The following is a 57,671-nucleotide window of genomic DNA, read 5'->3' as shown; positions in this document are numbered from 1 at the left end:
CGCGCTGCGCGACGACCTCCAGAGCGCCGGCCAGTACGCGATGCTGCGCGAGCTCGACGCGCGGGAGCGCGGTCGCGGCTCCCACGGCGACCCCGGGCCGCTGCTCGCCGACCGCGTGGCCCTGCTGGACCGGCCCGCGTTCGCCGGGTCCTTCGACACCACCGGGCAGAACCGGATGTTCTCGCTCAGCTTCCTGGAGCACCCCCTGCGGGTCCGCATCGACCTGCCCGAGCGCGGGCACACCGACGCCTCCCGGATGCTGGCCCGGCTGCTGCTCGCCCAGTTCACGGCGAGCGTCGCCGCCCGCGCCGACCGCTCGCTCTTCGCCTTCCTGGCCCTCGACGACGCCTCCGCCACGCTGACCCCGCAGACCGTGCGGGAACTGAGCCGGCTGCGCTCGGCCCACGCCGGGGTGCTGCTGGCGCTGCGCACGCTGGAGGACGTACCCGAGGGGCTGCGCACGCCGCTGCTGGGCGCGGTGGGCTGCCGGATGGCGTTCTCCGGGGTCACCACCTGGGACGGCAAGCGGTTCGCGGAGGCCTGGGGCACCGAGTGGGTGGAGGCGCGCGACGTCACCAGCCGGGACGTCTTCGCCGACCAGGCCCTCACCCGGTGGATCCACGCCCTGCGCAAGCTGATCACCGGCAAGGCCGTGACCACCGACGCGGTGACCGTACGGCAGGTGGAGCGGGAGCGGTGGTCGGCCTCGGACCTCGCGCACGCGGTGCCGGCCGGCTGCGCGGTGCTGTCGCTGACGACCGTGCGCGGCGAGCGGGCGGCACCGCTGCTGGTGGAGCTGGGCCACGCGGGATGACGGCCGTCGGGAAAGCCGCCCGCCGGTTGGCGCGACGGCCGTGTGGCGACCCGTACGAGGTGGCAGAATCGACCTGAGCCGTTCATACGCCACGGCGAAATGAATCTTCGTCGAAAGCCCCGGGAACCGATGCCGCTCACTCTCGCCTCGCTCGTCCAGCACTCGGCGCTCAAACTCAGCGTCCGCGCGGGGGAGGACCGGCTGGACACGCCGGTGCGCTGGGCGCACGTCAGCGAGCTCGCCGACCCCGTCCCCTACATGGAGGGCGGCGAGCTGCTCCTCATCACGGCGATGAAGCTGGACGCCGAGGACCCCGAGGAGATGCGCGCCTACGTCCGCCGGCTGGCGGCGGCCGGGGTGGTCGGCATCGGCTTCGCCGTCGGCGTCAACTACGACGCGATCCCGCAGGCCCTGGTGGAGGCCGCCCGCAGCGAGGACCTGCCGCTGCTGGAGGTGCCCCGGCGCACCCCCTTCCTCGCGATCAGCAAGGCCGTCTCCGCGGCGCTGGCCGCCGACCAGTACCGGGCGGTGACCGCCGGATTCGAGGCCCAGCGCGAGCTCACGCGGGCCGCGCTGTCCGCCGAGGGCCCCGCCGAACTGCTGGCCAGGCTCGCCGCGCACGTGCACGGCTGGGCGGCCCTGTACGACGCCTCGGGGGCGGTCGTCGCGGCCGCGCCCGACTGGGCCGCCCGGCGGGCCGCCCGGCTCACCCCGGACGTCGAACGGCTGCGCGAACGCCCGGCGCCGGCCAGCGCCGTGGTCGGCGGCTCGGACGACCGGGTCGAACTGCAGTCGCTGGGCACCGGCCGGCGGGCCCGCGGCGCGCTGGCCGTGGGCACGGGCGCGCCGCTGGGCACCGCCGAGCGGTACGCCGTCCACTCGGCGGTCGCGCTGCTCACGCTGACCACCGAGCGCTCGCGGGCCCTGCACGACGCCGAGTCGCGGCTGGGCGCGGCGGTGCTGCGGATGCTGCTGGCCGGGGAACCGGAGCACGCCCAGGCCGTGGCCGCCGACCTGTACGGCGGACTGCTGGAGGCCCCGTTCCGGCTGGTCGTGGTCGAACCGGCGCTGCCCGGCACCGCCCAGCCGGAAGGCCTGGCCGCCTTCGCCGACGCCGTGGAGTCGGCGGCGGCCCGGGCCGGCGAGACCCTGCTGGTGGTGCCCGAGACCGGACGGCTGGTGGTGCTCGCCGCCGACGGCGGCGCGGCCGTGCAGGCGGTGGCCGCCCACGCGGAGGCCCTCGAAGCCCGGCGGGGCCGGGACGCCACCGGCCCCGAGGCGGACGAACTGGTCATCGGCCTGTCCGCGCCCGCGGGCCCGGCGAACGCCGGCGCCGCCTTCAAACAGGCCGACCAGGCCCTGGCCGTGGCCCGCCGGCGCGGCCGCCCCCTGGTCGAGCACGAGGACCTCGCGGCGGGCTCGGTCCTGCCGCTCCTGGCCGACGAGGCCGTCCGCGCCTTCGCCGACGGCACCCTGCGCGCCCTGCGCGAGCACGACGCCACCGGCCGCGGCGACCTCGTGGCCTCCCTCCAGGCCTGGCTCTCGCGCCACGGCCAGTGGGACGCGGCCGCCGCCGAACTCGGCGTCCACCGCCACACCCTGCGCTACCGCATGCGCCGCGTCGAGGAGATCCTCGGCCGCTCCCTCGACGACCCGGACGTCCGCATGGAGCTCTGGCTCGCCCTGAAGGCCACCTCCACCCCTACGTGAGCGCGCCCCACCCCTGCGGGGTGCCCCGCGAGCGGCGGCGGCCGGGCCAGACTGACGCCGGAGCGGCACCGCCGGCCGGGCGACACTGACAAACCGGCGCAGGACGCGGGAGCGGCGCTCCATGCCGGACAAACGCCGAAACCGCCGCGCAGATCTACGGTGGGAGGGACAGGACCCGCACACCACCGAAGGGCCGGGGATTCGCATGACTTCCACCCACGCCTTCTGGCTCGCCGGCCGCCAGGCCACCGGCCAGGACAGCTTCGACGTCCACTCCCCGTGGGACGGCCGCGTCGTCGGCACCGTCAGCGTGCCCACCGACGCCCAGGTCGAAGAGGCCGTGGCCGCGGCGCACGCCGTGACGGCGGAGTTCTCCGCGACCCCCGCCCACGTACGGGCCGCCGCCCTGGACCACGTCTCCAAGCGGCTCGTCGAGCGCACCGAGGAGATCGCCCAGCTGATCTCCGCCGAGAACGGCAAGCCCGTCAAGTGGGCCCGCGGCGAGGTCGGCCGCGCGGTGTCCGTCTTCCGCTTCGCCGCCGAAGAGGCCCGCCGCTTCAACGGCGGTGAGGCCCAGCGCCTGGACACCGACGCCGGTGGCGTCGGCCGTCTCGCCCTGACCCGCCGCTTCGTCAAGGGCCCGGTCCTCGGCATCGCGCCGTTCAACTTCCCGCTGAACCTCTGCGCCCACAAGGTCGCCCCCGCGATCGCCGTCGGTGCGCCCATCATCCTCAAGCCGGCCCCGGCCACCCCCCTGTCCGGCCTGATCCTCGGCGAGCTGCTCGCCGAGACCGACCTGCCGGCCGGCTCCTGGTCCGTGCTCCCCGTCGCCAACGACAAGATGCCGGCCCTGGTCAAGGACGAGCGCCTGCCCGTCATCTCCTTCACCGGCTCCGACACGGTCGGCTACGCCATCCAGGAGTCCGTGCCCCACAAGCACTGCACCCTGGAGCTCGGCGGCAACGCCGCGGCCGTGGTCCTCCAGGACTGGTCCTCCGAGGCCGACCTCGACTGGGCCGCCACCCGCATCGCCACCTTCTCCAACTACCAGGCCGGCCAGTCCTGCATCTCCGTGCAGCGCGTCGTCGCCGACGCCGCCGTCTACGACCGCCTGGTCGAGAAGGTCGTCGCGAAGGTCCAGGCCCAGGTCACCGGCGACCCGAACGACGACGCCACCGACGTCGGCCCGCTCGTCTCCGAGGACGCCGCCAAGCGCGTCGAGTCCTGGGTCGACGAGGCCGTCTCCGCCGGCGCCAAGCTGCTCGCCGGCGGCAAGCGCGAGGGCGCCTCGTACGAGCCGACCGTGCTCGCCGAGGTCCCGGGCGACGTCACCATCGCCGTCGAGGAGGTCTTCGGACCGGTCCTGACCCTGCACCGCGTCGAGAACACCGACGAGGCCTTCGCCAAGGTCAACGACTCCAAGTTCGGCCTCCAGGCCGGCGTCTTCACCCACGACGTGCAGAGCGCCTTCCGCGCCCACCGCGAGCTGGAGGTCGGCGGCGTGATCATCGGCGACGCCCCCTCGTACCGCGCCGACCAGATGCCGTACGGCGGCGTGAAGCAGTCGGGTGTCGGCCGCGAGGGCGTCCGCTACGCGATGGAGGACTACACGTACGAGCGAGTCATGGTCCTGACCGGCCTCGACATCTGAGTCCGTTCCGCCAAAGAGCCGACGGCCTGAGCCCACTGTGCGGGGGCTCAGGCCGTCCCCCTTTTCCCGGGCGGGCGGAAGGGGTACGACTAACGGGTACGACTCACAGGTAGCACCCACCGGTAGCGACCCGACGAGCGGCGAGGTGAGCCCCCTCATGTCCGCAACACAGCCCGCACAGCCGGCCCAGCCCGCGGAACCCGCCCGGCCCGTACCCCCGGTCCCGCCCAAGGTGACCGAGCGCGAGGCCCGGCAGGTCGCGGAAGCGGCCCGGGAACAGGACTGGCGCAAGCCCAGCTTCGCCAAGGAACTCTTCCTCGGCCGGTTCCGCCTCGACCTGATCCACCCCCATCCGCTCCCCGCCGACGAGGACGTGCGGCGCGGCGAGGCCTTCCTGGACCGGCTCCGCGCCTTCTGCGAGACCGAGATCGACGGGCCCCGGATCGAACGCGAGGCGAAGATCCCGGACGAGACCGTGCGGGGCCTGAAGGAACTGGGCGCGCTCGGCATGAAGATCGACCCCAAGTACGGGGGCCTGGGCCTGACCCAGGTGTACTACAACAAGGCGCTCGCCCTCGTCGGCTCGGTCAGCCCCGCCATCGGCGCCCTGCTCTCCGCCCACCAGTCCATCGGCGTCCCCCAGCCGCTGAAGATCTTCGGCACCCAGGAGCAGAAGGACGCCTTCCTGCCGCGCCTGGCCACCACCGACATCAGCGCCTTCCTCCTCACCGAACCGGACGTCGGCTCCGACCCCGCCCGGCTCGCCACCACCGCCGTCCCCGACGGCGAGGACGGCTACGTCCTGGACGGCGTGAAGCTGTGGACCACCAACGGCGTGGTCGCCGACCTGCTCGTCGTCATGGCCCGGGTGCCCGCGTCCGAGAACCACCGCGGCGGCATCACCGCCTTCGTCGTCGAGGCCGACGCCCCCGGCATCACCGTCGAGCACCGCAACGCCTTCATGGGCCTGCGCGGCCTGGAGAACGGCGTCACCCGCTTCCACCGCGTCAAGGTCCCCGCCGCGAACCGCATCGGCCCCGAGGGCGCCGGCCTGAAGATCGCGCTGACCACCCTCAACACCGGCCGGCTCTCGCTGCCCGCGATGTGCGTCGGCGCCGGCAAGTGGTGCCTGAAGATCGCCCGCGAATGGTCGGCGGTCCGCGAGCAGTGGGGCCGGCCCGTCGCCCGCCACGAGGCCGTCGGCGCCAAGATCTCCTTCATCGCCGCCACCACCTTCGCGCTGGAGGCCGTCGTCGACCTCGCCTCGCAGATGGCCGACGAGGACCGCAACGACATCCGCATCGAGGCCGCGCTCGCCAAGCTCTACGGCTCCGAGATGGCCTGCCTGATGGCCGACGAGCTGGTCCAGATCCGCGGCGGCCGCGGTTTCGAGACCGCCGACTCGCTCGCCGCCCGCGGCGAACGCGCCGTACCGGCCGAGCAGCTCCTGCGCGACCTGCGCATCAACCGGATCTTCGAGGGCTCCACCGAGATCATGCACCTGCTGATCGCGCGCGAGGCCGTCGACGCCCACCTCTCCGTCGCCGGCGACCTCATCGACCCCGACAAGGCACTCGGCGACAAGGCCAGGGCCGGCGCCCGCGCGGCCGGGTTCTACGCCCGCTGGCTGCCCAAGCTCGCCGCCGGCCCCGGCCAGGTGCCCGGCACCTACCGCGAGTTCCACCCCGCCGGCCACCCCGACCTCGCCGTCCACCTGCGCTACGTCGAACGCGGCGCCCGCAAGCTCGCCCGGTCCACGTTCTACGCCATGTCCCGCTGGCAGGGCAGGATGGAGACCAAACAGGGCTTCCTCGGCCGCGTCGTCGACATCGGCGCCGAACTCTTCGCCATGAGCGCCGCCTGCGTGCGCGCCGAGCACCTGCGCGCCACCGGCGCCCACGGCCGCGAGGCCTACCAGCTCGCCGACGCCTTCTGCCGGCAGTCCCGGCTGAGGATCGAGGAGCTCTTCGGACGGCTGTGGTCCAACACCGACGACCTGGACCGCAAGGTCGTCGCGGGCGTCCTGACCGGCACCTACACCTGGCTGGAGGAAGGCGTCCTGGACCCCTCCGGCGACGGCCCCTGGATCGCGGACGCCACCCCCGGACCCTCCCAGCAGAAAAACGTCCACCGCCCGTTCCGCTGACCTGCGATCATCGCCCCGTCGCCGGACAGGCGTACGAGGGCGGCGAGCGGGGAAGCGGACCAACGATGAACGTCGACAGGGAGAGCAGACGGCTCGCCCGGTGCGTGGCGCTCCTGCTGCGCCACGCACCGGACGCGGTCGCCGCCGACCTCCTCGGGCGCCTGGACGCCCCCACGCGCCGCTTCCTGTGCCGGGACGAACACCTCCCGGCCTCCACCGTGACCCTGCTGCTGCGCCACGGCACCGACGAGGACCGCCGTACGGTCGCACGCAACCCCTACGTCCTGGGCCGCCCGCTGCCGGGCCTGCCCGGCCCCGCCCGCTACGCCGCCCGGCCGCCGAAGGCGCACCTCGCGGGGCTCCTCGCCGCGGAGCTGGGCCACCCGCCGGACGAGCCGCTGTCCCTGACCGACGAGGAGCTGATCGCCCTCCTGCGCCGGACCGGCGCCCGCCGTCCGCGCGGCCCGCTGGACGTGCTGCGCCTGCACACCGGGCCCGGCCCCGACCCCGGCCCGCTGCTGCGCGCACACGCCCGCCACCCGCTGCCGCCCGGCTCCGTCGAGGCCCTGCTGCTGGTGGGACGGCTGCCCCTGCCCGTGGCCCTGGCCCTGCTGGACACCCGCGCCGCCACCGGGTACGGCCGCTCCTGGCACCGGCCCGCCGTCCGGGCCGTACGGATGGGCCTGGCCACCCCCGACGAACTCGTCGCCCACCTCGCACCGGCCCACCGGACCCTGCTGCTCACGCTGGAGGGCGGGCACGGCCACGGCCTGCGCTGGTCCCTGCCCGAACGGGCCCAGATGGGCTCGGCCCTGCACCGCGTGCTGCGCCCGGCCCTGGGCGAGGACCCCCGGCTGTGGGCCGCGCTGACGCGGCACGCGCCCGGTTTCGCCGGCACCCTGCCCGAACTCGCCGCCGCGGTCGCCGGGGGCACCGCCGGTGACCTCGCCGCCGTCCCGCCGGCGCCGCCCGTGCCCGGTCTCGAACGGGCCGTGCGGGCCCTGGCCCCCGCCCCGCCACCCCCGCCCGCCGGCGGCGTCGAGCGGGAACTGGCCCTGGCCAGCCTGGCCGTGCCCAACGCGATGGGAGACCTGCGCGAGGACATCCGCTGGGTCCGGGCCTGCCTGGACCGCGGCCTGCTGACCGGCACCGACGTGCTCCGCCACAAGGCTCCCGCCGCGTGGGCCCTGGACGAGGACCACTGGCTGGGCGACCTCGACGAGGACCCCGCGGCCGACGCCCCCGACCGTGCCGCGGACGACGACGGTGACGTCGGCCACGGCCGGGCCGGGCGGTGGCGGGCGTTGCTGGCCGGGCGCGCCGAGGCCGACCGGTTGCTCGCGGGCGCCCTCGGGACGTACGCCGACGGCTGGTGGCGGGCGGCCCGCGCGCTGCCCGACTTCCCCGGGACGCTGCCCGAACTCCTCGCCGGGGTCACCTCGGGGGACTGGGTGTCCAACCCCGGCTGAGTTGCGGCAACAATGGGGGGATGAGCGACAGCCCAGCCCCCCTCGCCGACCCGCACCTCCTCTTCGACGCCGCGGCCGGCCGCCGGGACATCGTCGTCCTCGGGTCCACCGGATCGATCGGGACCCAGGCCATCGATCTCGTCCTGCGCAACCCCGACCTGTTCCGGGTGACCGCGCTGTCCGCCGCCGGCGGCCGCGTCGGCCTGCTCGCCGAGCAGGCCCGGCGGCTGCGGGTCGAGCGGGTCGCGGTCGCCCGCGAGGACGTCGTACCGGCCCTGAAAGAGGCGCTCGACGCCGCGTACGGCGCCGAGCCGCAGCCCGAGGTCCTCGCGGGTCCCGACGCGGCCACCGAACTCGCCGCCTCCCCGTGCCACACCGTGCTCAACGGCATCACCGGTTCCATCGGCCTCGCGCCCACCCTCGCGGCGCTGCGGGCCGGCCGCACCCTGGCCCTGGCCAACAAGGAATCGCTGATCGTCGGCGGCCCGCTGGTCAAGGCCCTCGCGAAGCCCGGCCAGATCATCCCGGTCGACTCCGAGCACGCCGCGCTGTTCCAGGCGCTGGCCGCCGGCACCCGGGCGGACGTACGCAAGCTCGTGGTCACCGCCTCCGGCGGGCCCTTCCGCGGCCGCACCCGCGCCGAGCTGGCGCACGTCACCGTCGACGACGCCCTCGCACACCCGACCTGGGCCATGGGCCCGGTCATCACGGTCAACTCGGCGACCCTGGTCAACAAGGGCCTGGAGGTGATCGAGGCCCACCTGCTCTACGACATCCCCTTCGAGCGCATCGAGGTCGTCGTCCACCCGCAGTCCTACGTCCACTCGATGGTGGAGTTCACGGACGGCTCCACGCTCGCCCAGGCCACCCCGCCGGACATGGGCGGCCCCATCGCGGTCGGTCTCGGCTGGCCCCACCGGGTCCCGGACGCGGCCCCCGCGTTCGACTGGAGCAAGGCCTCCACCTGGGAGTTCTTCCCCCTGGACACCGAGGCGTTCCCCTCCGTCGGCCTGGCCCGGCACGTGGGTACCCTGGGCGGCACCGCCCCCGCCGTGTTCAATGCGGCGAACGAGGAGTGTGTGGACGCCTTCCTGGCCGGTCGGCTGCCGTTCACAGCGATCGTGGATACCGTCGCCGCTGTGGTCGAGGACCACGGGACGCCGGCCGCGGGAACTTCGCTGACCCTCTCCGACGTCCTCGAGGCGGAGGCCTGGGCGCGGGCCCGGGCGCGGGAGATGGCGGCACGGGCCGCCGTGGAGGCGCGCGCATGACCATGCTCATGACGGTGATCGGGATAGTCGTATTCCTGCTCGGTCTGCTGATCTCCATCGCCTGGCACGAACTGGGCCACCTCTCCACGGCCAAGCTCTTCGGCGTCCGCGTCCCGCAGTACATGGTCGGCTTCGGCCCCACCATCTGGTCGCGCAGGAAGGGCGAGACCGAGTACGGCATCAAGGCCATCCCCATGGGCGGCTACATCCGCATGATCGGGATGTTCCCGCCAGGCGAGGACGGCAAGGTCAGCGCCCGCTCGACCTCCCCCTTCCGGTCGATGATCGAGGACGCGCGCTCGGCGGCGTACGAGGAGCTCCAGCCCGGCGACGAGACGCGGCTCTTCTACACGCGCAAGCCCTGGAAGCGCGTCATCGTCATGTTCGCCGGGCCGTTCATGAACCTGGTCCTGGCCGTGGTGATCTTCGTGGCCACCCTGATGACCTTCGGGGTCAACACCCAGACCACCGTGGTCGGCTCGGTCTCGGACTGCGTGATCCAGCAGAGCGAGCAGCGCACCACCTGCGCCGCGGGCGACCCGCAGGCCCCCGCCAAGGCCGCCGGCCTGAAGCAGGGTGACAGGATCGTCGCCTTCGACGGCCGGGCGGTCTCCGACTGGTCGGCGCTGCAGAAGGACATCCGCGCCACCACCGGCCCCGCCACCATCACCGTCGAGCGGGCCGGGCAGCGCCTGGACCTCAAGGCCGACCTGATCCCGAACAAGGTCGCCAAGACCGACGGCAACGGCCAGTACGTCAAGGGCGAGTACGTCACCGCCGGCTTCCTCGGCTTCAGCCCCGCCGTCGGTTACGTCGAGCAGTCCTTCGGCCAGTCGGTCGAGCGCATGGGCGACATGATGCAGTCCGGCGTCCAGGCACTGATCGACCTGCCGTCCCGGGTCCCGGCGCTGTGGGACGCCGCCTTCAACGGGGCCGAGCGCGAGCAGGACGGGCCGATGGGCATCATCGGCGCCGCCCGGGTCAGCGGCGAGATCTTCACCCTCGACGTGCCCCCGACCCACACGCTGGTGTTCTTCCTGAACCTGCTGGCCGGGTTCAACCTCTCGCTGTTCCTGTTCAACATGCTGCCGCTGCTGCCGCTGGACGGCGGGCACATCGCCGGAGCCCTGTGGGAGTCGGTGCGGCGCACCTTCGCCCGCGTCTTCCGGCGCCCCGACCCGGGCCCGTTCGACGTCGCGAAGCTGATGCCGGTGGCGTACGTGGTGGCGGGCGTCTTCGTCTGCTTCACCCTGCTGGTGATGATCGCGGACGTGGTGAACCCCATCAAGATCACCTGATCCGACACGCGTCGTACGCCTGTCGTACGACCGCTTGTACGGCACGCGTACGGGAGCCGGGCACGATCCGTGTCCGGCTCCCTACGTTCGGGTGGCGGACCCCCTCGGATGCACGGGGCGCGTGCCGCTTGGCGTAATCTCGAAGCCTGGAGCCCGCCGATCTCGGGACCTTGATCCACACCTTGGGGTTGCACAGCAGATGACTGCCATCTCTCTCGGAATGCCGGCCGTACCGACGAAGCTTGCCGACCGCCGCGTCAGCCGCAAGATCCAGGTCGGCAAGGTCGCCGTCGGCGGCGACTCACAGATCTCCGTGCAGTCGATGACCACCACCAGGACCTCCGACATCGGGGCGACGCTCCAGCAGATCGCCGAGCTCACCGCCTCCGGCTGTGACATCGTCCGCGTGGCCTGCCCGACCCAGGACGACGCCGACGCGCTCGCCGTGATCGCCAAGAAGTCGCAGATCCCGGTCATCGCCGACATCCACTTCCAGCCGAAGTACGTCTTCGCGGCCATCGACGCCGGCTGCGCCGCGGTCCGCGTGAACCCGGGCAACATCAAGCAGTTCGACGACAAGGTCAAGGAGATCGCGAAGGCCGCGAACGAGACCCGCACGCCGATCCGCATCGGAGTGAACGCCGGCTCCCTCGACGCCCGGCTGCTGAAGAAGTACGGCAAGGCCACCCCCGAGGCGCTGGTCGAGTCCGCGCTGTGGGAGGCCTCCCTCTTCGAGGAGCACGGCTTCGGCGACATCAAGATCTCGGTCAAGCACAACGACCCGGTCGTCATGGTCAACGCCTACCGCCAGCTCGCCGCCGCCTGCGACTACCCGCTGCACCTCGGCGTCACCGAGGCCGGCCCCGCCTTCCAGGGCACCATCAAGTCCGCCGTCGCCTTCGGCGCGCTGCTCTCCGAGGGCATCGGCGACACCATCCGCGTCTCCCTCTCGGCCCCGCCGGCCGAGGAGGTCAAGGTCGGCATCCAGATCCTGGAGTCCCTCAACCTCAAGCCGCGCCGCCTGGAGATCGTCTCCTGCCCGTCCTGCGGCCGCGCCCAGGTCGACGTCTACAAGCTGGCCGAAGAGGTCACCGCCGGCCTGACCGGCATGGAGGTCCCGCTGCGCGTCGCCGTCATGGGCTGCGTCGTCAACGGCCCCGGCGAGGCGCGCGAGGCCGACCTCGGCGTCGCCTCCGGCAACGGCAAGGGCCAGATCTTCGTGAAGGGCGAGGTCATCAAGACCGTCCCCGAGTCGAAGATCGTCGAGACCCTCATCGAGGAAGCCATGAAGATCGCCGAGCAGATGGAGAAGGACGGCGTCGCCTCCGGCGAGCCCACCGTGGCCATCGGCGTCTGACGCCGGCCGGGCCCGCGCGCGTACCCGCCCGCCCTCCGCCCTCCGCCCTGCCTCCTCCGGCCCCGTTCCCGCAGCTCGCGGGCGGGGCCGGAGCCTTTTCGTGACCCCGGGGAAGCGGCAATGCGCGGTGCCGACGGGTACAGTGCGACAGATCAGCAGACTTGCATGGTGAGGCCCTCCACGTGTTGACGCAGACCACCACCCGGGTCCTCGAACCCGGTGATCTCGACGCCGCGCTCGAGGTGCTGGAGCGCGAGCCGGTCGAGAACGCCTTCGTCACCTCGCGGGTCCGCATCGCCGGCCTCGACCCCTGGCGCCTGGGCGGCGAGATGTGGGGCTACTACACCGGCGGCGAGCTGACCTCCCTGTGCTACGCCGGCGCCAACCTGGTCCCCGTCTGCGCCACCCCCGACGCCGTACGCGCCTTCGCCGACCGCGCCCGCCGTACCGGCCGCCGCTGCTCCTCCATCGTCGGCCCCGCCCAGGCCACCGCGCTGCTGTGGCGGCTGCTGGAGCCGCACTGGGGCCCCGCCCGCGACGTCCGCTCCCACCAGCCCCTCATGGTCATCGAGGAGCCCTCGCGGGAGGTCGCGCCCGACCCGCTGGTCCGCCGGATCCGCAAGGAGGAGATGGACCTGATCATGCCGGCGTGCGTGGCCATGTTCACCGAGGAGGTCGGCGTCTCCCCGCTCGCGGGCGACGGCGGGCTCCTCTACCAGGCCCGGGTCGCGGAGCTGGTGGGAACCGGCCGTTCCTTCGCCCGCATCGAGGACGGCAGGGTCGTCTTCAAGGCCGAGATCGGCGCGGCCACCCCCCTGGCCTGCCAGATCCAGGGCGTCTGGGTGGACCCCGAGTTCCGCGGCCGCGGCCACTCCGAGACCGGCATGGCCGCCGTCGTCCAGTACGCGCTGCGCGACGTGGCGCCGCTCGTCAGCCTCTACGTCAACGACTTCAACACCGCCGCGCGGGCGGCGTACCGGCGCGTGGGCTTCCGCGAGGTCGGCGCGTTCATGAGCGTGCTCTTCTGAACCTGCTGTCATGAGGGGGTGACCGCCCAGTAAGGTCGCCGCATGGTGCCTTCCGAGCCCTCCACGCCGTCCGTGCCCACGCCCGCCGGACTCGAGATCGCTCCCCTGGACCTCGGGGCCCGCGTGGACGACGCGCTGCGGGTGCAGGCCGTCGCCTTCGGCCTCAGCGAGGAGGAGATCGGCATCCGGCGCTACATCGTCCAGCGCCACATGACCTGCCCCGGGGCCCGCGCGCTGGGCGCGTTCACCGAGGACGGGGCGCTGGCCGGGTTCGTCTACGGCATGCCCAACGACCGTACGCACTGGTGGTCCACCGTCGTCGAGCCGTACCTGCGGGCCACCGGGAACGACGGCTGGCTCGACGGCTCGTTCGTCATCACCGAACTCCACGTCCACCCCGGGTTCCAGGGCCATGGCGTCGGCCGCGAGCTGATCACCCGGATCACGGACGCGGCCGCGGAGCCGCGCTCGATCCTGTCCGCCATCGACACCGAGAGCCGGGCGCGCGGTCTCTACCGGGCGCTGGGCTACACGGACCTCGCGCGCCAGGTCCACTTCCCCAGCGCCAGCCTGCCCTACGCGGTAATGGGCGCGCCCCTGCCGCTGCGCCGCCGATAACCTCGGGGCATGTCTTTGCAACACGTACAGCGAATGTCCCGGGTGATGGCCAAGACCCTCCGGGAGGACCCGGCGGACGCCGAGACCCTCAGCCACAAGCTGCTGGTCCGGGCCGGCTACGTGCGCCGGTCGTCGGCGGGCGTCTGGATCTGGCTGCCGCTCGGCAAGAAGGTCCTGGAGAACGTCTCGCGCATCGTCCGCGAGGAGATGGACGCGATCGGCGCGCAGGAGGTGCTGCTGCCGGCGCTGCTGCCGCGCGAGCCGTACGAGGTGTCGGGCCGCTGGAGCGAGTACGGCGACCTGCTGTTCCGCCTCAAGGACCGCAAGGGCGCGGACTACTTGCTGGGGCCGACGCACGAGGAGATCTTCACCCAGGTGGTGAAGGACCAGTGCGCGTCCTACAAGGACCTGCCGGTGATGCTGTATCAGATCCAGACCAAGTACCGCGACGAGGCACGGCCGCGGTCGGGCGTGCTGCGGGGCCGCGAGTTCCAGATGAAGGACTCGTACTCCTTCGACGTGACCGACGAGGGTCTGGCGGAGTCCTACCGGCTCCACCGCGAGGCGTACGTACGGATCTTCACGCGGCTCGGTCTGGACCACCGCATCGTGTCGGCGGTCTCGGGCGCGATGGGCGGCTCGGCGTCGGAGGAGTTCCTGGCGCCGGCCGCGGCGGGCGAGGACACGTTCGCCTCCTGCGCGGCGTGCGGCTACGCGGCGAACACGGAGGCGGTCACGTTCGCCCTGGCGCCGGCCGACGCCGCCGGCCACGGCCCGGTGGAGGAGCTGGACACCCCCGACACCCCGACGATCGAGACGCTGGCGGCGCACCTGGGGGTGCCGGCGTCGGCGACGCTGAAGAACCTGCTGGTGAAGGTCGACGGCGAGATCGTCGCGGTCGGGGTCCCGGGGGACCGCGAGGTGGACCTCGGCAAGCTGGGCGAGCACCTGGCGCCGGCGGTCGTCGAACTGGTCACGGCCGAGGACTTCGTGGACCGCCCGGACCTGGTGCGCGGCTACGTCGGCCCGCAGGGCCTGGACAAGGTCCGCTACCTCGCCGACCCGCGGGTCGCGCCGGGCACGGCGTGGGTGACGGGCGCGAACCGGGCGGACACGCACGCGCGGAACGTGGTGTGCGGGCGGGACTTCGAGGTCGACCAGTACCTGGACGTGGTCGTCGTGGAACCGGGCGACCCCTGCCCGGCCTGCGGCTCGGCCCTCTCCCTGGACCGGGCGATCGAGGTGGGCCACATCTTCCAGCTGGGCCGCAAGTACGCGGACGCCTTCGGGCTGGACGTGCTGGGCCGCGAGGGCAAGCCGGTGCGCGTGACGATGGGGTCGTACGGCATCGGCGTGTCGCGGGTCGTGGCCGCGCTGGCCGAGCAGACCGCCGACGAGCAGGGCCTGTGCTGGCCGGACGCGGTGGCCCCGGCCGACGTGCACGTGGTCGCGGCGGGCAAGGCCGCGCAGCTGGCACTGGCGGAGGAAGCGGCCGCCGCCCTGGCCGCGGCGGGCCTGCGGGTCCTCCTGGACGACCGGCCGGGTCTCTCGCCGGGCGTGAAGCTCACGGACGCCGAACTGCTGGGCGTACCGCGGATCCTGGTCGCGGGTCGGCGCTCGGCGGAGTCGGTCGTGGAACTGAAGGACCGCCGCACGGGCACCCGCGAGGAACTCCCGCTGACGGAGGCCGTCTCCCGCCTGACCCGCCCCTGACCAACACCGCCGCCGACCCCCAAGATTCGGGACTCCGCCCCCGCACCCCCGCGCCTCAATCGCCGGCGGGGCTGGGAGGGGTGCCCGGCGACGCTGGAGCGGCGCCCGGTGGCACTCGGTTCGGGGGCTCCGCCCCCGCGCCCCCGCGCCTCAAACGCCGGCGGGGCTGGAATGGTGCCCGGCGGCGCTGGAAGGTCCTTGGCGGACGCTGGGTGAGTGCCGCGGGGCGGCATTTCCAGCCCGCGCGGCGTTTGAGCGCACGGGCGCGAAGCGCACGTATGGGGGCTCGGGGGCGGAGCCCCCGCAACCCTGCCCCGCCGGACACCTTCCAGCCCCGCCGGCGATTGAGGCGCGGGGGCCGGGGCGGAGCCCCGGTTTCGGGAAGGGGCGGGGTGGGGGAAGAGCACCGCGCAGCGGCACCCGGTTACGCGGCCGCCGCCGGCGGGGGATCCGCCGGGTCCGGCACCGGGGCGGCCGGCCCCTCCAGGCGCGGGGGCGCCAGGTCCGCCGGGCCCTCCAACCGTGGCGCGGGGTCCGCCGGAGCCGGCAGGACATCGGGGCCCGACGGGCCCGGCAGGGCATCAGGGGCCGCCGGACCCGGCAGCGCGTCAGGGGCCGCCGGACCCGGTGGCGCATCGGGGGCCGGCGGGGCGTCCCGCCGGGACGGATTCGGCCGGCCCTCCGCGGGGGCGGTCTGGGCCGCGCGTTCCAGGAACCGCAGGAGTTCCACCGGGAAGGGCAGGACCAGCGTGGAGTTCTTCTCCGCCGCGACGGCGACCACCGTCTGGAGCAGCCGCAGCTGCAACGCCGCCGGCTGCTCCGCCATCACCCCCGCCGCCTCCGCCAGCTTCCTCGACGCCTGCAGCTCCGCATCCGCGTTGATCACCCGCGCCCGCCGCTCCCGGTCCGCCTCCGCCTGCCGGGCCATCGACCGCTTCATCGTCTCCGGCAGTGAGACGTCCTTGATCTCCACCCGGTCGATCTGTACGCCCCACCCCACCGCCGGGCTGTCGATCATCAGCTCCAGCCCCTGGTTGAGCTTCTCGCGGTTGGACAGCAGGTCGTCCAGGTCCGACTTGCCGATGATCGAGCGCAGCGAGGTCTGCGCCATCTGCGACACCGCGAACCGGTAGTCCTCGACCTCGATGATCGCGTTCGCCGGGTCGATCACCCTGAAGTACACGACCGCGTCCACCCGCACCGTCACGTTGTCCCGCGTGATCCCCTCCTGCGCGGGCACCGGCAGCGTCACGATCTGCATGTTCACCTTGCGCAGCCGGTCCATGCCCGGGACGACCAGGGTGAAGCCGGGCTGCCGGATGCCCGCGCGCAGCCGCCCGAAGCGGAAGACCAAGCCGCGCTCGTACTGCTTGACCACCCGCGCCGCGCAGCCGACGTAGACCACGATCGCCGTTCCCGCCGCGATGGCCGCGGCCAGCAGTTCTTCGCCCATGACGGCCCCCTGCCAGGCATGCCTACCCCCTCAACGGTATGCCCTACAGCCAGCCCGCGAACTCCAGCAGCAGCTCCGCGTCCCGCCGCCGTCCGGCCCGCAGCGCACGCGTGCCCGACTCCACCGCCCGGAACAGCGTCCAGCCCCGCAGCCGGTCCCGGTCCACCTCCAGGGAGTCCGCCAGCTTGTTCACCCGGCGCCGGGCGCCCGCCGCGCCCGCCGAGGAGGCCACCTGGTCCTCCAGCCGGTCCCGCACCAGCCGCGCCAGGTCGTACGCCCGCTCGCCCACCAGCGGTTCCGGGCCCACCGTCAGCCACGGCGCCCGGTCGCCCGCCAGTACCTTGCCCTGCCGGAAGTTCCCGTGGAGCAGGAACTCCTCCTCCGCCGCCGCGCCCAGTTCGTCCCGGGCCGCCAGCGCGTCCCGCACGAGCGGCTGCGCCTCCTCGGGCGCCCCCGCCATCGCCTCGGCCTGCCGCCCGGTCCGCTGCGCGACCGTCTCGAAGCCGTGCCCGGCCGGCGGCGTCACCCACAGCCGGCGGATCGTGCCCGACGCCTCCAGCAGGGCTTTCGCGTCGGGCAGCGAGCGCAGCGAGACCTCGGGCTGCAGCCGCTCCAGCAGCAGCCCCCCGTCGTCGTGCCGGCTGTCCAGCACCCGGACCGCCCCGAAGCCGCCCCAGTGCGCCAGCGCCGCCAGCTCACGGTCCGGGCGGGCGGACGGCGGCGCCAGCTTCAGCGCGGCCGGGGTCCCGTCGGGATAGCGGACCAGGACGACCACACTGCTGCGGCCGCCGGGTGCCTGGATCCGCTGTGCGGTGACCCCCCGCCGGTCGAGGGCCTCCTGCGCCAGGTGGGGCAACTGCCCCAGCCAGTCCGCGTCCTGCGCCGGATCCGGCATCTCGCCGAGCGCCCGTACGAGCCGCTGCGGCGGTTCGAAAGCCATGCGTGCGTGGTCCCTTTCAGCTGGTCCGGGCTCGTTCCGCGCGTTCGCCGAGCCCAGGGAAGGCTACGCCGCCGCCGCGCCAGCGTGCCGCGCGGACCGCCGCCCGGCTCAGTGCGTCGGCCGCCTCGCGGCGCAGCGGACCCTCCGCCGCCCGCACCAGATCGGAGTACGCGCCGGCCACCCGCTCCTCGATCTCGGCGGCCAGCCGCACCACGTCGGCGGGGGCGCGCAGTTCGAACGGGAGCGCGTACGCCGCCTCCGACGGCCGGGGTACGCCGCCCAGCTCGCGCACGGTCCGGGTCAGCGCGTCCCGGCGCGCGAGGTGCCCGCCGTGCGCCTCGCGGGCCTCGTTCGCCCGCTCCGCCGCGACCCGGGCGCCGATCACGCCGTACCCGTAGGCGGCCGCGTGCTCGGCGGCCAGCGCGGCCTGGGCCGCCTCCAGCGCGCGGGCGGCGGCGGGGGCCTGCGACGGTCCCGTGCTCAGCTCTCGGCTCACTGTGCGGCTCCCGGGGTCGAGGTGAGCAGGTGGTGGTGGACGGCCCCGCAGGCCGCGACCGAGGCGAGCAGCCGGGCCAGCTCGCCCGGCGCCTCGGCCAGCGCGACGGTACGGGTCTCGGCCAGGTCGCGTTCGGCCGCCGCCAGGGCGGTGACGGCCTCCTCCGGCTTGGCGGGGACGGCCTCGGCCGGCGCGCCCGAGGCCGTCGAGGCGCCGGAGGCCTGCGGCGCGCCCGAGGCCTTCGGGGCACCGGCGGCCGCCGGTGCCCCGGTGGCGGACGGGGTCGCGGAGGGCGTGCGGCGCGGCTGGTCGGGGTCCAGCGCCGTCACGTGCTCCGCGACCGCGGCCCGCAGCGGCGCGAGCCGCCCGGCCAGCGCCGGGTGGGCGGCGAGCGTGGCGTCGTAACGTTCCAGCATCGCCCGGCTGTCACGGACGGCCGCTTCGCGCATCCGCCGTTCGGGTGGACCTTCGGGGTCGCCGGCGGCGGACCCGCCGTCCGTGCAGCCCGTGAGCAGCACGGCACCGGCGGTGCCGGCGGCTGCGGCGAGCAGGCTTCTTCGCGAGGGCCTCAGAGGCAAAGACCAGGGCACGGCGACGTCCTCGGGGGGTGTGCAGGGGCGGGCAGTGATCACGGTACCCGGGGGGTTGTCCACAGGGCGGACGGCAACACCCTCCGCGACCGGATACCCTTTGACCTGACACGCGACCCACGCGACGGAAACCACAACAGCACACGCGGCCGAGGAGTCACCCGGATGAGCACCCCCCAGAGCGACAGGCTGCGCGGACTGCTGGAGCCGCTCGTCACCGCCAAGGGACTGGACCTCGAGGAGATCGAGACCTCCCGTGCCGGCAAGCGCCGGATGCTGCGGATCATCGTGGATTCCGATGAGGGTGTGGAGCTGGACACCTGCGCCGAGCTGAGCCGGGTCGTCGGCGAGCTGCTCGACGAGACCGACGTGATGGGCGAGGGCGAGTACGTCCTCGAGGTCAGCTCCCCGGGCGCGGACCGCCCCCTGACCGAGCACCGCCACTACGTACGGGCGACGGGTCGCCTCGTGAAGTTCCAGCTGTCCGCCGAAGGCGACAAGGGTGCCGGGGAACTGGTCGCCCGGATCCTCGGCGTGGACGAGGACGGCCTGGACCTGGAGGTCCCGGGCGTGAAGGGCCGCAAGGCCACCGCCCGCCGCGTCGCTTTCACGGACATCGCCAAGGCGCGTGTCGAGATCGAGTTCAACCGCAAGGACAAGAAGGAAGAGGAGGCGTAGCCGTGGACATCGACATGAGTGCCCTGCGGGGTCTGGTCCGGGAGAAGGAGATCTCCTTCGACCTGCTCGTCGAAGCGATCGAGTCGGCCCTCCTCATCGCCTACCACCGCACCGAGGGAAGCTTCCGGCGCGCCCGGGTCGAGCTGGACCGCACCAACGGGCACGTGGTCGTGTGGGCGAAGGAAGACCCTCAGGATCTGGAGGAGGGCCAGGAGGCCAAGGAGTTCGACGACACTCCTTCGGGCTTCGGCCGGATCGCCGCGACCACCGCCAAGCAGGTGATCCTGCAGCGTCTGCGCGACGCCGAGGACGACCTGACGTTCGGCGAGTTCGCCGGCCGCGAGGGCGACGTCATCACCGGTGTGGTGCAGCAGGGCAAGGACCCCAAGAACGTCCTGGTCGACATCGGCAAGCTGGAGGCCATCCTGCCGGTGCAGGAGCAGGTCCCCGGCGAGGAGTACACCCACGGCCTGCGTCTTCGTACGTACGTCGTCCGGGTGGCCAAGGGTGTGCGCGGTCCGTCCGTGACGCTCTCGCGCACCCACCCCAACCTGGTGAAGAAGCTCTTCGCCCTGGAGGTCCCGGAGATCGCCGACGGCAGCGTCGAGATCGCGGCGATCGCCCGCGAGGCCGGCCACCGCACCAAGATCGCGGTCCGTTCCACCCGCTCGGGCCTGAACGCCAAGGGCGCCTGCATCGGCCCGATGGGCGGCCGCGTGCGCAACGTGATGGCCGAGCTGCACGGCGAGAAGATCGACATCGTCGACTGGTCGGACGACCCGGCGGACATGGTGGCCAACGCGCTGTCACCCGCTCGGGTGAGCAAGGTCGAGATCGTCGACCTCGCCTCGCGCTCCGCCCGGGTGACGGTGCCCGACTACCAGCTGTCGCTGGCCATCGGCAAGGAGGGGCAGAACGCCCGCCTCGCCGCGCGGCTCACCGGCTGGCGCATCGACATCCGCCCGGACACCGAGCCGGCGGCGGAATAATCGGCTGCCGACCGGGGTTCCCGGCCGGTAGACGTGGAGATACACCACAACAACGTCCGTTCGATTTTTCGCCCGAAGGGGTGAGGTCGGTACGGGGAGGTAGACTGAAGCGTGTCTGGCCGGACGCATGCCCGCGCATGCCCTGAACGCACCTGTGTGGGGTGCCGGGCGCGAGCGGCCAAGAACGAACTGCTGCGGATCGTGGCGATCGGGGACGAATGCGTCCCCGATCCTCGCGGTACGCTGCCCGGCCGGGGTGCCTACGTGCACCCTGCCGTGGTCTGCCTCGACCAGGCGGTGCGCCGCCGGGCGTTCCCCAGGGCCCTGCGGTCCCCGGGAGCACTCGACACGGCGGAGCTGCGCAAGGCCGTGGACACGGCCGCAGAGGCGACACCGTAAGAAGAAGTACGGCACGGAACACCGTGCGGTCAGGTACCTCGCGAGTTGGAAGTAGGTCGAGATTGCGATGAGCACTCGATGAGTACGCGATGAGTACGCCCATGAAGTAGCGACGGTCCGGCGTAACCCGGACCTAAAAGGAGCGAAGTGGCTAAGGTCCGGGTATACGAACTCGCCAAGGAGTTCGGGGTTGAGAGCAAGGTCGTCATGGCCAAGCTCCAAGAACTCGGTGAATTCGTCCGTTCGGCGTCCTCGACGATCGAGGCGCCGGTTGTACGCAAGTTGACTGACGCACTGCAGGGGCCCGGCACCGCCGGCAAGTCCGCTGCAAAGCCCGGCGCGCCCCGCAAGGCCGCGCCCGCCAAGCCCGCGGCGCCCTCCCCGGCGGCCGCGGCACGTCCTGCTGCCCCGAAGCCCGGCGCCCCGGCCCCCAAGCCGGCCGCCGCGGAGGCTCCGGCCGTCAGCGCCCCGGTGACCCCGGCCACTCCCGGCCCGCGTCCCGGTCCCAAGGCCCCGGCCCCGAAGCCCGCTCCGGCGGCTCCGGCCCCGGTCGCGGCCGAGTTCCAGGCCCCGCCGTCGGCTCCGGCCGCCCCGGCGCGTCCCGCCGCCAGCCCGGGCCCGCGCCCGGCTGCGCAGCGTCCCGCGGCCCCGGGTCAGTCCGGTGCCCGTCCCGGCGCCCCCCGTCCGCAGGGCTCGCAGGCCCCGCGTCCCGGTGGTGCCCAGGCCCCGCGCCCCGGTGGCGCCCGTCCGGCCGGTCCCCGTCCGGGCAACAACCCCTTCACCTCCGGCGGCTCCACCGGCATGGCGCGCCCGCAGGCGCCCCGTCCGGGCGGCGCTCCCCGTCCCGGTGCCCCCGGTGCCGGTCAGGGCGGTCCGCGTCCGCAGGGCGCCGGCCAGGGTGGCCCCCGTCCGCAGGGTCCGGGCCAGGGCGGTCAGCCCGGTGGGCGGCCCTCGCCCGCCGGCATGCCCCGTCCGCAGGGCGGCCCGCGTCCGGGTCCCGGTGGACCCGGTGGTGCTCCCGGCGGTAACCGTCCGAACCCGGGCATGATGCCGCAGCGTCCCGCTGCCGGCCCGCGTCCCGGTCCCGGCGGCCGTGGCCCCGGTGGCCCGGGCGGCGCAGGCCGTCCCGGCGGCGGTGCCGGTCGTCCCGGCGGCGGCGGCTTCGCCGGCCGTCCGGCCGGTCCCGGCTCGCGTCCCGGTGGCGGCGGCGGCTTCGGCGGCCCGCGTCCCGGTGGTGGCGGCGGCTTCGGCGGCGGTCCCGGTGCCGGTGCCGGCGGCGGTGGCCGTCCCGGCTTCGGCGGTCGTCCCGGCGGCCCCGGTGGCCGTGGTGGCACGCAGGGCGCCTTCGGCCGTCCCGGCGGCCCGGCCCGTCGTGGCCGCAAGTCGAAGCGGCAGCGGCGCCAGGAGTACGAGGCCATGCAGGCCCCGTCGGTCGGCGGCGTGATGCTGCCCCGCGGCAACGGCGAAGCCATTCGTCTGTCGCGCGGTGCGTCGCTCACCGACTTCGCGGAGAAGATCAACGCCAACCCGGCGTCGCTCGTCGCCGTGATGATGAACCTGGGCGAGATGGTCACGGCCACCCAGTCCGTGTCGGACGACACGCTGGAGATGCTGGCCCAGGAGATGAACTACACGGTTCAGATCGTCAGCCCGGAGGAGGAGGACCGCGAGCTCCTCGAGTCCTTCGACATCGAGTTCGGCGAGGACGAGGGCGGCGAGGAGTTCCTCGTCGCGCGTCCGCCGGTCGTGACCGTCATGGGTCACGTCGACCACGGTAAGACCCGACTCCTCGACGCGATCCGCAAGACCAACGTGGTCGCGGGCGAGGCCGGTGGCATCACCCAGCACATCGGTGCCTACCAGGTCTCCACCGAGGTCAACGACGAAGAGCGCCGCATCACCTTCATCGACACCCCGGGTCACGAGGCGTTCACCGCCATGCGTGCCCGTGGTGCCAAGTCCACCGACATCGCGATCCTCGTGGTCGCGGCCAACGACGGTGTCATGCCGCAGACGATCGAGGCGCTCAACCACGCCAAGGCTGCGGACGTCCCGATCGTCGTCGCGGTCAACAAGATCGACGTCGAGGGTGCGGACCCGGTCAAGGTGCGCGGTCAGCTGACCGAGTACGGCCTGGTGGCCGAGGAGTACGGCGGCGACACCATGTTCGTCGACATCTCCGCCAAGCAGGGTCTGCACATCGACTCCCTGCTGGAGGCCGTCGTCCTCACCGCCGACGCCTCGCTCGACCTGCGGGCCAACCCGGAGCAGGACGCGCAGGGCATCGCCATCGAGTCGCACCTCGACCGCGGTCGCGGTGCCGTCTCCACCGTCCTGGTCCAGCGCGGCACGCTGCGCATCGGTGACACGATGGTCGTCGGCGACGCGTACGGCCGTGTCCGCGCGATGCTCGACGACAAGGGCAACAACGTCGAGGAAGCGGGTCCGTCGACCCCCGTCCTGGTCCTGGGTCTCACCAACGTCCCCGGCGCCGGCGACAACTTCCTGGTCGTGGACGAGGACCGGACCGCCCGTCAGATCGCCGAGAAGCGCGCTGCGCGTGAGCGCAACGCCGCCTTCGCCAAGCGCGTCCGCCGGGTGTCCCTCGAGGACCTCGACAAGGTGCTCAAGGCCGGTCAGGTCCAGGAACTCAACCTCATCATCAAGGGCGACGCGTCCGGTGCGGTCGAGGCTCTCGAGTCCTCGCTGCTCCAGCTCGACGTCGGTGAAGAGGTCGACATCCGCGTCCTGCACCGCGGTGTGGGTGCGGTCACCGAGTCCGACATCGACCTGGCGATGGGCTCCGACGCCATCGTCATCGGCTACAACGTCCGTGCGGCCGGCCGTGCCGCGCAGATGGCGGAGCGCGAGGGCGTCGACGTCCGGTACTACTCGGTGATCTACCAGGCCATCGAGGAGATCGAGGCGGCCCTGAAGGGTCTCCTCAAGCCGGAGTACGAAGAGGTCGAGCTCGGTACGGCGGAGATCCGCGAGGTCTTCCGCTCGTCCAAGCTGGGCAACATCGCCGGTGTCCTGGTCCGGTCGGGAGAGGTCAAGCGCAACACCAAGGCGCGCCTGCTGCGCGACGGCAAGGTCGTCGCGGAGAACCTCACCATCTCGGGCCTGCGTCGCTTCAAGGACGACGTCACCGAGATCCGCGAAGGCTTCGAGGGCGGTATCAACCTCGGAAACTTCAACGACATCAAGATCGACGACGTCATTGCGACGTACGAGATGCGCGAGAAGCCGCGCGCCTGACGCGCAGCGATCGCGACTGTCTCACGACTGCTGTCGTGACCGGGGCCGGTCGGCGGAATTTCCGTCGATCGGCCCCGGCCGTTGCGTGTACGGTTCTGGTGACCCTGCCAAGCGTTGGCTGGCAGGCCACCGAACCCGAACCGGCGGGACATCCGGAACTGCATGTACGTGGGGACTCTGTCCTTCGATCTGCTCCTCGGCGACGTCCACTCGTTGAAGGAGAAACGCTCCGTCGTCCGGCCCATCGTGGCCGAGCTCCAGCGCAAGTTCTCCGTGAGCGCTGCCGAGGTGGGTGACCAGGACCTCCACCGCAGGGCCCGGATAGGGGTCGCGCTGGTGTCCGGGGACGCGGGGTTCGTGTCGGACGTACTGGACCGCTGCGAGCGGCTGGTCGCGGCACGGCCGGAGGTGGAACTGCTGTCGGTACGACGGCGGCTCCACGGTGATGAAGACTGATTGCTTGACTTGCAAGAAAAGAAGGAGACGGACCAGTGGCCGACAACGCGCGGGCGAAGAAGCTGGCGGACCTCATCCGGGAGGTGGTCGCCCAGAAGCTGCAGCGAGGCATCAAGGACCCGCGCCTCGGTACGCACGTGACGATCACGGACACCCGGGTCACCGGTGACCTGCGGGAGGCCACGGTCTTCTACACGGTCTACGGCGACGACGAGGACCGTGCCAGCGCGGCCGCCGGCCTGGAGAGCGCCAAGGGCATCCTGCGCTCCGCGGTCGGCCGGGCGGCCGGCACCAAGTTCACGCCGACCCTGACCTTCGTGGCGGACGCCCTCCCGGAGAACGCCAAGACCATCGAGGACCTCCTCGACAAGGCGCGGCTCTCCGACGCCCAGGTGCGCGAGGCGTCCTCGGGCGCCGAGTACGCCGGCGAGGCCGACCCGTACAAGAAGCCGGGCGAGGACGACGAGGACGCAGCCGCGGAATGAGCAGCAGGGCACACACCACGCCGGACGGCCTTGTCATCGTCGACAAGCCGTCCGGCTTCACTTCGCACGACGTGGTCGCCAAGATGCGCGGGATCGCCAAGACCCGCCGCGTCGGCCACGCCGGCACCCTCGACCCGATGGCGACGGGCGTCCTCGTCCTGGGCGTGGAGAAGGCCACCAAGCTGCTCGGCCACCTCGCGCTGACCGAGAAGGAGTACCTCGGTACGGTCCGGCTCGGCCAGAACACCCTCACGGACGACGCCGAGGGCGACGTGATCGCCTCCACAGACGCCTCCGGGGTGACCCGGGAGGCCGTCGACGCGGGCATCGCCGAGCTGACCGGCGACATCATGCAGGTGCCGTCGAAGGTCAGCGCCATCAAGATCAACGGCGTGCGGTCCTACAAGCGGGCCCGCGAGGGCGAGGAGTTCGAGATCCCGGCCCGTCCGGTCACGGTCTCCTCGTTCCAGGTGTACGACATGCGCGAGGCGCTGGCCGAGGACGGCACCAAGGTCGTCGACCTGGTCGTCTCCGTGGTCTGCTCCAGCGGTACGTACATCCGCGCCCTGGCCCGCGACCTCGGCGCCGACCTCGGCGTCGGCGGGCACCTGACGGCGCTGCGGCGCACCCGGGTCGGCCCGTACAAGCTGGACCGGGCGCGGACCCTGGACCAGCTCCAGGAGGAGCTGACCGTCATGCCGATCGCGGAGGCCGCGGCCGCCGCGTTCCCGCGCTGGGACCTGGACGCGCGGCGCGCCTCGCTGATCGCCAACGGGGTGCGGCTGGAGATGCCGGACGAGTACGCGGCCGGCCGGACGGTCGCCGTGTTCGGCCCGCAGGGCACGCTGCTCGGGCTCGTGGAGAGCAAGGGCGGCAAGGCGAAGTCCCTGGCGGTCTTCGTCTGAGCCGCTGCTTCCCCGTCCGGGCCGCTGGTCGACGGCCGGGTGTTGACGTGGAGCGGTGAGCGCACCGGTGCTGCTGCTCACCGCTCCACGACCCCCCTCGGGTAGGTCTCTATCCACCCGGAGCCCCGTATTCACCCGTCCGAGCAGGCGCTCGGAGTGAATGGAGGGAGCGTACGGGGGCGCTTTCGGCTCACGTGCTTTTGCCGCTGATCTTCATCGACCTACGGTCGTGAGATGGAGCTCACGGGGGAGCTGGTCCAGGTATGTGATCCCACCACCGGTCGGCCGCGCGGCAGCGGCTTCGTCGCCGACGACCGGGGGACCGTACTGACCAGCCACGAGGCCGTCGCCGGCCTGGGAGAGGTGCTGCTGGTGGGGTCCGGCGACGGGCCCCGGCGGGTCGGGGCGCGGGCGGTGACCGCGCTGCCCGCGGCCGGGCTGGCGCTCGTACGCGCCGAAGGGCTCGCGGGGGTGCGGCCGCTGCCGGTGACGGTGCGGGACGGGATCCCGGCCGGGAGGTACGTGCGGCTGGTCGCGCGGGGCTGGCGGCAGGCGCGGGTGCTGGGGGACGCGGAGGTCACGTACGGTGGCCGGCCGCTGTCGGCGGCGATCGCGCTGGCGCTGGGGACCGACGGCATGGACGCGCTGCGGCTCGGCGGGGAGGCGTGCGGCGGACCGGTGCTCGACGCGGAGACCGGAGCGGTGCTCGCGGTAGTGTGCACTGCTCTGAATTCGGAGCACCGCTCCGGCGGGTTCGCGGTGGTGCTGCGGGCCGCTGCCGCCTCCTGCCGGCCGCTCGCCGAGCTGCTGGAACGCAACGCGGCGACCGTCCCCGGTTACGGCGCCGACCTCAACCTCGCGGGCGTGCTGCGGCTGACCGGCGCCACGGTGGCCCCGCTCCTGCCGTACGACGGCCCGGAACCGGTCGAACGCGCGGCCGTCGCCGCCGAACTGGCCGCCTTCGCGGCCGGCGACCGCCCGGTCCTGGCCCTGATCGGCGCCCCCGGCACGGGCCGCACCACCGAACTGGCCTCGTGGGCCCGCCGCCGCACCCTGACCCCGGCCCCCCACCCCACGGTCTTCCTGCGCGGCGCCGACGTCCTCCCCGACGACACGTCCCTGTCGGACACGGTGGCCCGGACGCTGTGGGCGGCGCGGGGCGTGGCGGCGGGCGCCCGGGACCACGCCGCGGGCGGCACCGCGCCCGACGGAGACGGCACCGGGGCGACCGTCACCCGGGCGCCCGCCGGCCAGTGGGATGCCGGGGGCCGGGCGCCCTTCGGCCCGTGGGGTGCCGGGGGCCCGCCGGGGGCCGCCGTGAGCGACGGCCCCCGGGACCTCGTGCCGGCCGTGGCGGGAGACTCCCGGAGCTTGGCGGTGGCCGTGCCGGGGGACCTCCGGAGCTTGGCGGTGGCCGTGGCGGGGGACTCCCGGAGCCCGGCGGTGGCCGTGGCGGGGGACTCCCGGAGCCCGGCGGTGGCCGTGGCGGGGGACTCCCGGAGCTTCGTGGCGGCGGTGACCGGGCTCGCGCGGGGGCACGGACGTCCGCCCGCGGTCCTGCTCGACGCGTCCGAGGAACTGCCCGCGCTGTCCGACCACCGACTGACCGCGTGGACCCGGGCCACGGTGGACTGGCTGCGGGCGTCCGGCGCCCGGCTGGTGATCACCGGGCGCCCGGAGGGCTGGGAGCGCCTGGGAGCCCTGTTCCCGCCGGACGCGCTGCACGTCCCGCGCCGCCCGGCCCGCGGTCTCCCGCCCGCGCTGGGACTGGGCGACCTGACCGCGGACGAGGCGGCCCTGGCCCGGGTCCGCCACGGCATCCCGACGGCGTCGATCGCCCCCGCCGACGCCCGCCACCCGCTCGCCCTGCGCCTGCTGTCGGGCATCCGGGCCGCGGGCGTGACGACGGGCCGCCCGACCCGCGAAGAGATCTTCTCCGCCCACCTGGACCTGCTGTGCCTGCGCACGGCGATCCGCATCGCCACCCCGGACGCCCCGGACGCCCCGGACACCCCGGACGCCCCGGGCACCGCGGGCCCCGGACGCGGGGGCCCGGCCGGCGCCGCGGGGGCTGACACCGCGGCCGGGCGGCCGGTCGGCGCCGGGTCCGGTACCCCCTGGGGCGGCCCCGGACCGTCCGGCACGCACGGATGGACGCCGGACGCGGCGCACCCCGACCCGTCCGGGTCCGACGGGCCACCCGGGGCGGGCACCGCGTTCACGTCCGGCCGCGCCGGCCCCTCCGCGCCGGGCGCCCGGGACGAGGGGCCGGCCGCAGGTGCCACCGGGTGCCCCCAGCAGCCCTGGCCCCCGACGGGCTCCGGTACCGACGGGGCGGTGGCGGAGGCGGGGCAGCCCGCCGCAGGCGACCCCGGGCGGGACGGGAGCGCTGCTGGCCCGGGCGGACACGGACGGCGGCCCGCCGACGCCGCCGCGCCACGAGCCCCCGGCCGACCCGGCCCCGGAGCCGTCCGCGCCGTCCGCGCGTCCGACGGACCCTCCGGCCCGGAGTACGGACCCGGGCCGACGACGGGCTGGCCGGGGCCCGGTGCCGGGGTGCTGGCCGGGTGGTACGGCGGTGGTGCGGCGGCCGGGGCCGGGGGTGCCCCCGGCGTTGCGGGTGGGAGCGGGGACTCGGCCGAGGGTGTGCCAGGGTCCGGTGCCGGTGCCGGTGCGGGTGTTTCCGGTGCTGGTGCCAGTGGGTCGTGCGGTGCTGCTGGGCAGGTGTACGGGCCCGGGGCGGCCGGTGGTTGGGCCGGGTCCGGAGACGGTTCCCGCGTCGTGGCCGGGTGGTGCGGCGGTGGTGCGGTGGCCGGGGGTGTGTACGGGCCCGGGGTGCGGCGGTTGGCGGTGCGGGTGGCCGGGCGGTTGCACGCGGCCGCGCGGCGGTGTCTGGGGCCCGGGCAGGGCGAGCTGGACCGGGAGACCTTCGAGACGCTGTTCCCCCGGCGCACGGGCTGGGCCTCGGCCGTGCTCGCCGAGGGGTTGCTGGTGCCCACCGGTACCGGGTACCGGATCGCCCACGAAGCGGTGTCCGACTGGCTCCAGGCCGCCCATCTCGACGTACCCACGGCGCTGGACACCCTCGTGCTGCGTACCGGGCCGGCCGCCGCGCCCGCCGTCCCCCGGCACCGCATCGGGCCGGTCCTCGAAGCCCTCCACCAACTGCCCCCGCCGGCCCGCGCCGCGCGCCTGCTCCAGCTGGTCACCGTGCTGACCGCCCGCCCCGCCCCCGACGCCGACCGCGCCTGGTGGGCCTCCCGGCTGCTGCGGGCGTGCCTGCTGCGGGCCGCCGACGCCGAGCCGTTCCTGCCCGTCCTGCACGCCCTCGCCGACCACATCGCCGAGGAGGACGCCGGACCCGGGGGCTTCGGCGGGTCCTTCTGGAACCGGCTGCGCCTGTCCGAGACCGCCCGCCTCGACCTCCTGCGCCGCGTCCTGCCCGCGGACCCCGCCGAGGGCGACCGCTGCCTGGACGCCGCCGGCCGCCGCCTGGCCCGCGACCCGCACGTGGTCCAGCCGCTGCTGATCCAGTGGTTCGGTGACGAACGCCGGCTGCGCGGCCGCCCCGGCGCCACCGTGGCCACCGCCGCCCAGGCACTGCTGCACACCCACCGCGGGCCCGCCCTGGACGACCTCACCGAGGCCCTGGTCGTCGCCGCGCACCCGTGCGCCGACGAACTGCTCGCCGCGCTCGCCGAGGAGGAGCCCTCCGCCGTCTGCCGGGCCGTGGCCCGCTGGGCGCACGACGCCCGCCCCGAGCGCCGGGTCGCCGCCGCGGCGTACGGCCCGGCCGCCGCGGCCCACGTACGCACCCCCGCCGACCGCGAACTGCTGCGCCACGCCGCGCAGGCCCTGCTCGCGCGCCGCTCCGACGCCACCCTGCACGGCAGCGCCCTCGCCGTCCTGCTCCGGGATCCGCACGTCCGCGGCCGCTACGCGCAGGACGCCCTCGCCTGCCTCCGCGAACGCGGCTCGCGGCTGCCCGCCGACGCCCTGGTCGCCGCACTGCCCCTGCTGCCCGACCCCGACGCCGTCTTCGACGTCCTGCGCGAGCGCGCCGACGGCGAGGTGCTGCGCGCCCTCGCCGCCCTGACGACGCCCGCGCTCGCCCGCCGCGCCGGCGACCTCGTCCGCGACCACCTCGCACGCCGCCCCGAGGACGCCCCGCACGCCGCCGTGTTCGTCGACCGCCGCCTGGACCAGGGCCCGGCCGCCCGGGCGGTCCTGCAGCCGCTGGTCGCCGGACTGCTGCGCGGACCGCTGCCGGTACGGATCGCGCTCGCCGGTGTCCTCGCCGCACCCGGCGGGGAGGACTCCCGGGCGCTGCGCGGCGAGCTGGCCGACGTACTGCTGCGCGAGGAGCAGGACCCGCGGGTGCTGGAGGCGGTCCTCGGGGCGCTCGCGCGCGGGGCGGCCGTACGGGACGAGGCCCGCACCCGGGAGCTGCTGCGCCGCACCGCGCGGCAGTTGCTGCGGGCGCCCGGCGGCGCGGCCGTGTTCGAACGGTCGACGCTCCAGCTGGCCCGCACGGCACCCCGGTTCGCGGTGCTGGTGGCCCGCTGGCTCGCCGAGGACACCACGGCCGGCGCCGCACTGCTGGGGCCGGGCGCTCGACGTACGGTCGAGAGCCTGTCCCGTACCTGACAGGGATCTGGCCAGGAGCCGGCACACGGCTGGCAGACTGGTGGCGGCCCCGCGGAGCCGGACGCCGATGCGGGCCCTCAAGGACCGGCATGGCAGTCTTAGACCTGCAATCTCTACAGGCATACACGGGTTTCGGGCGAGGAGCGGTCACAGTGCAGCGGTGGCGTGGCTTGGAGGACATCCCCCAGGACTGGGGACGCAGCGTCGTCACCATCGGCTCCTACGACGGCGTCCACCGGGGTCATCAGCTGATCATCGGCCGGGCCGTGGCCCGCGCCCGCGAGCTCGGCGTGCCGTCGGTCGTGGTCACCTTCGACCCGCATCCCAGCGAGGTCGTCCGCCCGGGCAGCCACCCGCCGCTGCTGGCCCCGCACCACCGCCGGGCCGAGCTGATGGAGGGCCTCGGCGTCGACGCGGTGCTGATCCTGCCCTTCACCGCCGAGTTCTCGCAGCTGTCCCCGGCCGACTTCATCGTCAAGGTGCTCGTCGACAAGCTGCACGCGCGCGCCGTCATAGAGGGCCCGAACTTCCGCTTCGGCCACCGCGCCGCCGGCAACGTCGACTTCCTGCGCGAACTGGGCGCCACGTACGACTACGAGGTCGAGGTCATCGACCTGGTGGTGCGCGGCGAGGCGGGCGGCGGCGTGCCGTTCTCCTCGACGCTCGCGCGCCGGCTGGTCGCCGAGGGCGACATGGAGGGCGCGGCCGAGATCCTCGGCCGGCCGCACCGGGTCGAGGGCGTCGTGGTGCGCGGTGCGCAGCGCGGGCGCGAGCTCGGCTACCCGACGGCGAACGTCGAGACCCTCCCGCACACCGCGATCCCGGCGGACGGCGTGTACGCGGGCTGGCTGACGGCGGACGGCGAGCGGATGCCGGCGGCGATCTCGGTCGGCACGAACCCGCAGTTCGACGGGACGGACCGGACGGTCGAGGCGTACGCGATCGACCGGGTCGGACTGGACCTGTACGGGCTGCACGTGACCGTCGACTTCCTCGCGTACGTGCGCGGCATGGCGAAGTTCGAGTCGCTGGAGGGCCTGCTGGAGGCGATCGCGGACGACGTGAAGCGGGCGCGGGCGCTGACGGAGGCGTACGACACGGCACGCTGACCGCAGGTCCGCCGCTCACCCGGTCGCCGGTCCGGGTGTCCGGGTGAGCGGCTGGAAGAACGGGCGAGGGCCCGTACCGTCCGGGTGGGACGGTACGGGCCCTCGGCGTCGTCCGGGCTACTGGCCCTGCGACTGGCGCGGGTCCTGCGGCGGGGCGGGCGGCTGCTGCGGCCAGCCCTGGCCGGGCTGCGGCTGGTACGGCTGACCGGGCTGCGGCTGCTGCTGCGGCGGCTGGCCGTACGGCTGGGGCTGCTGCGGGTAGGGCTGCGGCTGACCGTACGGCTGGGGCTGCTGGGGTTGCTGCGGCGGCTGGCCGTAGGGACCGGGCGCGCCCGGCGCCGGGGGCTGCCCCTGCGGGTAGGGCTGCTGACCGTACGGCTGCTGCTGCGGCTGCTGGCCGTACGGGGCCTGCTGCGGGACGTGCTGACCGGCGGCCCCCCACTGGTTGTGCGCCTGCTGCTGGGCCCGCTGGAAGTCCTCGGCCACCAGGGCGGACAGGTGGAAGTACGCCTCGCGCGTCTTGGGCCGCATCATGTCGAGGTCGACCTCGGCGCCGGCGGAGAGGTGCTCGTCGAAGGGCACCACGACGACACCGCGGCAGCGGGTCTCGAAGTGCTGGACGATGTCCTCGACCTTGATCATCTTGCCGGTCTCGCGGACCCCGGAGATCACGGTGAGGGAACGCGAGACGAGGTCGGCGTAGCCGTGCGCGGAGAGCCAGTCGAGCGTGGTGCTCGCGCTGCTCGCGCCGTCCACGGACGGCGTCGAGATGATGATCAGCTGATCGGCCAGGTCCAGGACGCCGCGCATGGCGGAGTACAGCAGGCCGGTGCCCGAGTCGGTGAGGATGATCGGGTACTGGCGGCCCAGGACCTCGATCGCCCGCCGGTAGTCCTCGTCGTTGAAGGTCGTCGAGACGGCCGGGTCCACGTCGTTGGCGATGATCTCCAGGCCGGAGGGGGCCTGGGAGGTGAACCGCCGGATGTCCATGTACGAGTTCAGGTACGGGATCGCCTGGACGAGGTCACGGATGGTGGCCCCGGTCTCACGGCGCACGCGGCGGCCGAGGGTGCCGGCGTCCGGGTTCGCGTCGATGGCGAGGATCTTGTCCTGGCGCTCGGTCGCGAGGGTCGCGCCGAGGGCGGTGGTCGTCGTGGTCTTGCCGACGCCGCCCTTGAGGCTGATCACCGCGATGCGGTAGCACGACAGCACGGGCGTGCGGATGAGCTCCAGCTTGCGCTGGCGCTCGGCCTCGGCCGCCTTGCCGCCGAGGCGGAAGAGGGATCCGGAACCGCCGCCCGCACGGCTGCTCTTGGGCTTCTGCTTGTTGCGCAGCAGGCGGTCGGAGGACAGCTCCACGGCGGCGGTGTACCCGAGGGGGGCACCGCCGGCGGGGGACTGCTGGTACCGGGGGTCCTGGGGACCGGGGCCGCCGGGGCCGGGGTTCGGACCGGGGGTCGGACCGGGGTGGGGGTGCTGGCCCGGGTGCTGGGCCTGCTGGGGCCACCCGGGGGCGGCCTGGTGCGCGTCGTGCTGCGGGGGCACGGGGGCCGGGGGCTGCGGGAACCCGTAGCTGCCGCCCGCCTGCGGCTGCCCCGGAACCTGGGCCTGGGGCTGGGCCGGGGGCTGTGCCTGGTCCTGCGGCGGGAGTGGCGGGAAGCCGTACCCGGCCGGGGGCTGGTGCGGTGCCTGCGCCTGGGCGGGTACCTGCGGGGCGGGCGCCTGCGGGGCCGGCGGCTGCTGGGCCTGGCCGGCCTGCTGCGGGGCGGGCGGGAACCCGTAACCGGCGGGCGGCTGTTGCTGCGCCTGCGCGGGCGGGAAGCCGTACCCGGCCGGGGGCTGGGGCGGCGGGAAGCCGTACCCCGCCTGCGGGGCGGGAGCCGGCTCGGCCGGGTTCGCCGGGAACGTGGGCGGCAGCGGCGGCAGCCCGCCCTGCGGCGCGGGCGGCGTGGCCCACGGCTGGTCGGCGGGCGGGGCGTCCTGGGGCTCGCCCGTCGCCGGAAGGGGCGACGGCACGGCGTCCGTGGGGTTGTCACCCGTACCGGTGGCGCCCGGCGCCGGAACCGGCGTACCGGAGGCGGGAGTCGGGGTCCGCGCGGCGTCGGTGGCCGGAGCGGCGTAGGGGTCGGTGGAGGAGGCGCCGTCGGCCGGCAGCTCGGTCTCCACGGGCACCTCGAGGGGCTTGGGAGCCGTGAACGGGCCCGGCGTGCCGGTGCCGCTCGCCGGGGTGACGTGCGCGTCCGCGGCGGTGTCGGCCACGGGGACGCCGTCGGCCGCTGCGGCCGCCAGGAGCGGCGCATCGGTGTCCGCGGCTTCCGCCGTCGCCACCGCCTCCGGGGCGTCCGGCAGACCCGGGTACGAGGTACCCGCGGCGGGCGTCACCGGGCCGGCCGCCGCCGGGAGGCCGGGGTACGAAGCACCCTCGCCCGGCGCGCCCGGCGCCGGGTCCGCGGCCGGGACGGGGCCCGAAAGCCCCTCGGCGGGGGTCCCCGAGGTGTCCGGGACAGCAGGAGTCGGAGCCGCGGGCAGCCCATACGAGCCCCCGTCGGCCGGGGCCGCGGGCAGACCCGCGTACGAGCCCCCGTCGGCCGGAGCCGCGGGCAGACCCGCGTACGAGCCCCCGTCGGCCGGGGCCGCGGGCGTCGCCGCCGGCCCGCCGGGGTACGAGGTGCCGTCCGCCGGGGCCACCGGGAGGCCCGGGTACGAGCCGCCGTCGGCCGGAGCCGCGGAAGCGGGAGCGTCGGACAGCGGAGCACCGGATCCCGGCATCCCCGCCACGGGAGCGCCGGACACCGGCATCCCCGGAACCGGAGCACCGGACACCGGCATGCCCGTACCCGCCGCCCCGGTACCCGGCGCCGGGTACGGCACCGGATCCGGCGCCGCGCCCGGGGCCATGCGCATCGTCGACGGGGAGCTCACGTCACCGGGGCGGTGCGGTTCGAAGCCGCTGCCCTCCGGCAGGCCCGGGACCGCGCCGGCCGAGGGCGCGTTCTGCGTGTACCAGGCCGGCGGGGTGTAGTCGATGGTGAACTCGCCCGTCAGCTCGGGCTCCGCGTCGGACTGATCGTCCGTCGGGACGTCCCACGTCCCGCCGCGGCTCTCGTTCCGATCGCCGTTCACTACGTCCTCCTGGTCTGGTCGCGCACGGTGGGGCGCCCCCATCGGCGCCACGCCCACCGTCAGCCTAATCGTGCCCGGCATCCGAAGCCCGGCCCCCCGTCGGGTCGCCCGTACGGCCGCCCCTCGATACGCCCCTGCCCGCAGGGCCAACACCGCAAGCCCCGCGCCGAGTACGCCGTGCGCGGTCCGCCGCGAAAACCCGTCACTCGACGGCGGCGAACCACACCCGCACCGGACCCGCACCGGAACGACACCGAACCCATACGAACCCATACGGACCCATGCGGACCCAAGCGGACCGAACCGCCGCGCACCGCCCGGAACCGCGCGGCTCAGTCGATCCGGCGCGCCCCGCCCAGCAGTCCCGTCTCCGCCTCGGTCCCCTGAGTCATCACGAACTGGCGGTCCCGCTGGTTGCACCACAGCGTCACCCCGTCGCCCAGCGTCGGAAGCGACTCGACGGCCGTGCGCGGCAGGTTCATCAGCCGGCCCAGCTGCTCCGCCTCGTCCGGCGAGACCCGCTGCACGCCCACCAGCGAGGACTGCTGCACCAGCCGCGGTGCCGTCGGGCTCAGGTACGGCAGCAGCGTCAGCACCGCCTGCCACGGTCCGGCCACCACCCGGCCCCGCGGCGGCCGCATCCCGCAGTCGCGGACGACCAGCACCGGGCTGCCCGCCGAGGCGCCCTGCGGCGGCACCCGGCCCACCTCGTGCAGCGTCACGCACTGCTGGCCGCCGCCCGCCGCCTGCGCCAGCGGAGCCCAGACCTGCGCGCGGCCCGTCTCGACGGTCACCCGGGCGCCCGTCGCCGCGGCCCGCAGCGCCAGGACCTGCGCCGTCCACAGCCCGCCGATGAGCGTCACCTCGTACGGGGTGGGGCGGTTGACGCCCAGCACCGCCGGGCGGCCCTCGGAGTCCACGCCGATGACGACGCCGTCGTCCCCGACCGGCAGTGCCAGCGCGTCCAGCTCCTGCGCCGCGACCGTGTGCCGTTCCCGGCGCGGGCCGATCAGCCCGTAGCCCATCCTCATCGCGCGCCTCCCAGCGGCAGCGAAGCCAGTACGCCCGGCAGCTGTTCGCGGTCGAGCCGGACCAGCCCGGTCTTCACCCCGCGGGCCGTGCGCTCCAGCTCCCGCCGGGCCGCGACCAGTTCCTCGTCGCTGCGCCCGGTGATCCGGATGTGGCCGGTCAGGGTCACCCCGCGCCGGTCGGCCGGGGCCAGCGTCAGGCTGAAGTTCGTCGCCAGCGCCGGCAGCGAGGTCAGCAGTGCCACGAAGTGCGGCAGCGGCGCGGCCCCGCCGCCCAACTGCGGCCAGCGGGCTATCCAGTACGTCGTGTGCCGCCGGTCGTCGCAGCGCCAGGTCCGCGGGGTCTCCTCGGTACGCCGCCCCGCGGTCGCCGAGCGGCCCGCCTGGGTGATCGCCATCGGATTCGCGCACGAGGACGTGGCCAGCGCGGCCGTCAGCTCCTGCTCGGTCAGCACGGTCGCCTGGAACCCCGCGCCCGCCAGCCGGCTCGCCAACTGGTCGGCCGCGCGCACCACGCAGCGCTGCGCGCCCGCGAGCCCGCCGCCGCGCGCGGCGACCGCCTCCGGGCACAGTTCGGGATCCAGCTTGAGCGCGATCCAGGTCAGCCGCACCGCCGGGGTGCCGGTCTGGGCCTGCAGCGGCGCGTAGTTGCGGGTCGCCATCGACTGGGCCGGCAGGTGCGGCGCGGGCGCCGGCTGGGTGTGCTGCACCAGCTGCGCGGACTCCAGCCGGATGCCGTCGACCTCCAGTACGCCCCGTATCAGGCCCAGCGGCAGCGGCCGGGCCGCCCGGTCCTCGCGCAGCGCGGTCGCGTCGGTGTCCACCTGGACCACCACCGTCAGGAACGTGCCGTCGCCGATCATCCCGACCGGACGGCGGTCACGGTCGCTGAACGTGTAGGTGCGCAGCGCCGGATCGGCCTCCACCAGCGGCGCCAGCCCCGGCTCGGTGCCCGGCGGCACCGTCAGCGCGGCCGCCCGCCGCCGGCGCGCGCGCAGCGCGAGCGCGGAGCCGATCCACTCGGGCAGCGAGCGCTGGTGCCGGCGTACGACGGCCAGCACGACGAGCACGGCGGCCACGGCACCGGCGGGCACCAGCAGCAGGGTGTCGACGACCCAGGCCACGAGCAGCACCGCGGCCGCCGCCTGGAGCAGCACCAGCTGTTGCAATCGGAACGGGCCGAACCGTCCCGGGCTCGACTTCGGATACGGCGTCACACCGCCCTGCGGTGGTGCGGCCGCGGCCGCTCGACGGCGCGTCGCGGTGGCCATCACTCGCGCACTTCCCCTTCCCGGGGCCAGACCCCGAAAGTCCCGCGGAACCGCGGCCCGTGCCCGCGTCTCCCCGGAATCTCCCCAATCCACCCCAACAAGCCCTGAATACCCCGGAACGGAAGGCACTGAGCGGCAGCCTCACCCTACCCGCCCCCTGCGCACCCTCCGTCAACAGGCATAGTAGGTGGCCGGTCCGACAATCGAGGCCCGGGGACCGTACTCACCGGCCGGGCCGGGCGGGGAGAAGCAGGCGGTCATGGCATCACGACGTGATGAGCTCAACGCGTACACCTTTGCGAAGCGGCGCACGGTGGCGGCCTTCCTGCAGCCGTCCGCGACGGGTACCGAGGAAGGGGCCCCCAGGCCGCTGCGCGCGATCGTGCCGGGGCTGGTGGTCGGTGCGCTGATCCTCGCGACGTTCGGCGCGTGGGGGATGTTCAAGCCCAAGGCCCCCAAGGGCTGGGACGAGCCGGGTGCGAAGGTCATCGTCGGCAAGAACTCGACGACCCGCTACGTGGTGCTGACCACCAAGGTGGGCGGCAAGGACCAGACCCGGCTGCACCCGGTGCTCAACCTCGCCTCCGCCCGACTGCTGCTGGATCCGCAGAAGTTCAAGGTCATCACCGTCGACGACAAGACCCTCGACAGCGGGAAGCCGCCGCGCGGGCCCATCATCGGCATCCAGTACGCCCCCGACCGGCTGCCCTCGGCCAAGGACGCCGGTACCGCCAAGCGCTGGGCCGTCTGCCAGCAGCCCGGCGGCAACGGCAGGGGCGTGCAGACCGCCGCCTTCGTCCTCGCCGACCGTGAGGCCCGGCTGCTCGACGACGAGCGCAAGGTCGCCGACGGCCAGGTGCTGTACGTGCAGAGCACGGGCGAGACCAAGGCCCGCTACCTCGTCGACGCGGCCGGCACCAAGTACAAGTTCCCCGACGGCGCCGCGGGCTCCCCGGCCGCCGCCGACGCCCAGAAGCTCACCAACGCCCTGGTGGGCAGCGGCACCCCGCAGGAGGTCAGCGACGCGTGGCTGGCCACGCTGCGCGACGGCGAGCCCCTCGGCTTCCCGCAACTGCCCGGCGCGGTCGGCGCGGACGCCGGCGTCCCCGGCCTGGTCACCGCCGACAACCGGGTCGGCACGGTGCTGCGCGCCCAGACCGGCTCCGGCCCGCAGCACTACGTGGTGCTGCCGGGCAAGGTGGCCCCGGTCTCCGACTTCGTGGCGTGGCTGCTCATCAGCGCGCCCGCCACCGACATGCTCAACATGAACGGCAAGCCCCGCGAGGTGGACAGCCAGTCCCTCAGCCCGGACGCCACCCCGTTCAAGGGCGGCGCCCGCTGGCCGGTGAAGAAGGCCACGCAGATCAACCGCGTCGGCGCGGCCGCCGGCTCCGCGGGCACCTCCGGCGCCCCGGCGCAGGGCGGCGACCGCGACACCGTCTGCAACGTGCTGCGCTCGGTCGACGGCTCGGGCAACCAGACGATGAGCACGTGGGCGGGGACCGGCTTCCCCATCGACATCACCGCCAGCGGCGCCAGTTCGTACGTCACCCCCGGCTCGGGCCTGCTCTACACGCAGACCCAGGGCCGGCAGGGCACCGCCGGCGGCTCCCTCTTCCTGGTCACCGACACGGGCCTGCGGTACGCCGTCCAGGCCAACGGCGACAGCGACGCCGCGAAGTCGGGCATCGGCGCCGCCGACCCGAAGAAGGACTCCACCGACGGGCGCCCCGAGGCCAGCCAGGCCCAGACGCGCCTGGGCTACGGCGGCGTGACCCCCGCCCTGGTGCCGATCGCCTGGTCGGAGTTCCTCTCCAAGGGCCCGCGCCTGGACACCAACGCGGCCCGCCAGCCGCAGGGTTCGTGAGGCCGCCGATGCAGACGAAACCCCGTGGCGCCGCCGTCCTGCGCACGGCCGCGGCCCTCGCCCTCGTCGTGGGAGCCGGCACCGCCGCGGCGCCCGCGCCCGCGCTCGCCCTGGCGTCGGACGACGCGACGACGCGGCCGGCCGGCGCCGGCGAGTGCACCTTCCCGATGAAGAAGCAGATCGCCGACCGCCCCTGGGCCCTGCAACGGGTCCTCCTGGACGCCCTGTGGGCCGAGGGCCGGGGCAAGGGCGTCCGGGTCGCCGTCATCGACACCGGTGTGGACCGCGCCAACCCGCAGCTGGCCCCGGCCGTGGACGTCGCCGCGGGCAAGGACCTGCTCGACGCCAAGGGCGACGGCACGACCGACACGGTCGGCCACGGCACCAAGGTCGCCGGTCTGATCGCGGCCCGCCCCCAGGAGGGCACCGGCTTCGTGGGGCTGGCCCCCGAGGCCACCATCATCCCGATCCGGCAGAACGACGAGCGCCAGACCGGCAAGGCCGACACCCTGGCCGACGCGATCGAGCACGCGCTGGCCAAGGGCGCCCAGATCATCAACATCTCGCAGGACACCACCCAGCCGATGGGCGAGGACTCCAAGCTCGGCCAGGCCGTGAAGAAGGCCGTCGCGCAGAACGTCGTGGTCGTCGCCTCCGCCGGCAACGACGGCGTCAAGGGCGAGAAGCGCAAGACGTACCCGGCGGCCTTCCCCGGTGTCCTCGCCGTCGCCTCCAGCGACCGCAACAACGAGCGCGCCGCGTTCTCCCAGCCCGGTGACTTCATCTCGGTCGCCGCCCCCGGCGTCGACATGGTCTCCACCGTGCCGATGTTCGGCCAGTGCGTCGACAACGGCACCAGCTTCTCGGCCCCGTACGTCGCCGGTGTGGCCGCGCTGCTGCGCGCCCAGCACGCCGACTGGAGCGCCCAGGAGATCATCTGGCAGATCCAGCAGACGGCCGAGCGCTCGGTCAACGGCAAGGACGACTACGTCGGCTGGGGGGTCGTCGACCCCGTCCGCGCCGTCACCCAGGACGGCCAGCGGCCCAAGGCGCCCGTACCCGACCCCGGCCCGCCGCCGGCGGCCGCCCCGCAGGCGGCCCCGCTCGCGATGACCGAGACCCGGCAGGAGCGCGAGGAGCGGTTCGGGACGTACGCTCTGGGTATCGGGGCCGTGCTGATCGCGGTGATCGCCGGTACGGCCACCGTGGCCCGTGAGGCGTATCGCCGCAAGCGGCGCTCCGGGGCGGCACGGCAGGCCTGAGGCGGGGGAGGGGTTTGCAGAATGTGAACGACCGCCACGCGCACGGTGAATTGTTGGGCCTGTCGTATGAAGTGGCTAAAGTATCCGTGGACTTCACGAGTGTGATGACGGGAGAGAACCGACGATGACGATGAACCTTCAAATTGACGACCAGAAGAAGGTCAAGCTCGCGGGTGAGATCAACACCTACCACACGGAGCTCACCACTCGCATCGGCAAGCTGAACGACGTCGTCGACCGTATCCAGGCCGGCTGGCAGGGCGCCGCGGGCAAGGAGTTCGACGTGCTCCAGCGCGGGGTCAACGAGAACCTCAAGAAGATCAAGGACCGCCTCGTCGACCTCGAAGACGCCATGCGCATGAGCGTCAAGGGCTTCGACGCCGAGGAGCAGGCGCGCATCGCGGAGATCCGCAAGGTCAACAGCAGCTCCATCCTCGACGTCTGAGCGTTCGAGCAGCGGTAGTACGAAACACAACGGGAGGAAGACAGCGATGTCGCTCGCAGTCAATTACGACACCGTCTCGACCGCGGCCGGGGATGTGCGCCTGACCGGCTCGCAGCTCAGCCAGCAGCTGGAGACGCTGATGGGCAAGGTCAAGGACGTCACCTCGAGCTGGGAGGGTGAGGCGAAGACCGCCTACGAGGAGATCCAGCGGACGGTCAGCACCAACATGGAGCAGATGAACCAGAAGCTCGGTCAGATCGCGACCCTTCTGGACCAGTCGCTCGTCGGCTACCAGGACACCGACAAGGGCAACGCCGCCCGCTTCCGGATGGTCTGAGCCACCCCGCGTCCCACGCACGCATGAAGGGGCCCGCGCACCGAACGGTGCGCGGGCCCCTTCGCGTGCGCGGGCCCTCAGGTGAGGTCGAACTCGCCGTCGCGCGCCCCGAGCACGAACGCCGTCCACTCCGCCTCGGTGTAGCGCAGCACCGTCCCCGGATCCAGCGACGAACGCATCGCCACCGCCCCGCCCGGCAGCTTCGCGATCTCGACCCGCTCCTCGTGCTCCTCGGTCCCGGGCGCGCTCGTCCACTCCACCCCCGAGATGTCCAGGGCGTAGAGCTCGTCCTTCTCGCGCTCGCGGTCGCGTGCGTCAGCCATGTGCGTCGGATTCCCTTCGGCGGAGCGGTCGTACGAACTGCCAGTGTCCGCATCGTACTTCCGCTCCGCCCGCCCCGTCAGGCGGTCACGCCCCCGGCAGCCAGCCCGCCTGGATCAGCGGCGTGCCCCGCTTGCGCGAGACGAAGGTGCCACGGCCCGGAGGCATCGGACGCGCCCGGACGTTGCCCAGGATGTCGCCCTCGTTGCGGTCGCCCGACAGGACGATGCCCTGCGCGCCCAGCTCCTTGACCCGCTGCATGAACGGCTCGTACGCCGCCCGCGAGGCACCCGCCGCGCTGCGCGCCACGATGAAGCGGATGCCCACGTCCCGCGCGAACGGCAGGTGTTCCACCAGCTGCGACAGCGGCTGCGAGGAACTCGTCGACACCAGCTCGTAGTCGTCGATGATCACGTACAGGTCAGGGCCGGTCCACCAGCTGCGGTCGCGCAGCTGCTGCGGGGTGATGTCCGGCCCCGGCGCCCGCTTGCCCATGACCGTCGCGATGGCCTCCATGTGCATGTCCATCGCCGACGACATCGGCGCGTACTCCAGCAGGTGCGAGGACGGCACCGCCTCCAGCATCGTGCGCCGGTAGTCACCGACCACGATCCGCGCCTGCTCCGGCGTGTACCGCTCGGTGATCTGCTTCGCGATCAGCCGCAGCAGCGCCGTCTTGCCCGACTCGCTCTCACCGAAGATCAGGAAGAACGGGTCGGTCTCGAAGTCGACGAACACCGGCTCCAGGTTCGTCTCGTCGATACCGATCGCGATGCCCTGCTGCGGGTACTCGAAGCCCCGCGGCAGCCGGTCCGCGTCCAGCTTGCGCGGCAGCAGCCGTACGGCGGGCGCCCCCGGCCCGGGCCAGCCCGCGCGGACGGCCTCCACGAACTCGGCCGTCGCCTCGGACAGCCCCTCCGCGTTCGAGCGGCCGTCGATGCGCGGCAGCGAGGACATGAAGTGCAGCTTCTCCGCCACCTGACCGCGGCCCGGCGAGCCCTGCGGCACGTTCGCCGCGACCTTGCGGTCGAACTCCGAGTCCATGACGTCACCCAGGCGCAGCTCCAGCCGGCCCAGGATCTGGTCCTTGAGCGCCGCCCGCACCTCCATGTAGCGCGAGGCGGTGATCACCACGTGGATGCCGTAGCCCAGACCGCGCGCCGCGATGTCCGCGACCACCACTTCCAGCTGGTCGTAGTCGTTCTTGAACTGCCCCCAGCCGTCGACGACCAGGAAGACGTCACCGAAGACCTCGCCCGCCAGGTCCCCCGACGCCCTGCGGCGCCGGTAGGTGCCGATCGAGTCGATCGAGTGGGCGCGGAAGAACTCCTCGCGCCGGTTGAGCACACCGGCCACCTCGGCGACCGTACGCCGCACCCGCTCCGGGTCCAGCCGCGAGGCGATCCCGCCCACGTGCGGCAGGTCCTGGACCGCCGCGAGCCCCCCACCACCGAAGTCCAGCCCGTAGAACTGCACCTCGCGCGGTGTGTGCGTCAGCGCGAACGCCGACACCAGCGTCCGCATCAGCGTCGACTTGCCCGACTGCGGACCACCGACCACCAGCAGGTGACCGGCCGCCCCCGAGAAGTCCCGGTAGAGCACCTCGCGCCGCTGCTCGAAGGGCTTGTCTATGAGGCCGAGCGGCACCACCAGCCCGCCGGGCCGCGTGTACCCGTCCGCGTGCAGACCCCGCTCCGCGGACGGCGCCAGCGCCGGCAGCAGCTGGTCCAGCGGCGGCGCCTGGTCGAGCGGCGGCAGCCACACCTGGTGCGCCGGAACGCCCTGGCCCTCCAGCCGCCCCACGATCACGTCCAGCACCGTGTCCGCCAGCGCGTCGTCCGCCCGGCCGGCCTGCGCCGCCAGGTACGCCGGGTCCGGCGCCGCGTACACCACCGGCACCGGCGTCGCCGTGAACAGCGCGGGACGCCGCTCCACCGGGAACTGCCCGACCGACAGGTCCGGCCCGCCCGCCCGGTAGGTGCCCGAGACGTACGCCGCCTTGAAGCGCGTCATCTCGTCCGTACCGAACTTCAGGTAGCCCGAACCCGGCACCGACGGCAGGTGGTAGGCGTCCGGCACACCGATCGCCGTACGCGACTCCGCCGCCGAGAACGTCCGCAGACCGATCCGGTACGACAGGTACGTGTCCAGGCCGCGCAGCTTGCCCTCCTCCAGACGCTGCGAGGCCAGCAGCAGGTGCACACCCAGCGACCGGCCGATCCGGCCGATCTGGATGAACATGTCGATGAAGTCCGGCTTCGCCGTCAGCAGCTCGCTGAACTCGTCGATGACCAGCACCAGCGAGGCCAGCGGCTCCAGCGGCGCACCCGCCGCGCGGGCCTTCTCGTAGTCGTGGATGTTGGCGTAGTTGCCCGCCGAGCGCAGCAGCTCCTGACGGCGCTGCAGCTCACCGCGGATCGAGTCGCCCATGCGGTCGACCAGCGTGAGGTCGTCCGCCAGGTTCGTGATGACCGCCGCCACGTGCGGCATCGTGCCCATGCCGGTGAACGTCGCACCGCCCTTGAAGTCCGCGAGCACGAAGTTCAGCGTCTCCGAGGTGTGCGTGACCGCCAGGCCCAGCACCAGCGTGCGCAGCAGCTCCGACTTGCCCGAACCCGTCGCGCCCACGCACAGGCCGTGCGGGCCCATGCCCTCCTGCGCGGCCTCCTTCAGGTCCAGCATGACCGGCCCGCCGTCCTCGCCCACGCCGATCGGCACGCGCAGCCGCTCACCGGCCGACCGCGGCCGCCACGTGCGCGCCACGTCGATCGAGGCGGCGTCACCCAGGTTCAGCAGATCCGTGAAGTCCAGGTTCGCCAGCAGCGGTTCGTCGTCGTCGCCCCCGCCCGTGCGCAGCGGCGCCAGCTGGCGCGCCAGCGCCTCGGCCGCCGGCAGCGACAGCACGTCCGGCGTGCCCTCGTACGCGACGCCCCCGCCCGACTCCAGCCGCAGCCGGCCCGGCCGCACCACGACCGACAGCCCGCCGCGCGGCTCGTCCAGTTCACCCGCGACCACCTCGACGATGGTCACGCCCTGCAGGCCCTCCGCGGCCGCGAACACCGAGTCCGGCGGCACCGGACCACCGCGGGTGGAGTTGGAGTCCAGGACCACCACGATGTGCGGCTGGTCCAGCACCGGGGATACGTCCCTGCTGAACCGCGGCCGGCCGTCCAGCCGCGACGCCAGCAGCCCCTCCAGCTCCCCGAGGTCGTCGCTGAACAGCCGCTTCGTACCGGCGCCGTCCACCTGGCCCGGCACCTGCGTGTGCGGCAGCCACTTGACCCAGTCCCACGACGGCAGCGCGCCCGGCGCCGCCACCACGGCCACCATCAGGTCCTCGGGGGAGTGCAGCGTCGCCAGCTGCGCCACCATCGCCCGGGCCGTACCGCGCGCCGACTCCGGCTCGCCCGACACCGTCACGTGGTAGAACGCCCGCATCGACACCGCCATCGGCAGCCCGTCCAGCGACGCGTGCACCTTCAGGAAGCGCTGCATCGCGCCCGCCGTCAGCGGTTCCAGCTCGTCCACCGGCGCCGTGTCCGGTGCCACCAGCGGGGTGGCCAGGCGCTGCGCGCCCAGCCCCAGCCGGGCCTGCCCGAAGTCCTCGTCGCCGACCCGCCGCTCCCACAGCCGCGACCCCTCGGCCACCACCGACCACAACTGCTCCGGCGCCGGGTGCAGGTACAACTGCGCGTCACGCTGGGCCCGCGCCGTGCGCCGCACCTGACGCCGCGTCTGCGCCAGATACTTCAGGTAGTCGCGCCGTACGTCGGCCATTTGCCCCTGCGTACCCTTGCGGAACCGCATGATCTGCGCAATGACCATCGCGACCGTCGACACCAGCATGAGCACGCCCATGATGCGCATGAACGGCGGCACGTTCGGCATGAAGAAGAAGACGACGGACGAGCCCATGCCGAGCATCGGCAGGAGCTGCATCGCCATGCCTTCCTGCTGTCCGCGCGGAAGTTCCGGCGGCGCCTCCAGCCTCAGCTCGTCCGAAGGCACTTCGGGCGGCAGGGACCGCGGCGGGCGTTTGACGACGATCTGGCTCACCGGAGCATCAATCCCTCGAAAACGGACGGGACGTCTCTTCCGGCGCCCCCAAGTCCCGCATGCGGAGGGGGTCTCCTCCGCGCGACAGGTGATCCTACTTGCCGACAGTCACGCATACTCCCGGTAGGGTGGCGCGCGCATCATGCGCAACCGCGAATCAGCCTCGAACCAGACGCGGAACAGTCCGCCAACCAGGGGGGTCCCACAGGTGAGTACGGCCGCAACGACGGGTTTCTGCAGGGTCACCGTCGTGGCCCCGGACAGCCGCATCGACGTCGCCCTCCCCGAGGACATCGCCGTCGCCGACGTCTATCCGGAGCTGCTGCGCCTGACCGGCCAGACCCAGCCGGTCGGCGCCCCCACCGGCTTCCACCTGGTACGCCGCGACGGCACCGTCCTCGACGGCGCCCGCACGCTGGCCGCGCAGACCGTCCTGGACGGCGAGGTGCTCAGCCTGCGCCCGTTCGCCGAATCGCTGCCGCCCGCCGTCTTCGACGACGTCTCCGACGCCGTCGCCTCGGCCGTCGTCCGCGACCGGCACCGCTGGAGCGACGACATGCTGCGCGGCGCGGGCCTGGCCGCCGCCGCCGTCCTGCTGGTCCTCGTGGGCTTCGTCCTGTGGTTCTCCGACCCCGTCCGCCACGACATGCACGGCCTGCCCGGCGTCATCGCCGGCGCCATAGGCCTGCTGCTGACCGCGGCCGCCGGTGTGCGCGCCCGGGTCTACCGCGACCGCGGCTCCGCCGTGGCCCTGGGCCTGGCCGCCCTGCCGCACCTGCTGATCGCCGGCTCCGGCATCGTCGCGCCCGCCGCCGGCGAGGGGCCGGGCCGGCTCCAGTTCCTCCTCGGCTGCGTCTGCGTCCTGGTCGCCTCCGTGGCCCTGGTCGCGCTCACCCCCAGCGGGGACGCCCCCTTCGTCGCGGCCACCTTCCTCGGCGCCGTCGGCACCCTCGCCACGTTCCTCGCCATCGTCACCGAGGCCTCCGCCACCGCCACGGCCGCCGTCTGCGCCCCCGTCGCCATCGGCCTCGTCGCCTTCCTGCCCGGCCTCTCGGCCCGCTTCGCCCGGCTTCCCATCGGATACGCCGCCCCGCAGAGCTCCGTCGAGGTCTACGAGACCCCGGACCGCTACGAGGCCGACACCTTCGGTGACCAGTCCGGCGACGGCGCCGAGGCCGGCGCCGCCCTCGACGCCGAGCTCATCGCCGCCCAGGCCCGCCGCGGCCACGAGATGCTGCTCGGCCTCGTCGGCGGCTCCGCCGCGGTCGTCGTCGGCTCGGCGACCGTCCTCGGCTTCTCCGACAACACCTGGGGCAAGCTGCTCGCCCTCGCCGCGGGCCTGGCCATGCTGCTGCGCGCCCGCCTCTTCCGCTACACCTCGCAGGTCGTTTGCGCCCTGGTCGCGGGCCTGGCCGCCATCACCCTGCTGATCCTGGGCCTGTCCCTGAACCCGCCCACCGCGCTCGTCGTCGAGCTCGCCAAGTACGGCAGCAGCGGCGCCCTGGACATCCGTACGATCTGGCTCTCCGGCGCCGTCGCCGCCGGCGCGGCCCTCGTCGTCGGAATTGCGCTGGTCATCCCCCGCAAGGGTCTGTCACCCTTCTGGGGGCGGCTGCTCGACCTCACCGAGGCGGCGGTCCTGCTCAGCCTCGTCCCGCTGTGCCTGGCCGTCCTCGACGTCTACTCGGCGGCCCGCTCGCTCACCAGCTGAGACGGCCCCGCTCCGGCAGCCTGGTACGCTGTGTGACGGCCGTCTGTGTACGCGCCCCGGTTCCCGGGGACTGCGCCGGACGGAATCCGCCTCCCGAGTCACGGAAGCTCCCCAGAGACGCAGACCTGGGGCACTCGGTGGCAAACGAAGACATCACGAGGAGTACGCGTGTCGCTCGACGCCGCTACGAAGAAGCAGATCATGGCCGACTTCGGTACCAAGGAGGGCGACACCGGCTCCCCCGAGGTCCAGGTCGCGCTGCTTTCCCGCCGCATCTCGGACCTGACCGAGCACCTCAAGGCCCACAAGCACGACCACCACTCCCGTCGTGGTCTGCTGATCCTGGTCGGCCAGCGCCGCCGCCTTCTGCAGTACCTCGCCAAGAAGGACATCCAGCGCTTCCGCGCGCTGGTCGAGCGCCTCGGCATCCGCCGCGGTGCGGCCGGCGCCAAGTAAGACGCCGTGAAGGGAGCGGTTCCCACATCCAGGGGGCCGCTCCCTTTGCTGTACGTGCGGTACGTACCGGACGCTTTGTAGTCTGGTCGCATCACGCACAACTGAAGAGGAGGAGCGCCTTCCCTACGCCGCCGGTCCTCGGTAGTGGCACCCGGAAAACGCCCGGACGGGCCCCGTACCGGGTGCTTCGATCGAAGACCGGCCCGCACGCAAGGAGCGCTTCTCCGCAACCGTCCACCGCCACACGGGCGGCGGACGGAGACGACGAAAATGGAGAAAACGCTAGTGGAGAACGAGACCCACTACGCCGAGGCCGTCATCGACAACGGCTCCTTCGGCACCCGCACCATCCGCTTCGAGACGGGCCGTCTGGCCCGCCAGGCCGCCGGTTCCGCCGTTGCCTACCTGGACGACGACACGATGGTGCTGTCCGCCACCACCGCGTCGAAGAAGCCCAAGGACCAGCTCGACTTCTTCCCCCTGACGGTGGACGTCGAGGAGCGGCAGTACGCGGCCGGCAAGATCCCCGGCTCCTTCTTCCGTCGTGAGGGCCGGCCCTCCGAGGACGCGATCCTCACCTGCCGCCTGATCGACCGCCCGCTGCGCCCGTCCTTCAAGAAGGGCCTGCGCAACGAGATCCAGGTCGTCGCGACGATCATGGCGCTCAACCCCGACCACCTGTACGACGTCGTCGCGATCAACGCCGCGTCCGCGTCCACCCAGCTGGCCGGTCTGCCCTTCTCCGGCCCGATCGGCGGCGTCCGCGTCGCGCTGATCAAGGGCCAGTGGGTCGCGTTCCCGACGCACACCGAGCTCGAGGACGCCGTCTTCGACATGGTCGTCGCGGGCCGCGTCCTGGAGGACGGCGACGTCGCGATCATGATGGTCGAGGCCGAGGCCACCGACAAGACCATCACCCTGGTCAAGGGCGGCGCCGAGGCCCCGACCGAGGAGATCGTCGCCGCCGGTCTGGACGCCGCGAAGCCGTTCATCAAGGTCCTGTGCAAGGCGCAGTCCGACCTCGCCGCCAAGGCCGCCAAGCCCGAGGGCGAGTTCCCGGTCTTCCTCGACTACCAGGACGACGTCTACGCCGCCCTGGCCGACGCCGTGCGCGGCGAGCTCGCCCAGGCGCTCACCATCGCCGGCAAGCAGGACCGCGAGGCCGAGCTCGACCGCGTCAAGGAGATCGCCGCCGAGAAGCTCCTCCCGGCCTTCGAGGGCCGCGAGAAGGAGATCTCCGCCGCCTACCGCAGCCTGACCAAGGCCCTGGTGCGCGAGCGCGTCATCAAGGACAAGGTCCGCATCGACGGCCGCGGCGTCACGGACATCCGTACGCTGGCCGCCGAGGTCGAGGCCATCCCGCGCGTGCACGGCTCCGCCCTCTTCGAGCGTGGCGAGACCCAGATCCTGGGCGTCACCACCCTCAACATGCTCCGTATGGAGCAGCAGCTGGACACCCTCTCCCCGGTGACCCGCAAGCGCTACATGCACAACTACAACTTCCCGCCGTACTCCGTCGGTGAGACCGGCCGCGTGGGCTCGCCCAAGCGCCGCGAGATCGGCCACGGCGCGCTCGCCGAGCGCGCCATCGTGCCGGTCCTGCCGACGCGCGAGGAGTTCCCGTACGCGATCCGCCAGGTCTCCGAGGCCCTCGGCTCCAACGGCTCGACCTCCATGGGCTCGGTCTGCGCCTCCACCATGTCGCTGCTGAACGCCGGTGTGCCGCTCAAGGCCCCCGTCGCCGGTATCGCCATGGGCCTGATCTCCGAGGAGATCGACGGCAAGACCCACTACGTCGCCCTCACCGACATCCTCGGTGCGGAGGACGCCTTCGGCGACATGGACTTCAAGGTCGCCGGCACCAAGGAGTTCGTGACCGCCCTCCAGCTCGACACCAAGCTGGACGGCATCCCGGCCTCCGTCCTGGCCGCGGCCCTCAAGCAGGCCCGCGACGCCCGCCTCCACATCCTCGACGTGATGATGGAAGCGATCGACACGCCGGACGCCATGTCCCCGTTCGCCCCGCGGATCATCACCGTCAAGATCCCGGTGGACAAGATCGGTGAGGTCATCGGCCCCAAGGGCAAGATGATCAACCAGATCCAGGAGGACACCGGCGCCGAGATCACGATCGAGGACGACGGCACCATCTACATCGGTGCCGCCGACGGCCCGGCCGCCGAGGCCGCCCGCGCCACGATCAACTCGATCGCCAACCCGACCATGCCGGAGGTCGGCGAGCGCTACCTGGGTACGGTCGTCAAGACCACCACCTTCGGTGCCTTCGTCTCCCTGCTCCCGGGCAAGGACGGCCTGCTGCACATCTCGCAGATCCGCAAGCTCGCCGGTGGCAAGCGCGTGGAGAACGTCGAGGACGTGCTCGCGGTCGGCTCCAAGGTCCAGGTCGAGATCGCCGAGATCGACCAGCGCGGCAAGCTCTCCCTGATCCCCGTGATCGAGGGCGAGGCCGCCGACGCCGACGCTGACGCCGACAAGGACGACTCCGACAAGTGACGTCGCGTAGTTCGCGTGCGACGGCCCGCCCCTCTTCGGAGGGGCGGGCCGTCGCCCGTACCCAAACCCTGCTCAAGGGCGAGAACGGCATCGGCACCGTCCGGCGCACCGTCCTGCCCGGCGGACTGCGCGTCGTCACCGAGACGCTGCCCTCCGTCCGCTCCGCCACCTTCGGCATCTGGGCGCACGTCGGCTCCCGTGACGAGACGCCCACGCTCAACGGCGCCACGCACTACCTGGAGCACCTCCTCTTCAAGGGCACCAAGAAGCGGTCCGCCCTCGACATCTCCGCCGCGCTCGACGCGGTCGGCGGCGAGATGAACGCCTTCACGGCGAAGGAGTACACCTGCTACTACGCGCGGGTGCTCGACACCGACCTGCCGCTGGCCATCGACGTGGTCTGCGACATGCTCACCGGCTCGCTGATCCTCGAATCCGACGTCGACGCGGAACGCGGCGTCATCCTCGAAGAGATCGCGATGACCGAGGACGACCCCGGCGACATGGTCCACGACCTGTTCGCCGAGACCATGTTCGGCAACAGCCCCCTGGGCCGACCCGTCCTCGGCACCGTCGACACGATCAACGCGCTCACCCGCGACCAGATCGCCCGCTTCTACAAGAAGCACTACGACCCGCGCCACCTCGTCGTCGCCGCCGCCGGCAACGTCGACCACAACAAGGTCGTCACCCAGGTCCGCGCCGCCTTCGAGAAGGCCGGCGCCCTGACCCACACCGACGCCGAGCCCATCGGCCCGCGCGGCGGCACCAAGCGCATCCGCACCGCCGGCCGCGTCGACCTCGTCACCCGCAAGACCGAGCAGGCCCACGTGGTCCTCGGCATGCCGGGCCTGGCCCGTACCGACGAGCGGCGCTGGGCCCTGGGCGTGCTGAACACGGCCCTGGGCGGCGGCATGTCCTCCCGGCTCTTCCAGGAGGTCCGCGAGAAGCGGGGCCTGGCGTACAGCGTGTACTCGTACACCTCGGGCTTCGCCGACACCGGCCTGTTCGGCGTCTACGCCGGCTGCCGCCCCAGCCAGGTCCACGACGTCCTGCGGATCTGCCGAGACGAGCTCGCCAAGGTCGCCGAGAACGGACTCACCGACGAGGAGATCCGCCGCGCCATCGGCCAGCTCTCGGGCTCCACCGTCCTGGGCCTGGAGGACACCGGCGCCCTGATGAACCGCATCGGCAAGAGCGAGCTGTGCTGGGGCGACCAGATGTCGGTCGACGACATGCTCGCCCGTATCGGCGAGGTCACCCCGGACGACATCAAGGCCGTCGCGCAGGATGTACTGGCCCAGCGGCCCTCGCTGTCGGTGATAGGCCCGCTGAAGGAGAAGCAGGCCGCCCGGCTCGACGAGGCCGTCGCCTAGACCGCCGCCCAAGGTAAGGAAGCGAAGAACATGAGCAAGCTGCGCGTGGCCGTCCTCGGAGCCCAGGGGCGTATCGGCTCCGAAGCCGTACGGGCCGTCGAGGCCGCCGAGGACATGGAACTGGTGGCGGCACTGTCCCGCGGGGACAAGCTGGAGACCCTGGCCGAGGCCGGTGCCCAGGTCGCGGTCGAACTCACCACCCCGGCCTCCGTCATGGGCAACCTCGACTTCTGCGTGCGCCACGGCATCCACGCGGTCGTCGGCACCACCGGCTGGACCGAGGACCGCCTCGCGCAGCTGACCACCTGGCTCTCCGGCTCCCCGCAGACCGGTGTGCTCATCGCTCCGAACTTCTCCATCGGCGCCGTGCTCACCATGAAGTTCGCGGCCCAGGCGGCCCGCTACTTCGAGTCCGTCGAGGTCGTCGAGCTGCACCACCCCAACAAGGTCGACGCCCCCTCGGGCACGGCCACCCGTACCGCCCAGCTCATCGCCGAGGCCCGGTCGAAGGCAGGCTGCGCCCCGCAGCCCGACGCCACGGCCACCGCCCTCGACGGGGCGCGCGGTGCGGACGTCGACGGGGTGCCCGTGCACGCCATCCGGCTGCGCGGTCTCCTGGCCCACCAGGAGGTGCTGCTCGGCGGCGAGGGGGAGACCCTGACCATCCGTCACGACTCCCTGCACCACAGCAGCTTCATGCCGGGCATCCTGCTCGGCGTGCGCCGCGTGGTCGGCACCCCGGGCCTCACCTTCGGCCTGGAAAACTTCCTCGACCTGAACCAGTAGAAGCGACGGACCCGACCGATGCGCGCGAAGCTCACCTACCTCCTGACGGCAGCCGTCCTGGCCGTCTACTTCGTCCTGGCCGGCGGCCGTGGCATCGCGCTCATCGGCATCGGCACCCCACTGACCGTCACCTTCGGTGTCATGGTGCTGATCCTGCCGGTCATCGGCATCTGGTTCCTGTGGAAGAACACCCAGTTCGTGGCCCGCGCCAACCAGCTCTCCGCCGAGCTGGAGGCCGAGGGCGGCCTGCCCGTCGACGAACTGGAGCGCGACGGCTACGGCCGGATCCTGCGCGACTCCGCCGACGAGGTCTTCGCCCGCCGCAAGGCCGAGACCGAGGACGCGCCGGGGGACTGGCGCACCTGGTTCCGCCTCGCGGTGGCCTACCACGACGCCCGGGACACCCCGCGGGCCCGCAAGGCCATGCAGCGGGCCATCGCCCTGCACGACAAGAAGCCCGTACGGGTCTGATCCCCCGTACGGGCTCCGTGCTCGGATCCGGCCGCCCGGCCGGCCTCCCTCAGCGGGCCGCGGGCACGCCCTGGTACTCCTGCGCCCACGCCTTCACGGTGTCGGACGCCTGCTCGAAGGCCTCGGCCCGCGAGAGGAAGTCGGCGTTGTGGTCGGTCAGCAGCACCGGCACCGGGCTCGCGCCCCTGGCCACCACGGTCAGCGCCTGCCCCTGTACCGTCCGGGGCAGCCCCAGCCAGCGCACCGGCTGCTGCACCGTGCGGACCGCCTCGACCTGCTCCCAGGCCAGCGTCCGGGTCCCGAAGAGGGACGCCCGGCGCAGCCCCGCGGGGCTCACCCACACGCCCGCGCGCAGCAGCCGCAGCGCCCCGGCGATCACGGAGAGCGCGGCGACCAGGCAGACCACCGCACCGGTCCACGCACCCGCGAAGGTGATGATCATCGTGGCCAGCAGCATGAAGGACGCCAGCAGGAGCAGCAGCGCCCCGCCGGCCACCCGCCAGGGTCCGGGCCGGTAGGGCCGCCGCCAGCGGTCACGGTCCTCGTAGGGCAGGGGCTCGTCGTCGTGCGCGTCGCATGCGCTGTCGGCCGTCAGGAAGGGCAGGGGCACGGCTGATCCTCACTCACATGCACATTCGGCTGGGCTGTGCCTGGTGAGACTAGCGCCCCTGGGACGCCTCGGACTGCTGCGCCTTACCGGAGGCCTGGTGCGGCTGCAGTGCGGGGAGCCCGAAGAGCAGCGAGCCGACCAGCCCCGCCACCACGGTCAGTCCGACCAGGGTACGGGCGGCTATCTGGGTCGTGGCCAGGCGCTCGCGCGGCGGCGGGGTGACGTTGCTGCGGAAACGGTCGGCCTCGGCGACGAAGGCAAACGGGACGGGTTCGCGCCGGCTGAACATGGAAGGGCCTCTCTCCTCACGGTCGGGAACGACGATGCGTTGCGTTGCTACCCAGTAGGACGATCGGCGCGGCCCATCGGTGCCGGATTCCGGCGCATTATCCAAATTCGATGGCTGTGCGTCAGTTGTGCGCCGGACACCGGACGTACGGCGCACCCGCGCGGGTGCTGGCCCGCCGCGCCGCCCGGGCGCCGTAAAGTGGTCGCCGCATGGCCGATGTGAACTGGAAGGACCTCGTGAGCGAGACCCCCGAGCTGAAGATCGACTTCCGTGGCGACGTGACCGTCGACCTGGTGAAGCACACCGCCACCGACTCCGACGTGGTGTGGGCCGCCCGGGTCTCCACGGCCGGCGAGCAGTCCCTGGAGGAGCTGCAGAAGGACCCCGAGCGCTCCAAGGGCCTCATCAACTACCTGATGCGCGACCGCCACGGCAGCCCCTTCGAGCACAACTCGATGACGTTCTTCATCAGCGCCCCGATCTTCGTCTTCCGCGAGTTCATGCGGCACCGGGTGGGCTGGTCCTACAACGAGGAGTCCGGCCGCTACCGGGAGCTCCAGCCGGTCTTCTACGTCCCGGACGCCTCCCGCAAGCTGGTCCAGGAGGGCCGCCCCGGCAAGTACGTCTTCGTCGAGGGCACCCAGGCGCAGGCCGAGCTGACCGGCCGGGTCATGGAGGACACCTACCGGCAGGCGTACGCGGCGTACCAGGAGATGCTCGCCGCCGGCGTGGCCCGCGAGGTGGCCCGTTCGGTCCTGCCGGTCGGCCTGTTCTCCTCGATGTACGCGACCTGCAACGCGCGCTCGCTCATGCACTTCCTGGGGCTGCGCACCCAGCACGAGCTCGCCACGGTGCCGTCCTTCCCGCAGCGGGAGATCGAGATGGTCGGCGAGAAGATGGAAGAGCACTGGGCCAGGCTGATGCCGCTGACGTACGCCGCTTTCAATGCGAACGGCCGGGTTGCGCCGTAACATGCGGCCCCGGACGGATGTACGAAGCGAAGTGCGAAGTGTCCGTATTGCGACGTTTCGTGAAGTTCATCTAGGCTGATCAAACGGACCCGGCACTGCTTGAACCCCCGAGCAGGCAGTGCCGGGCTCCAACAACCCTCCCGGTCACCACCGGGCGGCAACCCACATCACGTCCCCCGAGGGGACACCGCGAGCGTGGCAGCGAGTAGCGTGTTACCCATGGCTCCGATCTCGACTCCGCAGACCCCCTTCGGGCGGGTCCTCACCGCCATGATCACGCCGTTCACGGCGGATGGCGCACTCGACCTCGACGGCGCGCAGCGGCTCGCCGTCCACCTGGTGGACGCAGGCAACGACGGCCTGATCATCAACGGGACCACCGGTGAGTCCCCGACCACCACCGACGCGGAGAAAAACGACCTCGTACGAGCCGTGCTCGAGGCGGTCGGTGACCGCGCCCACGTCGTCGCCGGCATCGGCACCAACGACACCCGCCACACCGTCGAGCTCGCCCGCCAGGCCGAGCAGGCCGGCGCGCACGGCCTGCTCGCCGTGACGCCGTACTACAACAAGCCCCCTCAGGAGGGCCTGTACCAGCACTTCACGGCCGTCGCCGACGCCACCGGGCTGCCGGTCATGCTCTACGACATCCCCGGCCGCAGCGGCGTCCCGATCAACACCGAGACGATCGTCCGGCTGGCCGAGCACCCCCGTATCGTGGCCAACAAGGACGCCAAGGGCGACCTCGGCCGCGCCAGCTGGGCCATCGCCCAGTCGGGCCTGGCCTGGTACTCGGGCGACGACATGCTGAACCTGCCGCTGCTGTCCGTCGGCGCCGTCGGCTTCGTCTCCGTCGTCGGCCACGTGGTCACCCCCGAGCTGCGCGCCCTCCTGGAGGCCCACCTCGGCGGCGACGTCCAGAAGGCGACCGAGATCCACCAGAAGCTGCTGCCCGTCTTCACCGGCATGTTCCGCACCCAGGGCGTCATGACCACCAAGGCCGCGCTGACCCTCCAGGGTCTCCCGGCCGGGCCGCTGCGGCTGCCGATGATCGGACTGACCGACGAAGAGACCGCTCAGCTCAAGATCGATCTTGCCGCCGGCGGGGTACAGCTCTGACACCAGACTTCACAACTGAATAAGCAGTCCACACATACACATAAGCAAGTGCACGAATGTCATGCGCGCCACGTGCCTTAAGGGGTACGTGGCGCGTGTGGTGAGGAGAGTCTTTTGAGCCATCCGCATCCGGAACTCGGCCCGCCGCCGAAGCTGCCCAAGGGCGGCTTGCGCGTCACCCCGCTCGGCGGCCTGGGCGAAATCGGCCGCAACATGACCGTCTTCGAGTTCGACGGCCGACTGCTGATCGTCGACTGCGGCGTCCTCTTCCCCGAGGAGGAGCAGCCGGGCATCGACCTGATCCTGCCGGACTTCTCGTCCATCCGGGACCGCCTCGACCAGATCGACGGCATCGTCCTCACCCACGGCCACGAGGACCACATCGGCGCCGTCCCCTACCTCCTCCGGGAGAAGCCGGACATTCCGCTGATCGGCTCCAAGCTGACGCTCGCCCTCATCGAGGCGAAGCTCCAGGAGCACCGCATCCGCCCGTACACCCTCGAGGTGAAGGAAGGCGACCGCGAGCGCCTGGGCCCCTTCGACTGCGAGTTCATCGCGGTCAACCACTCCATCCCGGACGCCCTGGCCGTCGCCATCCGCACCTCCGCGGGCATGGTCGTCGCCACCGGCGACTTCAAGATGGACCAGCTCCCGATGGACAACCGTCTGACGGACCTGCACGCCTTCGCGCGGCTGAGCGAGGAGGGCATCGACCTCCTCCTGTCGGACTCCACGAACGCCGAGGTCCCGGGCTTCGTCCCGCCCGAGCGCGACATCTCGAACGTCATCCGCGGCGTCTTCGCGGGCGCCCAGAAGCGCATCATCGTGGCCAGCTTCGCCAGCCACGTCCACCGCATCCAGCAGATCCTGGACGCCGCCCACGAGTACGGCCGCCGGGTCGCCTTCGTCGGCCGCTCCATGGTCCGCAACATGGGCATCGCCCGTGACCTGGGCTACCTGCGCGTCCCGCCGGGCCTCGTCGTCGACGTCAAGACCCTCGACGACCTGCCCGACCACGAGGTCGTGCTCGTCTGCACGGGTTCCCAGGGCGAGCCCATGGCGGCCCTGTCCCGCATGGCCAACCGCGACCACCAGATCCGGATCGTCCCCGGTGACACCGTGATCCTGGCGTCGTCCCTGATCCCGGGCAACGAGAACGCCGTCTACCGCGTGATCAACGGCCTGACCCGCTGGGGCGCCAACGTCGTCCACAAGGGCAACGCCAAGGTGCACGTCTCGGGCCACGCCTCGGCCGGCGAGCTGCTGTACTTCTACAACATCTGCAAGCCGAAGAACCTGATGCCGGTCCACGGCGAATGGCGCCACCTGCGCGCCAACGCCGAGCTCGGCGCGATGACGGGTGTCCCCAAGGACCACATCGTGATCGCCGAGGACGGCGTGGTCGTCGACCTGATCGACGGCCGGGCCCGCATCACCGGCAAGGTCCAGGCCGGCTACGTGTACGTCGACGGCCTCTCGGTCGGCGACGTCACCGAGGTCCACCTCAAGGACCGCCGGATCCTCGGCGACGAGGGCATCATCTCGGTCTTCGTCGTCGTCGACAGCACGACCGGCAAGGTCGTCGGCGGCCCGAACATCAACGCCCGAGGCTCCGGCATCGAGGACTCCGCCTTCGCCGCGGTCGTCCCGAAGATCGAGGAAGCCATCGCCAAGGCCGCCTCGGACGGCGTCGCCGAACCCCACCAGCTGCAGCAGCTCATCCGCCGCACGCTGGGCAAGTGGGTCTCCGACAGCTACCGCCGCCGGCCGATGATCCTCCCGGTCGTCGTCGAGGTCTGACCCTCGCCGTACCCGCGTCACCGGAGCGGGGCAACCGGATTTGCGTCCGGGGGCCCCGCTCCAGTACGTTGACGTCTCCACCCCAGCACGGACCGCAGCACACACGTGTGCCCGAACCGGTTCCGCGGTGGGTGGGAATCCAGACCTGGGAAACCTGATATGGTCTGATCCGCCCGAAAGGGAAAAGGCCCCCAACGGCCATCGGATTCGAAATTCCACGGAAAACGCGGAAAACAGATCTGGTAAGGTTGGAACCGCTGAAAGGCCGAAAAGCCGGAAAGCAACCGAGGAAATCGGATCGGAAAGATCTGATAGAGTCGGAAACGCAAGAACGAAGGAAGCGCCCGGAGGAAAGCCCGCGAGGGTCAGTACAAAGGA

Annotated in this window: 44 protein-coding genes (1 of these 44 running past the window's edge); 33 read left to right on the top strand and 11 right to left on the bottom strand. The window is 73.1% G+C overall.

Going from position 1 to position 57,671, the window contains the following annotated elements; all coding sequences use genetic code 11:
• The 11 genes from ACZ6KO_RS29805 to ACZ6KO_RS29755 all read left to right on the top strand — a co-directional run.
• On the top strand, window positions 1-814 hold the 3' end of the coding sequence (locus tag ACZ6KO_RS29805) for an ATP/GTP-binding protein (protein WP_469307111.1). 1,736 nt of this gene lie to the left of the window's left edge; the window shows 814 of its 2,550 coding nt (coding positions 1,737-2,550); the start codon falls outside the window, past its left edge; the stop codon is at window positions 812-814.
• Window positions 815-943: 129 nt separating this feature from the next.
• Window positions 944-2,524, top strand: a complete 1,581-nt coding sequence (locus ACZ6KO_RS29800; protein ID WP_469307110.1) for a PucR family transcriptional regulator — start codon at window positions 944-946, stop codon at window positions 2,522-2,524.
• Window positions 2,525-2,729: 205 nt separating this feature from the next.
• Window positions 2,730-4,175, top strand: a complete 1,446-nt coding sequence (locus ACZ6KO_RS29795) for an aldehyde dehydrogenase family protein (protein WP_469307109.1) — start codon at window positions 2,730-2,732, stop codon at window positions 4,173-4,175.
• A gap of 157 nt (window positions 4,176-4,332) precedes the next feature.
• The gene (locus tag ACZ6KO_RS29790) at window positions 4,333-6,321 is read left to right on the top strand and encodes an acyl-CoA dehydrogenase family protein (protein ID WP_469307108.1); all 1,989 of its coding nucleotides are present in this window, start codon (window positions 4,333-4,335) and stop codon (window positions 6,319-6,321) included.
• A 65-nt stretch (window positions 6,322-6,386) separates the two neighbouring features.
• Window positions 6,387-7,790, top strand: a complete 1,404-nt coding sequence (locus ACZ6KO_RS29785) for a hypothetical protein (RefSeq protein WP_469307107.1) — start codon at window positions 6,387-6,389, stop codon at window positions 7,788-7,790.
• Window positions 7,791-7,810: 20 nt separating this feature from the next.
• Window positions 7,811-9,061, top strand: coding sequence for a 1-deoxy-D-xylulose-5-phosphate reductoisomerase (gene dxr, locus ACZ6KO_RS29780; protein WP_469307106.1), 1,251 nt, complete (start codon window positions 7,811-7,813; stop codon window positions 9,059-9,061).
• Window positions 9,058-10,359, top strand: coding sequence for a M50 family metallopeptidase (locus ACZ6KO_RS29775; protein ID WP_469307105.1), 1,302 nt, complete (start codon window positions 9,058-9,060; stop codon window positions 10,357-10,359). Before dxr ends, ACZ6KO_RS29775 begins: the two co-directional genes overlap by 4 nt.
• Window positions 10,360-10,558: 199 nt before the next feature.
• Entirely contained in the window at window positions 10,559-11,716 is a 1,158-nt protein-coding gene (gene ispG, locus ACZ6KO_RS29770; RefSeq protein ID WP_401454335.1) for a flavodoxin-dependent (E)-4-hydroxy-3-methylbut-2-enyl-diphosphate synthase, read from the top strand.
• Window positions 11,717-11,898: 182 nt separating this feature from the next.
• Window positions 11,899-12,744, top strand: a complete 846-nt coding sequence (locus tag ACZ6KO_RS29765) for a GNAT family N-acetyltransferase (protein ID WP_469307104.1) — start codon at window positions 11,899-11,901, stop codon at window positions 12,742-12,744.
• A 42-nt stretch (window positions 12,745-12,786) separates the two neighbouring features.
• Entirely contained in the window at window positions 12,787-13,362 is a 576-nt protein-coding gene (locus ACZ6KO_RS29760) for a GNAT family N-acetyltransferase (protein WP_469307103.1), read from the top strand.
• Window positions 13,363-13,377: 15 nt separating this feature from the next.
• The gene (locus tag ACZ6KO_RS29755; RefSeq protein ID WP_469307184.1) at window positions 13,378-15,075 is read left to right on the top strand and encodes a proline--tRNA ligase; all 1,698 of its coding nucleotides are present in this window, start codon (window positions 13,378-13,380) and stop codon (window positions 15,073-15,075) included.
• 424 nt (window positions 15,076-15,499) lie between these two features.
• Here ACZ6KO_RS29755 and ACZ6KO_RS29750 read toward each other — a convergent pair whose 3' ends face one another.
• Genes ACZ6KO_RS29750 through ACZ6KO_RS29735 form a run of 4 tightly spaced genes read right to left on the bottom strand, consistent with a single transcriptional unit; the run spans window position 15,500 to window position 18,554 of the window.
• Window positions 15,500-16,528 carry a slipin family protein gene (locus ACZ6KO_RS29750; RefSeq protein WP_469307102.1) on the bottom strand — a complete coding sequence of 343 codons (1,029 nt, stop codon included), beginning with the start codon at window positions 16,526-16,528 and terminating at the stop codon, window positions 15,500-15,502.
• 43 nt (window positions 16,529-16,571) lie between these two features.
• Complete coding sequence (locus ACZ6KO_RS29745) at window positions 16,572-17,468, bottom strand: aminoglycoside phosphotransferase family protein (RefSeq protein WP_469307101.1); 897 nt, start codon at window positions 17,466-17,468, stop codon at window positions 16,572-16,574.
• A gap of 16 nt (window positions 17,469-17,484) precedes the next feature.
• On the bottom strand, window positions 17,485-17,964 hold the full coding sequence (locus ACZ6KO_RS29740) for a ferritin-like domain-containing protein (RefSeq protein ID WP_469307100.1): 480 nt from the start codon (window positions 17,962-17,964) through the stop codon (window positions 17,485-17,487).
• Complete coding sequence (locus ACZ6KO_RS29735) at window positions 17,961-18,554, bottom strand: hypothetical protein (RefSeq protein ID WP_469307099.1); 594 nt, start codon at window positions 18,552-18,554, stop codon at window positions 17,961-17,963. The genes ACZ6KO_RS29740 and ACZ6KO_RS29735 overlap by 4 nt, the downstream gene beginning before the upstream one ends.
• A 165-nt stretch (window positions 18,555-18,719) precedes the next feature.
• Here ACZ6KO_RS29735 and rimP point away from each other — a divergent pair, with 165 nt between their 5' ends.
• The 9 genes from rimP (at window position 18,720) to ACZ6KO_RS29690 (ending at window position 31,480) form a co-directional block, all read left to right on the top strand.
• Window positions 18,720-19,232: a ribosome maturation factor RimP gene (gene rimP / locus ACZ6KO_RS29730; protein WP_469307098.1), complete on the top strand. Its 513-nt coding sequence runs from the start codon at window positions 18,720-18,722 to the stop codon at window positions 19,230-19,232.
• A 2-nt stretch (window positions 19,233-19,234) separates the two neighbouring features.
• Window positions 19,235-20,221 carry a transcription termination factor NusA gene (gene nusA / locus ACZ6KO_RS29725; RefSeq protein WP_469307097.1) on the top strand — a complete coding sequence of 329 codons (987 nt, stop codon included), beginning with the start codon at window positions 19,235-19,237 and terminating at the stop codon, window positions 20,219-20,221.
• 111 nt (window positions 20,222-20,332) lie between these two features.
• Entirely contained in the window at window positions 20,333-20,620 is a 288-nt protein-coding gene (locus ACZ6KO_RS29720) for a YlxR family protein (RefSeq protein ID WP_469307096.1), read from the top strand.
• A gap of 147 nt (window positions 20,621-20,767) precedes the next feature.
• Window positions 20,768-23,878 carry a translation initiation factor IF-2 gene (infB, locus tag ACZ6KO_RS29715; protein ID WP_469307095.1) on the top strand — a complete coding sequence of 1,037 codons (3,111 nt, stop codon included), beginning with the start codon at window positions 20,768-20,770 and terminating at the stop codon, window positions 23,876-23,878.
• 162 nt (window positions 23,879-24,040) lie between these two features.
• A complete protein-coding gene (locus ACZ6KO_RS29710; protein WP_219671569.1) occupies window positions 24,041-24,334 on the top strand; it encodes a DUF503 domain-containing protein in 294 nt (97 codons plus the stop codon).
• 35 nt (window positions 24,335-24,369) lie between these two features.
• A complete protein-coding gene (gene rbfA, locus ACZ6KO_RS29705; RefSeq protein WP_401454323.1) occupies window positions 24,370-24,819 on the top strand; it encodes a 30S ribosome-binding factor RbfA in 450 nt (149 codons plus the stop codon).
• Window positions 24,816-25,724, top strand: coding sequence for a tRNA pseudouridine(55) synthase TruB (gene truB / locus ACZ6KO_RS29700; protein ID WP_469307094.1), 909 nt, complete (start codon window positions 24,816-24,818; stop codon window positions 25,722-25,724). The genes rbfA and truB overlap by 4 nt, the downstream gene beginning before the upstream one ends.
• 234 nt (window positions 25,725-25,958) lie before the next feature.
• The gene (locus ACZ6KO_RS29695; RefSeq protein WP_469307093.1) at window positions 25,959-30,371 is read left to right on the top strand and encodes a hypothetical protein; all 4,413 of its coding nucleotides are present in this window, start codon (window positions 25,959-25,961) and stop codon (window positions 30,369-30,371) included.
• A gap of 152 nt (window positions 30,372-30,523) precedes the next feature.
• The gene (locus ACZ6KO_RS29690) at window positions 30,524-31,480 is read left to right on the top strand and encodes a bifunctional riboflavin kinase/FAD synthetase (RefSeq protein WP_469307092.1); all 957 of its coding nucleotides are present in this window, start codon (window positions 30,524-30,526) and stop codon (window positions 31,478-31,480) included.
• Between the two features lie 117 nt (window positions 31,481-31,597).
• On the opposite strand, the gene ACZ6KO_RS29685 is transcribed toward ACZ6KO_RS29690, so the two are convergent.
• From ACZ6KO_RS29685 to eccE, 3 genes are all read right to left on the bottom strand, one after another.
• On the bottom strand, window positions 31,598-34,603 hold the full coding sequence (locus ACZ6KO_RS29685) for an SCO5717 family growth-regulating ATPase (RefSeq protein ID WP_469307091.1): 3,006 nt from the start codon (window positions 34,601-34,603) through the stop codon (window positions 31,598-31,600).
• 332 nt (window positions 34,604-34,935) lie between these two features.
• Entirely contained in the window at window positions 34,936-35,634 is a 699-nt protein-coding gene (locus tag ACZ6KO_RS29680; protein WP_469307090.1) for a hypothetical protein, read from the bottom strand.
• Complete coding sequence (gene eccE / locus ACZ6KO_RS29675; protein WP_469307089.1) at window positions 35,631-36,902, bottom strand: type VII secretion protein EccE; 1,272 nt, start codon at window positions 36,900-36,902, stop codon at window positions 35,631-35,633. Before eccE ends, ACZ6KO_RS29680 begins: the two co-directional genes overlap by 4 nt.
• A 259-nt stretch (window positions 36,903-37,161) precedes the next feature.
• Between eccE and eccB the strand changes: the two genes are divergently transcribed.
• The 4 genes from eccB (at window position 37,162) to ACZ6KO_RS29655 (ending at window position 40,813) form a co-directional block, all read left to right on the top strand.
• Window positions 37,162-38,769 carry a type VII secretion protein EccB gene (eccB, locus tag ACZ6KO_RS29670; RefSeq protein ID WP_469307088.1) on the top strand — a complete coding sequence of 536 codons (1,608 nt, stop codon included), beginning with the start codon at window positions 37,162-37,164 and terminating at the stop codon, window positions 38,767-38,769.
• An 8-nt stretch (window positions 38,770-38,777) separates the two neighbouring features.
• On the top strand, window positions 38,778-40,031 hold the full coding sequence (mycP, locus tag ACZ6KO_RS29665; protein ID WP_469307087.1) for a type VII secretion-associated serine protease mycosin: 1,254 nt from the start codon (window positions 38,778-38,780) through the stop codon (window positions 40,029-40,031).
• 130 nt (window positions 40,032-40,161) lie between these two features.
• A complete protein-coding gene (locus ACZ6KO_RS29660) occupies window positions 40,162-40,476 on the top strand; it encodes a WXG100 family type VII secretion target (protein WP_469307086.1) in 315 nt (104 codons plus the stop codon).
• Window positions 40,477-40,522: 46 nt separating this feature from the next.
• Window positions 40,523-40,813 carry a WXG100 family type VII secretion target gene (locus tag ACZ6KO_RS29655; protein ID WP_469307085.1) on the top strand — a complete coding sequence of 97 codons (291 nt, stop codon included), beginning with the start codon at window positions 40,523-40,525 and terminating at the stop codon, window positions 40,811-40,813.
• 77 nt (window positions 40,814-40,890) lie between these two features.
• Here the strand turns inward: ACZ6KO_RS29655 and ACZ6KO_RS29650 are convergent, their stop codons facing one another.
• Both ACZ6KO_RS29650 and eccCa read right to left on the bottom strand, forming a co-directional pair.
• Window positions 40,891-41,136: a DUF397 domain-containing protein gene (locus ACZ6KO_RS29650; protein ID WP_401454309.1), complete on the bottom strand. Its 246-nt coding sequence runs from the start codon at window positions 41,134-41,136 to the stop codon at window positions 40,891-40,893.
• 85 nt (window positions 41,137-41,221) lie between these two features.
• Window positions 41,222-45,190 carry a type VII secretion protein EccCa gene (gene eccCa, locus ACZ6KO_RS29645; RefSeq protein ID WP_469307084.1) on the bottom strand — a complete coding sequence of 1,323 codons (3,969 nt, stop codon included), beginning with the start codon at window positions 45,188-45,190 and terminating at the stop codon, window positions 41,222-41,224.
• Window positions 45,191-45,398: 208 nt separating this feature from the next.
• Here eccCa and eccD point away from each other — a divergent pair, with 208 nt between their 5' ends.
• The 6 genes from eccD (at window position 45,399) to ACZ6KO_RS29615 (ending at window position 52,504) form a co-directional block, all read left to right on the top strand.
• Window positions 45,399-46,901: a type VII secretion integral membrane protein EccD gene (eccD, locus tag ACZ6KO_RS29640; protein WP_469307083.1), complete on the top strand. Its 1,503-nt coding sequence runs from the start codon at window positions 45,399-45,401 to the stop codon at window positions 46,899-46,901.
• 168 nt (window positions 46,902-47,069) lie between these two features.
• Entirely contained in the window at window positions 47,070-47,357 is a 288-nt protein-coding gene (rpsO, locus tag ACZ6KO_RS29635; RefSeq protein WP_469307082.1) for a 30S ribosomal protein S15, read from the top strand.
• 285 nt (window positions 47,358-47,642) lie between these two features.
• Complete coding sequence (locus ACZ6KO_RS29630) at window positions 47,643-49,871, top strand: polyribonucleotide nucleotidyltransferase (RefSeq protein ID WP_469307183.1); 2,229 nt, start codon at window positions 47,643-47,645, stop codon at window positions 49,869-49,871.
• On the top strand, window positions 49,868-51,247 hold the full coding sequence (locus tag ACZ6KO_RS29625) for a M16 family metallopeptidase (RefSeq protein ID WP_469307081.1): 1,380 nt from the start codon (window positions 49,868-49,870) through the stop codon (window positions 51,245-51,247). The genes ACZ6KO_RS29630 and ACZ6KO_RS29625 overlap by 4 nt, the downstream gene beginning before the upstream one ends.
• 30 nt (window positions 51,248-51,277) lie before the next feature.
• Window positions 51,278-52,033, top strand: coding sequence for a 4-hydroxy-tetrahydrodipicolinate reductase (gene dapB, locus ACZ6KO_RS29620; RefSeq protein ID WP_469307080.1), 756 nt, complete (start codon window positions 51,278-51,280; stop codon window positions 52,031-52,033).
• A gap of 18 nt (window positions 52,034-52,051) precedes the next feature.
• The gene (locus ACZ6KO_RS29615; protein WP_469307079.1) at window positions 52,052-52,504 is read left to right on the top strand and encodes a hypothetical protein; all 453 of its coding nucleotides are present in this window, start codon (window positions 52,052-52,054) and stop codon (window positions 52,502-52,504) included.
• 49 nt (window positions 52,505-52,553) lie between these two features.
• Here ACZ6KO_RS29615 and ACZ6KO_RS29610 read toward each other — a convergent pair whose 3' ends face one another.
• Window positions 52,554-53,114 carry a PH domain-containing protein gene (locus ACZ6KO_RS29610; RefSeq protein ID WP_469307078.1) on the bottom strand — a complete coding sequence of 187 codons (561 nt, stop codon included), beginning with the start codon at window positions 53,112-53,114 and terminating at the stop codon, window positions 52,554-52,556.
• Between the two features lie 49 nt (window positions 53,115-53,163).
• Window positions 53,164-53,403, bottom strand: coding sequence for a hypothetical protein (locus ACZ6KO_RS29605; RefSeq protein ID WP_401454296.1), 240 nt, complete (start codon window positions 53,401-53,403; stop codon window positions 53,164-53,166).
• Window positions 53,404-53,612: 209 nt separating this feature from the next.
• Between ACZ6KO_RS29605 and thyX the strand changes: the two genes are divergently transcribed.
• The 3 genes from thyX (at window position 53,613) to ACZ6KO_RS29590 (ending at window position 57,293) form a co-directional block, all read left to right on the top strand.
• Window positions 53,613-54,374: an FAD-dependent thymidylate synthase gene (thyX, locus tag ACZ6KO_RS29600; protein WP_469307077.1), complete on the top strand. Its 762-nt coding sequence runs from the start codon at window positions 53,613-53,615 to the stop codon at window positions 54,372-54,374.
• A 219-nt stretch (window positions 54,375-54,593) separates the two neighbouring features.
• A complete protein-coding gene (gene dapA, locus ACZ6KO_RS29595) occupies window positions 54,594-55,493 on the top strand; it encodes a 4-hydroxy-tetrahydrodipicolinate synthase (RefSeq protein ID WP_469307076.1) in 900 nt (299 codons plus the stop codon).
• Window positions 55,494-55,607: 114 nt separating this feature from the next.
• The gene (locus ACZ6KO_RS29590; protein ID WP_469307075.1) at window positions 55,608-57,293 is read left to right on the top strand and encodes a ribonuclease J; all 1,686 of its coding nucleotides are present in this window, start codon (window positions 55,608-55,610) and stop codon (window positions 57,291-57,293) included.
• Window positions 57,294-57,671: the final 378 nt, after the last annotated feature.

The organism is Streptomyces sp. NPDC042102 (genome assembly GCF_055582305.1).
Note: the sequence above shows the minus strand (reverse complement) of the source record. Positions and strands in the feature narration are given on the sequence as shown.

Bases quoted from the DNA above. Each gene is read 5' to 3' on its own strand.
- ACZ6KO_RS29800 (WP_469307110.1), top strand. From the start codon at position 944: ATGCCGCTCACTCTCGCCTCGCTCGTCCAGCACTCGGCGCTCAAACTC.
- ACZ6KO_RS29795 (WP_469307109.1), top strand. From the start codon at position 2,730: ATGACTTCCACCCACGCCTTCTGGCTCGCCGGCCGCCAGGCCACCGGC.
- ACZ6KO_RS29790 (WP_469307108.1), top strand. From the start codon at position 4,333: ATGTCCGCAACACAGCCCGCACAGCCGGCCCAGCCCGCGGAACCCGCC.
- ACZ6KO_RS29785 (WP_469307107.1), top strand. From the start codon at position 6,387: ATGAACGTCGACAGGGAGAGCAGACGGCTCGCCCGGTGCGTGGCGCTC.
- dxr (WP_469307106.1), top strand. From the start codon at position 7,811: ATGAGCGACAGCCCAGCCCCCCTCGCCGACCCGCACCTCCTCTTCGAC.
- ACZ6KO_RS29775 (WP_469307105.1), top strand. From the start codon at position 9,058: ATGACCATGCTCATGACGGTGATCGGGATAGTCGTATTCCTGCTCGGT.
- ispG (WP_401454335.1), top strand. From the start codon at position 10,559: ATGACTGCCATCTCTCTCGGAATGCCGGCCGTACCGACGAAGCTTGCC.
- ACZ6KO_RS29760 (WP_469307103.1), top strand. From the start codon at position 12,787: ATGGTGCCTTCCGAGCCCTCCACGCCGTCCGTGCCCACGCCCGCCGGA.
- ACZ6KO_RS29750 (WP_469307102.1), bottom strand. From the start codon at position 16,528: ATGGGCGAAGAACTGCTGGCCGCGGCCATCGCGGCGGGAACGGCGATC.
- ACZ6KO_RS29745 (WP_469307101.1), bottom strand. From the start codon at position 17,468: ATGGCTTTCGAACCGCCGCAGCGGCTCGTACGGGCGCTCGGCGAGATG.
- rimP (WP_469307098.1), top strand. From the start codon at position 18,720: ATGAGCACCCCCCAGAGCGACAGGCTGCGCGGACTGCTGGAGCCGCTC.
- ACZ6KO_RS29710 (WP_219671569.1), top strand. From the start codon at position 24,041: ATGTACGTGGGGACTCTGTCCTTCGATCTGCTCCTCGGCGACGTCCAC.
- truB (WP_469307094.1), top strand. From the start codon at position 24,816: ATGAGCAGCAGGGCACACACCACGCCGGACGGCCTTGTCATCGTCGAC.
- ACZ6KO_RS29695 (WP_469307093.1), top strand. From the start codon at position 25,959: ATGGAGCTCACGGGGGAGCTGGTCCAGGTATGTGATCCCACCACCGGT.
- ACZ6KO_RS29680 (WP_469307090.1), bottom strand. From the start codon at position 35,634: ATGAGGATGGGCTACGGGCTGATCGGCCCGCGCCGGGAACGGCACACG.
- eccE (WP_469307089.1), bottom strand. From the start codon at position 36,902: ATGGCCACCGCGACGCGCCGTCGAGCGGCCGCGGCCGCACCACCGCAG.
- eccB (WP_469307088.1), top strand. From the start codon at position 37,162: ATGGCATCACGACGTGATGAGCTCAACGCGTACACCTTTGCGAAGCGG.
- mycP (WP_469307087.1), top strand. From the start codon at position 38,778: ATGCAGACGAAACCCCGTGGCGCCGCCGTCCTGCGCACGGCCGCGGCC.
- ACZ6KO_RS29660 (WP_469307086.1), top strand. From the start codon at position 40,162: ATGAACCTTCAAATTGACGACCAGAAGAAGGTCAAGCTCGCGGGTGAG.
- ACZ6KO_RS29655 (WP_469307085.1), top strand. From the start codon at position 40,523: ATGTCGCTCGCAGTCAATTACGACACCGTCTCGACCGCGGCCGGGGAT.
- ACZ6KO_RS29650 (WP_401454309.1), bottom strand. From the start codon at position 41,136: ATGGCTGACGCACGCGACCGCGAGCGCGAGAAGGACGAGCTCTACGCC.
- dapB (WP_469307080.1), top strand. From the start codon at position 51,278: ATGAGCAAGCTGCGCGTGGCCGTCCTCGGAGCCCAGGGGCGTATCGGC.
- ACZ6KO_RS29615 (WP_469307079.1), top strand. From the start codon at position 52,052: ATGCGCGCGAAGCTCACCTACCTCCTGACGGCAGCCGTCCTGGCCGTC.
- ACZ6KO_RS29605 (WP_401454296.1), bottom strand. From the start codon at position 53,403: ATGTTCAGCCGGCGCGAACCCGTCCCGTTTGCCTTCGTCGCCGAGGCC.
- thyX (WP_469307077.1), top strand. From the start codon at position 53,613: ATGGCCGATGTGAACTGGAAGGACCTCGTGAGCGAGACCCCCGAGCTG.
- dapA (WP_469307076.1), top strand. From the start codon at position 54,594: ATGGCTCCGATCTCGACTCCGCAGACCCCCTTCGGGCGGGTCCTCACC.